This window comes from Rhizobium sp. NFACC06-2 (assembly GCF_900101425.1).
Lineage (GTDB): Bacteria > Pseudomonadota > Alphaproteobacteria > Rhizobiales > Rhizobiaceae > Agrobacterium > Agrobacterium leguminum.
This window is the reverse complement of sequence record NZ_FMVA01000027.1, coordinates 1-45,429: the sequence shown is the minus strand read 5'-3', so window position 1 is coordinate 45,429 and position 45,429 is coordinate 1. Positions and strand designations below refer to the sequence as shown.

The 45,429-nt window shown below is 56.5% G+C and carries 34 protein-coding genes, 3 pseudogenes and 1 other annotated feature; of the genes and pseudogenes, 13 read left to right on the top strand and 24 right to left on the bottom strand.

Going from position 1 to position 45,429, the window contains the following annotated elements; genetic code table 11:
• Positions 1-230: 230 nt before the first annotated feature.
• Positions 231-797: an FMN-dependent NADH-azoreductase gene (locus F3H58_RS26225; RefSeq protein WP_149744340.1), complete on the bottom strand. Its 567-nt coding sequence runs from the start codon at positions 795-797 to the stop codon at positions 231-233.
• A gap of 135 nt (positions 798-932) precedes the next feature.
• On the opposite strand from F3H58_RS26225, the gene F3H58_RS26220 reads away from it, so the two are divergent.
• Positions 933-1,262 carry a winged helix-turn-helix transcriptional regulator gene (locus F3H58_RS26220; RefSeq protein WP_149744342.1) on the top strand — a complete coding sequence of 110 codons (330 nt, stop codon included), beginning with the start codon at positions 933-935 and terminating at the stop codon, positions 1,260-1,262.
• A 313-nt stretch (positions 1,263-1,575) separates the two neighbouring features.
• Positions 1,576-3,111: pseudogene (locus F3H58_RS26215) on the top strand (IS3 family transposase).
• Between the two features lie 358 nt (positions 3,112-3,469).
• Here F3H58_RS26215 and F3H58_RS26210 read toward each other — a convergent pair.
• From F3H58_RS26210 to F3H58_RS26185, 6 genes are read right to left on the bottom strand one after another with little or no spacing between them, the layout of a single operon-like run.
• Positions 3,470-4,288 (bottom strand): inositol monophosphatase family protein, encoded by an 819-nt coding sequence (locus F3H58_RS26210; RefSeq protein ID WP_149744339.1) that lies wholly within the window; start codon positions 4,286-4,288, stop codon positions 3,470-3,472.
• Positions 4,289-4,304: 16 nt separating this feature from the next.
• Positions 4,305-5,021: a DUF1868 domain-containing protein gene (locus tag F3H58_RS26205; protein ID WP_149744338.1), complete on the bottom strand. Its 717-nt coding sequence runs from the start codon at positions 5,019-5,021 to the stop codon at positions 4,305-4,307.
• 21 nt (positions 5,022-5,042) lie between these two features.
• Positions 5,043-6,134, bottom strand: coding sequence for an ABC transporter substrate-binding protein (locus F3H58_RS26200; RefSeq protein WP_188129088.1), 1,092 nt, complete (start codon positions 6,132-6,134; stop codon positions 5,043-5,045).
• A gap of 35 nt (positions 6,135-6,169) precedes the next feature.
• Positions 6,170-6,994 (bottom strand): ABC transporter permease, encoded by an 825-nt coding sequence (locus tag F3H58_RS26195; protein WP_149744336.1) that lies wholly within the window; start codon positions 6,992-6,994, stop codon positions 6,170-6,172.
• Positions 6,994-7,869, bottom strand: a complete 876-nt coding sequence (locus tag F3H58_RS26190) for an ABC transporter permease (protein ID WP_149744335.1) — start codon at positions 7,867-7,869, stop codon at positions 6,994-6,996. Before F3H58_RS26190 ends, F3H58_RS26195 begins: the two co-directional genes overlap by 1 nt.
• Positions 7,866-8,933 carry an ABC transporter ATP-binding protein gene (locus F3H58_RS26185; RefSeq protein WP_149744334.1) on the bottom strand — a complete coding sequence of 356 codons (1,068 nt, stop codon included), beginning with the start codon at positions 8,931-8,933 and terminating at the stop codon, positions 7,866-7,868. The genes F3H58_RS26190 and F3H58_RS26185 overlap by 4 nt, the downstream gene beginning before the upstream one ends.
• A gap of 134 nt (positions 8,934-9,067) precedes the next feature.
• Between F3H58_RS26185 and F3H58_RS26180 the strand changes: the two genes are divergently transcribed.
• From F3H58_RS26180 to F3H58_RS26165, 4 genes and pseudogenes are all read left to right on the top strand, one after another.
• Positions 9,068-10,210, top strand: coding sequence for an ROK family transcriptional regulator (locus F3H58_RS26180; RefSeq protein ID WP_149744333.1), 1,143 nt, complete (start codon positions 9,068-9,070; stop codon positions 10,208-10,210).
• Positions 10,211-10,720: 510 nt separating this feature from the next.
• A protein-coding gene (locus F3H58_RS26175; RefSeq protein WP_149744332.1) for an IS3 family transposase occupies positions 10,721-11,847 on the top strand; the annotation gives its coding sequence in 2 pieces (ribosomal slippage) (positions 10,721-10,949 and positions 10,949-11,847; 1,128 coding nt in all).
• 34 nt (positions 11,848-11,881) lie between these two features.
• Positions 11,882-13,112: pseudogene (locus F3H58_RS26170) on the top strand (IS3 family transposase).
• Positions 12,165-12,281, top strand: a sequence feature (AL1L pseudoknot). It overlaps the preceding pseudogene by 117 nt.
• Before the next feature lie 1,140 nt (positions 13,113-14,252).
• Positions 14,253-15,590, top strand: a complete 1,338-nt coding sequence (locus F3H58_RS26165) for a glycerophosphodiester phosphodiesterase family protein (RefSeq protein WP_188129087.1) — start codon at positions 14,253-14,255, stop codon at positions 15,588-15,590.
• 955 nt (positions 15,591-16,545) lie between these two features.
• On the opposite strand, the gene F3H58_RS27870 is transcribed toward F3H58_RS26165, so the two are convergent.
• Positions 16,546-17,844, bottom strand: a complete 1,299-nt coding sequence (locus F3H58_RS27870; RefSeq protein ID WP_149744330.1) for a PAS domain-containing protein — start codon at positions 17,842-17,844, stop codon at positions 16,546-16,548.
• Between the two features lie 208 nt (positions 17,845-18,052).
• Between F3H58_RS27870 and F3H58_RS27665 the strand changes: the two are divergent.
• The 7 genes and pseudogenes from F3H58_RS27665 to F3H58_RS26130 form a co-directional block, all read left to right on the top strand.
• Positions 18,053-19,328: pseudogene (locus F3H58_RS27665) on the top strand (methyl-accepting chemotaxis protein); the annotation flags it as partial.
• A gap of 422 nt (positions 19,329-19,750) precedes the next feature.
• Positions 19,751-20,092 carry a hypothetical protein gene (locus tag F3H58_RS27365; RefSeq protein ID WP_188129085.1) on the top strand — a complete coding sequence of 114 codons (342 nt, stop codon included), beginning with the start codon at positions 19,751-19,753 and terminating at the stop codon, positions 20,090-20,092.
• Positions 20,026-20,580, top strand: coding sequence for a nitroreductase family protein (locus F3H58_RS26150; RefSeq protein WP_188129084.1), 555 nt, complete (start codon positions 20,026-20,028; stop codon positions 20,578-20,580). Before F3H58_RS27365 ends, F3H58_RS26150 begins: the two co-directional genes overlap by 67 nt.
• 28 nt (positions 20,581-20,608) lie before the next feature.
• Entirely contained in the window at positions 20,609-22,765 is a 2,157-nt protein-coding gene (locus F3H58_RS26145; protein ID WP_188129083.1) for a TonB-dependent receptor, read from the top strand.
• On the top strand, positions 22,759-23,613 hold the full coding sequence (locus tag F3H58_RS26140) for an ABC transporter ATP-binding protein (protein WP_149744327.1): 855 nt from the start codon (positions 22,759-22,761) through the stop codon (positions 23,611-23,613). The genes F3H58_RS26145 and F3H58_RS26140 overlap by 7 nt, the downstream gene beginning before the upstream one ends.
• On the top strand, positions 23,610-24,527 hold the full coding sequence (locus F3H58_RS26135; RefSeq protein ID WP_149744326.1) for an ABC transporter substrate-binding protein: 918 nt from the start codon (positions 23,610-23,612) through the stop codon (positions 24,525-24,527). The genes F3H58_RS26140 and F3H58_RS26135 overlap by 4 nt, the downstream gene beginning before the upstream one ends.
• A complete protein-coding gene (locus tag F3H58_RS26130; protein ID WP_149744325.1) occupies positions 24,524-26,545 on the top strand; it encodes an iron ABC transporter permease in 2,022 nt (673 codons plus the stop codon). Before F3H58_RS26135 ends, F3H58_RS26130 begins: the two co-directional genes overlap by 4 nt.
• On the opposite strand, the gene F3H58_RS26125 is transcribed toward F3H58_RS26130, so the two are convergent.
• The 16 genes from F3H58_RS26125 to F3H58_RS26060 form a co-directional block, all read right to left on the bottom strand.
• Entirely contained in the window at positions 26,517-26,927 is a 411-nt protein-coding gene (locus F3H58_RS26125; RefSeq protein WP_149744324.1) for a ParB N-terminal domain-containing protein, read from the bottom strand. The genes F3H58_RS26130 and F3H58_RS26125 overlap by 29 nt on opposite strands.
• On the bottom strand, positions 26,924-28,147 hold the full coding sequence (locus tag F3H58_RS26120) for a type III PLP-dependent enzyme (RefSeq protein ID WP_149744323.1): 1,224 nt from the start codon (positions 28,145-28,147) through the stop codon (positions 26,924-26,926). Before F3H58_RS26120 ends, F3H58_RS26125 begins: the two co-directional genes overlap by 4 nt.
• 20 nt (positions 28,148-28,167) lie before the next feature.
• Entirely contained in the window at positions 28,168-28,950 is a 783-nt protein-coding gene (locus F3H58_RS26115) for an HpcH/HpaI aldolase family protein (protein ID WP_149744322.1), read from the bottom strand.
• Positions 28,950-30,746: an IucA/IucC family protein gene (locus F3H58_RS26110; RefSeq protein ID WP_149744321.1), complete on the bottom strand. Its 1,797-nt coding sequence runs from the start codon at positions 30,744-30,746 to the stop codon at positions 28,950-28,952. Before F3H58_RS26110 ends, F3H58_RS26115 begins: the two co-directional genes overlap by 1 nt.
• On the bottom strand, positions 30,743-32,461 hold the full coding sequence (locus tag F3H58_RS26105) for an IucA/IucC family protein (protein WP_149744320.1): 1,719 nt from the start codon (positions 32,459-32,461) through the stop codon (positions 30,743-30,745). The genes F3H58_RS26110 and F3H58_RS26105 overlap by 4 nt, the downstream gene beginning before the upstream one ends.
• Positions 32,448-33,620: an MFS transporter gene (locus F3H58_RS26100; protein ID WP_149744319.1), complete on the bottom strand. Its 1,173-nt coding sequence runs from the start codon at positions 33,618-33,620 to the stop codon at positions 32,448-32,450. Before F3H58_RS26100 ends, F3H58_RS26105 begins: the two co-directional genes overlap by 14 nt.
• Before the next feature lie 4 nt (positions 33,621-33,624).
• On the bottom strand, positions 33,625-35,388 hold the full coding sequence (locus F3H58_RS26095) for an IucA/IucC family protein (protein ID WP_149744318.1): 1,764 nt from the start codon (positions 35,386-35,388) through the stop codon (positions 33,625-33,627).
• Entirely contained in the window at positions 35,388-36,431 is a 1,044-nt protein-coding gene (gene sbnB / locus F3H58_RS26090; protein WP_149744317.1) for a 2,3-diaminopropionate biosynthesis protein SbnB, read from the bottom strand. Before sbnB ends, F3H58_RS26095 begins: the two co-directional genes overlap by 1 nt.
• A gap of 39 nt (positions 36,432-36,470) precedes the next feature.
• Positions 36,471-37,484 (bottom strand): 2,3-diaminopropionate biosynthesis protein SbnA, encoded by a 1,014-nt coding sequence (sbnA, locus tag F3H58_RS26085; protein WP_149744316.1) that lies wholly within the window; start codon positions 37,482-37,484, stop codon positions 36,471-36,473.
• Between the two features lie 1,140 nt (positions 37,485-38,624).
• The gene (locus F3H58_RS26080; protein WP_149744315.1) at positions 38,625-39,680 is read right to left on the bottom strand and encodes a hypothetical protein; all 1,056 of its coding nucleotides are present in this window, start codon (positions 39,678-39,680) and stop codon (positions 38,625-38,627) included.
• A complete protein-coding gene (locus F3H58_RS26075) occupies positions 39,670-40,710 on the bottom strand; it encodes an HD domain-containing protein (protein WP_188129081.1) in 1,041 nt (346 codons plus the stop codon). Before F3H58_RS26075 ends, F3H58_RS26080 begins: the two co-directional genes overlap by 11 nt.
• Before the next feature lie 273 nt (positions 40,711-40,983).
• Positions 40,984-42,267 (bottom strand): ComEC/Rec2 family competence protein, encoded by a 1,284-nt coding sequence (locus tag F3H58_RS26070; RefSeq protein ID WP_149744313.1) that lies wholly within the window; start codon positions 42,265-42,267, stop codon positions 40,984-40,986.
• Positions 42,267-42,689, bottom strand: coding sequence for a hypothetical protein (locus tag F3H58_RS27660; RefSeq protein ID WP_286170148.1), 423 nt, complete (start codon positions 42,687-42,689; stop codon positions 42,267-42,269). Before F3H58_RS27660 ends, F3H58_RS26070 begins: the two co-directional genes overlap by 1 nt.
• A gap of 367 nt (positions 42,690-43,056) precedes the next feature.
• The gene (locus tag F3H58_RS27655) at positions 43,057-43,356 is read right to left on the bottom strand and encodes a gluzincin family metallopeptidase (protein WP_286170147.1); all 300 of its coding nucleotides are present in this window, start codon (positions 43,354-43,356) and stop codon (positions 43,057-43,059) included.
• Between the two features lie 109 nt (positions 43,357-43,465).
• Positions 43,466-43,852, bottom strand: coding sequence for a gluzincin family metallopeptidase (locus tag F3H58_RS27650; RefSeq protein ID WP_286170145.1), 387 nt, complete (start codon positions 43,850-43,852; stop codon positions 43,466-43,468).
• Between the two features lie 261 nt (positions 43,853-44,113).
• Positions 44,114-45,244, bottom strand: coding sequence for an RHE_PE00001 family protein (locus tag F3H58_RS26060; RefSeq protein WP_149744312.1), 1,131 nt, complete (start codon positions 45,242-45,244; stop codon positions 44,114-44,116).
• Positions 45,245-45,429 lie beyond the last annotated feature (185 nt).

Below are 45,429 nucleotides of genomic sequence, written 5' to 3'. Positions count from 1 at the left end.
CCGCGTCTGGCTCAAAGCAGGCAGCGACCAGGCGCTCTTTGTCTTCTCGTGACCAGCGCCGACGGCGCTCTACGGACGTGATCACCTCAATTGCATGCTTCGTCATATGACTGCTCCTAGTGTTACCACTAGGACTGGCAGCCAGAAGGCCGTCATCGCAAGACGGCCTTCACCGTGGGCTTACGGCAGCACGGTCTTTGGCGACGCAGTTGGCGTCAGTGTTCACGCCGCTACTTAAGAGTAAGCGCCGCGATCGAGCGTTCAGCCCCCGCGATCGCCGCCGCTTTCTCCTCTGCTCCGACGAGCAAGCCCTCGGCTATCACGAACTCAGGCGCTATGCCAATGAAGCCAAGAACTGCCCTCAGATAGGTTTCGACATGCTCGTACCCTGTCATAGGTCCATCCTCCTTGTAGAAGCCGCCTCTTGAGAGCGCCACGATGATGCGCTTGTCGCCTGCCATCCCGACCGGACCCGTTTCCCCATAGCGAAACGTTTTGCCGGCGATGAGAACGCGGTCGATCCAGGCCTTGAGCTGGCTCGATACCGCGAAATTATACATTGGCGCCCCAATCACGACGATATCGGTGGCCAGAAACTCGTCGAGCACCAAGGTGCTTTCCCCCGGCGGAGGCATGTCGGCCAGCGTCAAATGACCCAAAGGCGCGGCGACGAGATCGCGATAAGTAATCTCCAGATCGGGAGAAAGGGCTTTAAGATGACTGACGATTTTAGCGGAGAGCTGGCGACTGACCGATTTCTCGCCTGTAATGGCGCTATCGATATGCAGAAGTTTCATTTTGTGCCTCACTTACAATTTGTTTCTGCCTTCTATTTGCGATAGGACAATGGTCGCCGCAAGACGGCACATTTTTGTAACCGGAGGCACTTTGGTGTGACCGACAACCGCATCGAACATGATCCAGGAAACTGCATGCTCGTCGTCGATGTGCTGGCAAGAGTGGGCAGCAAATGGAGCATCCTTATCATCGGCGCACTCGGCCAAGGCCCGCGCCGCTTCAGTGAACTGAAGCGCGACGTACAGGGCATTTCCCAGCGGATGCTGACACTGACTGTTCGCGGGCTGGAGAGGGACGGTCTGATTGAGAGAACTGTTACACCCAGCATACCGCCGCGCGTCGATTATGCCCTCACCGAGCTCGGCCGCTCCTTACTGTCGCCGGTCAACGCTCTCGCCGAGTGGGCATCCAAAAACCGGACGGCTGTAGAACGCGCGCGCGTCGCGTTCGACAAAAGTGCATAGTGGTACCAGAGGGTCGCAAAACACCATCTCTAATCCTTGAAGGGGCTGGTGACTGTCAGGCTATTTTGGCTGCTCGGACGGCAGGCTGCGCTACTGGCCAATCAATGCCGAGATGCGCTATGTGGGGAGCATGAGTGATCCGACAGAAGACCAACTCGCCGCGCTCGGCGCTGCGTTCGAGACCTAAAAGAGAGGAGAAAAAGCCAATCTCTTGACCAACGCATAGTCAAAAAACCATACGAAGAGCTGGTTCACTTCTCGGTGGGAAAACCGGGGGTGCGGACGAAAACTTGGACCACCAAGGAGGTAGTTCATGTATTCCTACGCAGACAGACTTCGAGCGGTTGAGCTCTATATCCGGCTGGGCAAGCGACTTAACGCGACCATTCGCCAGCTGGGATATCCCACCAAGAATGCGTTGAGGGGTTGGTATCGCGAATACGTACAGCATCTCGACCTACGTATTCAGCCGGTAGCGCGAGCGCCAAAATATTCAGAGGCTCAGAGGCAGGCGGCACTTGAGCACTTTCGCACCCATGATCGTTGCATCTCTGCGACGATGAGGGCGCTCGGCTATCCCGGTCGAGGAACTCTAACCGCATGGGTTCGTGAGGCGTTTCCGGAGGCGCGGACATCGATGGTCGGTCGATCGTGGCACCCTGGCTATTCCAAAGAGGTCCGGCAAGCGGGGGTCATCGGATTATGCAGTGGAGATGAAAGCGCTCAACAGGTCGCTGACCGACTGGGCGTCTCAAGACCGACATTGTATGGCTGGAAAAACCAGCTACTCGGTCACGAGGCTCCCTCATCCATGAAACGCCGCAAATCCAACCCCAAGCTGCCTGAACGTGAAGAGCTCGAGCGACAGCTTGAAGCCCTCCAGCGTGATGTCCGCCAGTTACAACTCGAGCATGATCTCCTGAAGAAGGCCAACGAACTGTCAAAAAGACCTGGGCGTCGATCTGCAGATCCTGAGTAATCGGGAGAAGACCCAGCTGATTGACGCCCTTAAGGACGTTTACCGCTTGCCAGAGCTGCTTGCCCAGCTTCGGACTGCCCGCAGCTCCTACTTCTACCATCGCGCCCGCATGTGCCTGGCAGACAAGTATGCCGCCGTCCGCCACAGCCTAGCGGAAATCTTTAAAGAGAACCGTCGTTGTTACGGCTACCGCAGACTACAGGCGTCACTGGCCAGGAAGAGCGTGATCGACTCGGAAAAAGTTGTCCAGCGATTGATGAAGCAGCAGCAGTTGGTCGTTGCCAGACCACGCCGACGGCGTTTCGGATCATATCTGGGAGAAATCAGTCCGGCACCCGAGAATCTGATCAATCGCGACTTCCATGCAGAAGCGCCGAACGTGAAGTGGCTGACAGACATCACCGAGTTCCAGATCCCAGCAGGCAAGGTGTACCTTTCGCCCTCATCGACTGCTTTGACGGCATGGTCATCAGCTGGTCCATCGGAACCCAACCGGATGCGGGCCTCGTCAACACCATGTTGGATGCAGCCATTGGCACCGTGACAGACGGCAAAGAAAGGCCGATCATCCATTCTGATCGCGGAGCCCACTATCGCTGGCCCGGCTGGTTAACCCGTATCAGCGAAGCAAACTTGATTCGCTCGATGTCCAGAAAGGGATGCTCGCAAGACAACGCGGCGTGCGAAGGGTTCTTCGGTCGGTTGAAAACGGAACTTTTTTATCCACGGGATTGGAAGGCCATCACGATCGAGCAGTTCCTGGCAGAGGTGGACGCCTACATCCGATGGTACAATGAAACGCGCATCAAAATATCACTGGGATCACTCAGCCCGGTCGAATATCGTAAGAGCCTCGGCCTAGGCATTTAAACAGTCCAACTTTTTATCCGCACCCCCACCGGCTCAGTTCCGCGTGGAAACCAACATGTGGGAGATGTCACGATTCCATACGATCACTTCAAGGCCGCTCACGTCCACGGGTCGCGATCTCCGAACCCATCTTCCCGAAACCGGCGATCCCAACACGCCTCGGGTTGACATCGGACGCTCGGTGTCCCTAAACGGTTGGTGCTCTTTAGTTCGAGGCTATTGCCGTCGTCGCGCATCAAAAAATCTATGTTGCCGGCCTTCGCCGTCACATTGATCATCTTACCCGTACGAGTCAAAGTGCTTGTCTCGAAGAACCAGATCAGATCGCCGTCTGGTAACTCGTCTGAGGTTCAGCCGGTCAGAAAAAAGCCTGCCAAGGCTGGTATGCCGATCCGGTATCCGGAGGAGACCTCCTGTTAACTTTTTCGAATATCTTGGCGACGCCGCAGGCGAAGTTGAAAGGTTGCGGATCGGCTGCGGCCTTCCATTGTACGGAGTGACGAAGCCCGAGCTCCTCGGCGATTACTGCAGCGGCGCACACGTCCCAAATTCTTTCACCCAATCCAATATATAAATCAGCCTTACCCAATAACACCTGGAGCAGGCTTGCCGTGCCGCAACCGAGCCGTCGCTCGATTCCATTCAAATCGGAGCGAATGAGCACGCTCAGTTTTTCCGCATCGCCTTTGGCGGCGCTTGCGGGCGATGAACCGGTCATGATAACAGGCGCAGGTGGGTCCTGTCTCAGCGTGTCAGCTTCGACAGGCTGGCCGTTCAGGACGACTCCCCCGCCTTTGACGGCGACAATGGTGATGTCCATGGCGGGCGCATGTATAATTCCGGCCTTCGGTTGGCCATCCTCGACCAGCCCGATTGAGATACTCCACCAGGGAAGGCCCCGCATATAGTTAGCGGTGCCGTCAATAGGATCGATCACCCAAAGTCGGGGTCCGTTCCCCTGATACGCGCTGCCCTCTTCACCAAGCACCGAATCGTCAGGAAAAGCTTTTCTGATCGCTTCGACTACTCCCTGCTCAACCGCTTTATCTGCCGCGGTGACAAAATCCAAAGGACCTTTAGCTTCTACCCTCAAATCAGCAGGTCGTTGCTGGTGATGGGTCGCAAGCTCCCCCGCAAGCCGTGCGGTTTTGTCCAGCAGACGAATCAAGTCGTTCATATGGGCTCCTCACAGGTTACTTCAGGAAAAACTGCCGGCGAAATTCGAACATGTCGTCGAAAAAACAGAACTCCGGTGCGGCAAGCTCGAACTCAGTTGGCATGTCCTGAAGGCGATTGAACAAAATCTTGTCCAGCGCCGAGCGTTCGTCATCTGTTGGAAAGCGTATAAAATAGGCGATGCTCAGATGGAAACCATATTCTTCATGGAAGGGATGCCTGATCTGAAGTTCTTTCGACAGGCGATCCCTTAAGTTTCTGATCCTAGCGTCTTCTGCGGTATCTACTGGCTCAAGGTGAAGGCCAATTCCATCCACACGTGGCGTGTATCCCGAGATGCGCATCCGAAAACTTGGCGTCGTATTCATATCGAAGGCCGAAAGCTTTCTGGAAAAAGCTGCATTGCATTCTGCCAGAGGCGCATCGGCCGGCAGGTCCGCAGGCCAAAAACCAGGTGTTCTCACTTGATCACAGACCCCTTCAAATACAGTCATATGCCAGCTTGACGGTGGCAGGAGAGTGTAGAGCGCCTCGTTGTTGCATCCGTCCAATTCAAGAGCGAGTTGCGTCAGTCGCGTGTGCAGTTCGCTGTCCTGAGATAAGTGGCAGATAATCGTGTTTCCTGGGAATGGGCGTACGGCACCGTCCACCGTAAACTTGCTGGGTACGCCGGACGGGCGGGCACCCAGAGCGCCAGTTAACAAATGATGCTCGTTTAATTCAAAGTTCTTCATGTCAGGAATATTGCCTTCTGCTTATTTACCGAGGACGATCTTTTCGAGAAACTGGTTCTTGACTGCATCTGCGTCTTTGATCGCGAGGAAATTGACAGAGTAAGCCCTTTGCTCGGCGGGAACTCCTCCCTGAACGCCCTTCGCATCGCTGTTGACCGGAGAAGCTCCCAGTTCCTTGGCAAAGAGGTTTTGCGTCTCAGCCGAGGTCAGCCAATCAACGAAGAGCAGTGCGGCAGCTTTATGTTTTGCGTTCGCCGCTACGCCGATGGCGTTGCCACCACCTGGCATGCCAAATTTGGGGATGTAGAACTTCATCCGCTTATCGACCTCACCTGACTTCTGCAGACTTGCCAGATGATCCTCCCATGCCGCTACAAGCTGGAATTCTCCGCCATTCAGGCGAGTGAGGCTATCCGCATTCGAGGACGTGAAACCGTAGCTTTCCTTGCTTGATTTGAACCAATCCCAGGCTGCCTGATAGTTGCCAGCCTTTAGATTGTCCTGCGAAACGGTCAGGCGAACTACCGTCTGGACGAAGGCGTTACCCGCGCCCCCACCACGTGGATCGTTGAAGGCAAAGCCTTGAGGGTTGGCCTGGATCCAGGCAGTCAGCTCTTCGAAACTCTGCGGGAGCTTTTTCTCATCGATCTGGGTTGGGTCGTAGGCGAGGCCCGTCTGGTTGCCCCACCATGCGACGGCGTAACCCTTGCCATCACCACCGTTGATTTTGGTTCGCAGTTTGGAATAGCTCGGAAGAATATCGAGCGGACCAAGGAGGGATGCAGTCACATCGACTTGAGGAAGGCGATCGCCCGGAACAGACATCACATCGATATCGCCCTCTGCTCTGCTTCGTTCCGCGACAAACTTGCTGATGTTTGCATCGACGGTACCGTCCGGGATTGTGACCTTGATACCATACTTCTCTGTGAAAATTTTTGTGAGCTCCCGGAAACGGGGCTGTAGCGCCCAATAATACCAGACTACCTCGCCCTCTATTTTTGCCTGAGCGACAATGTCTTTCCATGGTTTTTTGATTATATCGTCCGCAGCCAGTGCGGGACTGGCGAAGATTGTTGCCACGAGTGTGGCGGACATGATGGCTTTCAGCATTTCGTACTCCTCAGGCGGGTTCTTGTGATGACATGTCATCCCTTGCCACCCATCGTAACGGCGCCGTCGCTTTTCAGCAGTCGCTCGAACAGGAGCATGAGAATGACATTGGGGACGACCAAGATAAGCGACACCACGGCCGCGTTTGGTCTAACGAAATTGTATCCGAGGTACGAATAGAGGATCGTCGGAACAGTGGTCAAATCGGGTGAGCCAAGCGTGAACGAGATGGCAAACTCTTCGATACTCAAAATGAAGACCATCACGAGTGCCGCAAAGATACCGGGCTTCAGCACCGGCAGATATGCCGCCGAGAAGCGAGCCCAACGGCTTGCGCCAAGATCTCGGGCAGCATGGACTAGGTCGTCGCGAACCTGCGAAAACGAAACCGTGAGGATGCGTATGGCATAGGGCAGAAACAACACCACATGTCCGAGAACGATACCGCCAAATTTGTTGTAGACGCCGATCTTGTAGAGAAGCGCGGTAAAAAACAGCGCGATCACGAAGCTTGGGACGACCAAAGGCAAAAGCGCAAGCATCTGAGCCGCTTCCTTACCTCGAAACTCCAAGCGACCAAATGCGTAGGCGGTCGGAGTAGCCAGCAAAAGTGTCATCACAGCCACGATTGGCGCCAGTGTGTAGCTGTTGCGCATTGCGGTCGGCAGGCTTGTCGTTTCCCACATCTCGGCCCAACGCCGGAAGGACAGTTGCTTTGGAAACAGATCGGGATAGCTCCATGATGTTCCCGGATCGACGACCGACCAAAGCAGTGCCATCCCGAATGGAACAGCCAGCCAGAGGGCAAGCACCAGAGCCAGCCCGGAGGACAGCAGGAGACGAACGGATGATTTCTGCATTATCGCCTCCCCCACGCGATCAGCACTTGGGCGACACCGGCAAGCAGCAATGATCCGAAGAGCGCGACAGCCATCAGCACGATGGCGACAACAGCAGCCTCATTCCACTGTCCGAACTCTCTTTGTACGGTGTACATATGCTGGGCAAGCGAGCTGGTATTGGATGGTCCGGCAACGACCTGGAAAGAATAGTCGCCTGCAGCACCGATGAAGATGATGATCAGCCCGGCCTGCATAGCCTTCAGGGTCAAGGGTAGAATGATTTTGCGAAAACGGACCAACGCGCCGGCGCCAAGATCACGCGCAGCATCGAGCAAGTCGTCATGAATGGACTGAACTGCAGCTGTCAAAAGCAGCAATGCAAACGGGAGCTGTTTCCAGACCTGGAGAAACATAACCATTAGCCCGTAGCGGTCGTTCTGCATCCTCATCGGCTTGTCAATAATGCCAAGCGCCAGTAGCGATTCATTCAGGAAGCCGTGGAAGGCGATGACATTCACGAACAGGAAAGCCGCTACGAGGCCTGGCACCATCATTGGCGCTTTCAGCAGCCCGCTTATAATGCTCGCGCCGATAAACGGTTTGCGCAGCCACAACGCCAGGGGAAAGGCAAGGGAAATGGCGAGCACTGACGACACGAGTGCAATTTTCAACGAATATATAACAGCACCTTGCAAAATCGGTGAAGTCAGCTGTCTGCGCCAGAAATCGAGTGAAAATCCGCTTTCTCCAGAAAAATTGAAGTAACCGACAGACTGTGCGGCTGCCATGCCGATAACCGTGCCAATCAGGATTAGGATTAGGCCTAACCCGGGCGCCAGGAGAAGCGTCAATCCGATGAATCGTCGCCACTGCGTTTCGCCGACCGATGTCATTGCGCCGCCTCCAGCACCGAGATCTTTTCGGGCGCTATCGAGATCGTCACATTGGAATTGACGGGCAGTGGCTTGCGGGTCTGAAACCGATAGGTTTCTGCAGACTTATCACAGCGCAGAAGCACATCGGTAAAGTTCCCCTGAAATGCCTGCGCCACGGCAGACGCAACAAGGTTGTTCATTCCGATGCCGGAGCCGGAAACGATGACCGCATCCTCCGGGCGCCAGCAGATGTAATAGCTCCGCTCCGTCAGATCCTTGTCGGTCTCGACTTCAAAATCGGCGACGCCAGTGCGCAGTTTCCAGGTTGTGGGCGCCACCTTTCCAATGACCTCGGCTCTATGGATATTCGCTGCGCCTATAAAATCGGCGACGAACCGCGTAGCCGGCCGGTCGTAAATGTCGGTTGGCGTTCCAATCTGAGCAACACGACCGGCATTCATTACGACAATCCGGTCGGACATTGCGAGTGCTTCCGCCTGGTCATGCGTTACGTAGACAGCGGTGAAACCATGCTCAGCCTGCAGGGCGCGCAATTCGAAACGCACCTGCTCGCGCAGCTTTGCATCCAAGTTGGACAGAGGTTCGTCGAATAAAATGATACCCGGTCTCGTAGCAATCGCGCGGGCAAGCGCCACTCGCTGCTGTTGTCCTCCCGAAAGCGCGGATGGTAATTTTTCAGCGTGAGCCTCGAGATCGACTTGCCGAAGAACTGTCTTGAGGCGCTCGTCGCATTCTTCCTTGGGGATGCGATTTTGCTTGGGTCCAAACAAGATATTTTCCGAAACCGTCAGATGCGGAAACAACGCATAAGACTGGAAACACATCGACGTATTGCGTTTTTCAGGCGGACGGTCAGTGACGTCTGTGCCGTCGATCAGAAAGCGTCCAGTCGAGATCGAGTGGAAGCCAGCTATTGCCTTTAGAAGGGTTGTCTTGCCACAACCAGACGGACCAAGGAGGGTCAGGAACTCCCCAGGTTTTGCGTTGATCGTGATATCCCGAAGAACCTCAAATCCATTGGGAAAGGTCTTCGATACGCGATCGATTTCGAGTTTTGCCATACATTGTCCTCCCGAGCCGGTCGCATTCCCATTATGTTCACGGCATGAACTTATGATATATTCATGACATGAACATGACAAGCCGCTATCGTAAATTTCGTGGGGAATGGCGAAGTACGTAGGAGATCTGAGTTTTGAAAGAGGTAGTTGAAGCACTGGGAGTTCAGTTGGGGCTGACTGATGTCGAGTATCAGGTGCTTCGTTATATCAGGCTAAATCCTGGCCGCAGTCGAACGGAGATTGCGGCTTCACTAAACTTGTCCAAGTCGATGCTAACAAAAGCCGTTTCGAAGTTTGTTCAGATCGAGCTTGTGATCGAGCAACAGGTGACACTCGAACATGGCGAACGAGGGAAACCGCCTGTCCTGCTGTCCTTGAGAGGTGACAGGTTTCATAGCATAGGCGTTTACGTAAACCGGCAAATCTGCGCTGTCGTTCGAGCCGACCTCAGCGGCAATGTCCTCTATAAATTCCAGAAAACATTGACGTCCGAATTGGCTATCGAAGACATAGTACGCGAGGTGGAAAACGCGATCAGATCTAGCAGGGTACCGGTCATTGGTATCGGTTATGCAGTGCCAGCGATTATCGCTGACGATGGCGAATTATTCGAGGTGACACCGACACAGGCGACTTTGCCTATATCTGGAATTGTGTCAGCCATTCGGTCTCGTTTTCAGATGCCGGTCTTTTGGGAAAACGACGCTTTTTGCTCAGCTACATATGAGGCAAACAGTGCGTTTTCCGATCGGCGATGCGTGTTCTACACGGCCCTGGGTTTCGGCGTTGGGGGTGGTGTGACGTTCAACGGCTCCGTCTTCCGAGGTGCCTACAATCAGGCGGCCAATATCGGTGGTCTCATTCCGGAAACCGGGCCGCGACCAAGTTTGACCGACTTAGCAAAGTACCTCAATTACGAGCTCAGAGACCTTTCGTATGAGCGCCTGTCAGAACTATTTGCGGCAAAGGACAGGAAGCTTTCCACGTGGATCGAAGACCGCGGTGCTCGAATGTCGCAACCACTTTCGGCATCAGTTCAGTTCTTCAATCCGGACGCTATTCTCATCGGCGGATTTTTTCCACGCGCGATTCTGGAAGCAATTTGCGCCAACATCTCGCTCGACGTTTACGATGTAACCGGTCGTCGCCCTCTCACTAGGCCAATTGTTCAAGTTTCGCGATCTCTTGGGCCACAGGGAACCGCCGAGGCAGCTTCGTTTCTTCCGATTGCCGCATTGATCTTGGGACAAAAGGCGCTTTCAGCTGCCCATGAATAGAATCTGCGACCAGGTCGGCTTGCTCGAGTTCGCTACGAGTTTCTGATCGGTCAAACGTCCCTTACCACTTCCGCGCTAGCGGAAGCGGCACGCAGATAGCCTCACGTGAAGGTGATCGAACAGATCAAAAATGAAGATCATCCTTAGAATATCATCTCAGATTACCTTAATGCGGGTCGCTGACTCGTGCACCTGTCCGAAAAGAAAGAATCGTCCTCGGTGGCTTAAAAAGCTGAAACTGACGCCTCGTTGGCGCAAAGGGTGACGGCACGCATTGCGTGCGAGGAATGCGGTAATCACTACCGTGCCTGAACCGCGAGCACACCCAAGTCAGCACCAAACTGAACAGCGCTAAAAAGAACCACGTCAACGCAAATCGGGAGTTCGTTTAGAACCGGGGTGAACCGCGCCGGCTTTGCCGGAGACCCCAACTCGTGAGAAGTAGGGTCTATGAATAGCCCCGCGATTTGTAGACACCTTCTTTCCTAATTTTGAGGCAAGAAGAGCATCATGGGCAAATCGAATTTCAGCGAAGAGTTTAAGCGTGACGCGGTGCGGCAGATCACGGAGCGTGGCTATCCGGTGGCTGAGGTGTCGCAGCGTCTCGGCGTCAGCCAGCATTCGCTGTATGAATGGAAGAAGAAGTTTGCTGGGTCGGACTCCAAGGGCAACGACGAGGCCGAGGAGATCAGGCGGCTGAAGAAGGAACTGGCTCGCGTCACTGAGGAACGCGATATCCTAAAAAAAGCGGCCGCGTATTTCGCCAGGGATGCAAAGTGAAGTACGCGTTCATTGCTTTGCATCGCTTGCAGTTTTCGGTGCGGACGATGTGCCGCCTTCTGCGGGTTCACCCGAGTGGATTTTACACCTGGCTGAAGAACCCGCTGAGCAGGCGAGCCAATGAGGACAAGCGACAGACCGATCTGCTCCTGAAGGCATGGGAAGAGAGCGGCAAGGTCTACGGTTATCGCAAGCTGCACGACGACCTCCTCGATCAGGGAGAGATGTGCTGCCCGAACCGGGTCGCGCGCCTGACGCGTCTCGCCGGAATAAAGGCGCAGATCGGCTACAAACGCCGTCCCGGCATCTATGGCGGCAGACCGTCTGTCGTCGTCGATAATAAGCTCGACCGGCAATTCGACGTAGCAGCTCCGGACAAGGCCTGGGTCACGGACATCACTTACATTCGAACCTGCGAAGGTTTCGCTTACCTTGCGGTTGTCATCGACCTCTATTCTCGCCGGGTCATCGGCTGGGCAGTGCAGAGCCGACAGACCACGGACGTCGTATTGCAGGCGCTGCTCATGGCGGTGTGGCGACGCAAACCGAGAGACAAGGTGCTGATCCACTCGGATCAGGGCTCGCAGTTTACCAGCATGGACTGGGCCGCGTTCCTCAGGCACCACAATCTGGTTCACTCGATGAGCCGACGCGGCAACTGCCATGACAATGCGGTGGCCGAGAGCTTCTTCAATCTTCTGAAACGAGAGAGGATACGTCGCAGGGTTTACCGTTCACGCGATGAAGCACGCCAGGACGTGTTCGACTACATCGAAATGTTCTATAACCCGAAACGCAAACACGTCAGGAACGGGATGCTGTCGCCCGTCGAGTTCGAGAAGCAGAAGAAAATCTAACCCGAGGGTGTCTACGAACTCGGGGCTATTCACTATGACAAGCAAGACGACGAACAAGTTCTCTCCTGAAGTCCGCGCCCGCGCCGTTCGGATGGTGACGGAACATGAAGCCGAACACTCATCGCGCTGGCGGCGGTATCATCGATAGCGGCCAAGATCGGCTGCTCGGCGCATACCCTTCATGAATGGGTGAAGAAGGCCGAGGTCGACAGCGGCAAGCGTGCGGGTTTGCCGAGTGACATGGCGGAGAAGATGAAGGCTCTGGAGCGGGAGAACCGCGAGCTTCGTCAGGCGAATGAGATTTTACGCAAGGCCTCGGCGTATTTTGCCCAGGCGGAGCTCGACCGCCCACTGAAGCGATGATTTCCTTGATCGACGAACACCGCTCGGTGCTCGGGGTCGAGCCGATCTGCAGACTGCTGCCGATTGCCTCGTCCACCTATTATGAGGTCATCGCCAAGCGCACAGACGTGGACCGCCTGTCGGCCCGCGCCCGTCGCGACATGGCGATGAAGGTCGAGATACGCCGGGTGTTCAACGAGAACTTCCAGGTCTATGGCGTGCGCAAGGTCTGGCGGCAATTGCAGCGAGAAGGTTACGACATCGCCCGCTGCACCGTCGCTCGGCTCATGAGAATGATGGGTCTTCAAGGCATCATTCGCGGCAAGCCCGTCAAAACCACCGTGCCGGACAAGGCCGCTCCATGCCCGCTCGACCGCGTGAACCGGCAGTTCCGTGCTCCCGCACCGAACATGCTGTGGCTCTCCGATTTCACCTATGTCGCGACCTGGCAGGGCTTCGTTTACGTGGCCTTCGTCATTGATGCCTTTGCACGCCGTATCGTCGGTTGGCGGGCGAGCCGGACTGCCCATGCGGGCTTTGTGCTCGATGCCCTCGACCAAGCACTTCATGACCGGCGACCCGTCAAACGGGGCGGGCTGGTTCATCATTCCGACCGCGGCTCGCAATACGTGTCAATTCGCTATTCCGAACGGCTGGCGGAGGCGGGCATCGAGCCGTCTGTCGGGAGTGTCGGCGACAGTTACGACAACGCTCTCGCCGAAACGATCAACGGCCTTTACAAGGCCGAGGTCATCCATCGACGAGGACCGTGGCGCAACTTCGAAGCCGTGGAGTTCGCCACGCTCGAATGGGTCGATTGGTTCAACAACCGCCGCCTTCTGGAGCCCATCGGCAACATACCGCCAGCCGAGGCCGAAGGACGATATTACGCCATGCTGGACGCGCCAGCCATGGCCGCATAACTTAAACCAAACGGTCTCCGGTAAAGCCGGCGCGGTTCACAGTGCCGTGCTCGGCCAGGGTATTGCCGCAGTCGAGCGCGCTTGTACTGAGGCGTTGGAAGCCGCCGTCGCCAAAGGTGATTTGATCTTTGCTGCTCTGGCGCGTGGATACCCGCCCATGCCGCCGCCCGGTGCTACGACATCCTACGCGCTTCGTCTGAAGATCAAATCTACAGGCCGATTGCGGTCACAGCGATGAAATTTGCCAAGTGCCAAGAGTAGGCGGACACCACCGATGCCTTGGCTGCGGCACCTGATTTCAGCAAGAAATTAGACCCTCCCGGCGCTCGGCAGGCAAAACCAGTTTCGGACGATTACTACCGCCGGCAATATCATCAAACCAATATACAAATATTTGTACGAACACTCGAACCAATGAATGCACAACAACAATCGAACAAATCGATGAACGCACATTACACTAAGATATATCCCGCAACGAAAACTAGTCCCAGTCCAGCTTAGCGTCTTGGCAGAAATCCTATTTTTATCGACAACCCCGGCAGACAGTCAGGCGGGCTTACTTTAAGCGACCGCGCTAGCCCCGCCACATTCGGTCATCCCGAATACGTCTCGGACGCAATGAGCAGCTTGGCAAAGAGGGGAAGAAAAGAAGTTGACCAATTGGCTCCGCTTGCGAAGGCACGAGGTGCAGGATGCCACGTCACTATAGTTCGGACCCCGCCCAGCTGAAGGAATTGTCACACCGCCTCCTTGGCAGATAGGAGAAGCCAAGCCTGTGAGCAATCCCCGAGAATTTTCAGGGTCAAACGCATCGCCCACCCCTTGGGGGAGAGGTCCTTCGAGCCTACCCCAAAAAGCATAAATACCCAGCTTTCCCAACTCAAATCAATCCAGCACCATCGGCACTCCACCGTTCCTATTCATTGCCAACTGATCAATCCTCGAACTTTCCTCCTACATTCCATTTGAATTCAGTACGCTACAGTCCAGCCGTCAACCGATACAATGCCTCACCCACAGCCCGACAACGCTCTAGAGGAGATCAAGCCTCACGGTAGCAATTGGAAATCCAGAGGCAACCGTCCCCTTCTTCCACCCAATGTCACTTGGGACAAAGTCCTCGCCCAACACTCGACAGTGAACTTCGACTTTCTTCTCAATGAAGAGAAATACCCTCGCGATGGCGTCCGAAGCATTTTGGCCGCAGATCATCGCGGCGGCTATTCTCGTTGCGCTCACATTCCAGAAAACTCCTACGAAGGAGCTCGTGCGTCCAAGAAGGAGGGAATAAAATTCATTGAATGGGATTGGCAGGTCACCAAAGATGAGGAACTGGTTGCTATGCACGACAAAAACCTCTGGCGAGTTATGGGACTTGAGGGGAAGGTCTGTGACTACACCTTCGAGGAGATCAACGAAATCACATTTCAGCAACGCTTCCTGATCCAACGAGAGATGGAGAAAAATGGTACGGTCTCGAATACGAGCGTCAAGACGCATGCTGCACTCGTCAACGCCAAACAGTTGATGGAAGATCCTGAGTTTGCCGATATGGTCCACCACGCTGACTTCCGAGATGACAACCTTTGGGCCGGCATCAAGTTTTTGAGCAAGGCAAAGGCGGCCGGCAAAGACTACTACAAAAGGTTCCCCATGAAATTCTACAACTTCCAGTATGTAGATTTCGCCGCTGTCAAAGCACAGGCCAGAGAGCATGGCGTTGATGACGATTTCTGGACGTACATGATCTTCACGCCCATCCTTCACCCGGATCCAACTATGGCTCGTGCCCGCGACAGTTCGCTTCAGAAGATTGAACAGACCGACGATGACAGTGGCAGCGAAGGAAACGAGCAAGTTTTCGACACCAAGGCAACTCGGGAAGAGATTGCGAAGTTCGTCCACTCCTGTCTTCAAGATTGCGCCAACATCTTCGGTATCGAACTTGGTGTCTCTGGCCTTGGCCATTTTTTCGACATCGAAACTGGAGAAACTAAGGACCCGAGGACTGGAGCTATTATCCGTGACAGAAGCGTCCGGGCGCTGGCTCACTTCGAGTGGAACGTCATCAAATTGGCCCCGGGATTTGTAAAGATGCGTCCGGACTTGAGTTTTGGTCGATGTAGGCGATCCTACGACTATAGAATTGTTTCGAACGGCACCTGTGGAACCTACGACCTCTCGACCGGCCACAGCAAGCATTGGCCCGCAGTAGGTGACGAAAAGCGAATTCCGTTTGAGCTTAGAGGTTTGCCTGTCGGCTATCCTGTCTACAAAGGCTTTCCCTGCGACGTGGTGAATGCGGACGATGTCGTTACCGACGTGGCTTTCATGGCTTGGTGCGAGCATGAAAACATCGACTACGCCTCAATCACTAAAATCCCTCGCAACCAATGGCTCCTCAAGTTCAGTGACGAGGCCCGCGCTGCCATCGGTGACATTGACCATCTTTATCCAGCCAACGATATCTTGTGATTGGTAGTATGTTGAGATCGGAGGGAGGACGGGTCAGAGAAGAGTTGGATCCAGAGGGAACGGGCATGTTGCGCGATGATCGCTGTTTCAATAGTCACTCGTTTAGTAGCTTAGATAGTTCATCAACAAAATATCGATCTATCTCAGAATGTCACGCCTCATTAATATCCACTTCAAAATCGCAAATGCCCTGCATTTGAGAAGTATTCCCATTGGCTGCCTCTTATGCAGAGACTGACCTGAGCCAATTGTACCCCCAAGTTTTCGGGCGAGCCCTGGTTTCAATCTTTGACCTCATGTGACCAATTTTTCTGTGTCGATTTTCATCGCGAATTCACTGCGTGTCGTGTTGCCTAGTGACAATGCCCTGCCGATCCAACAGCACGTGCATGCGTCGATACCCGAAATGGCGATGTTCGGATGCCACTAGCTTCGTCGCCTCACGGATGCCAGCTCATCCGGTCAAACGCAATATCGTGCCTTCGACCAATCAATGATAAAACCTCACGCGCCGATGCTCGTTGCCCCTACTGTTTGCAGGCATAAGCCAATTCCCTGCTTTCAAATTGGGCGTCACAATTTTTTTGCAACATCTTTCAATATGGCACTATTGAAAATGCTCTTGGCAGCAACTTCTTAAGCTTGGCGTTCTCTTGTTGCAGAGCTTTCAGCTTGCGGGCATCGGAAATCTCTCTGTCGCCCAACTTGGTCTTGTGTTTCTAGAAGGTTGCTCCCGATATACTATTCTCGCGGCGGGCATCTCGTCACAGCAGCGGACCCGCAAATTTGGAGGAAAATCAGTGCTCAGACCACGTTGCAAACGCCACAGCCGTTGCAGGCCATCCCGGTACCACATCTGTACCCCAGTCTTGGCAGAATCGACATATGCAGCCAAGGCGCACCAGCCCCCGAAGCTTTAGGAGGGAGGGGGAAGCGCAACGAGAAGTTCAGAAAATTACATGTGAATATATCCTGCCAAAAATAAATCGCATGGCGAATTGGGGTCTAAACAAGCCAACTTCGAGAACGCATACATCGCCGCGCGCCTTGGCGACGCACGCCATATCGAACATGTTACCTGCCCGAAGAGATTGTCCGCGCTTACGGGCTTATCCGGTCGTCTGGTCAGATATAACGCCAAACCAGCGAAGCACGGTTCCGTCGGAGGCGATATGGGCGCGCGCACAGCTAACGACGGATCGATACGTCCCATCCGGCCACGCGATCTGGAACTGGATCTCCCAAGGTTGGCCGCTGGGAATCCATTGCAACCATTTGAACGAACGTGGGTGCGGTCGTCAGGATGCATCTTCGCCATCCATCGATCGGTACGATCCCGCATCGTGTCATTAGGCAGGTCCTCGAATGTCGGGCTGATGTAATAAACGTCTCCCTCCGCGGTAGCCGCCCATGCAATATCTGGATTGAGTTCGACAGCATGACGGAAATGCTCTTCACTTTGCTCAAGCGTCCGGAAGACCCGGTTCTGTTCGGTCACTTCGATAGCCACAAGAGAAAACCCGAGGTTTTCGCCTCCCTCGTCTGCGACCTTTTGAGCAAAGACCCGATATTCCCGTTTCCCCATAACGTAGTCCTGTGGTGGCAGGGGATTGGGTCCCAGCGCCTTGCTCAATACCGCCTCAAACCTTGGGAGGTTTTCACCTTGCAAGACTTCGTAGATCGACCTGCCTTCCAGTTCGCGACCCGTGACGCCGTGCATAGTTGCAAAGATATCGTTGGCGCGCACGTACCTGAAATGTAGATCGAGAAAGCTTAGCCCGACAGGGGCTTGGTCATATGGTGCTTCCAACTGGTGGAGTTGCTGAAACGGAGACGCGTCGAGAATAGATGCCGGCGCCGCCATCTCTGAAAGATGTTTGTGGACCTGCTGCGCCTCCGGGGCGGGCACGCCCTTTCCGTAAAGCCAACCCTGCCCTAACGGACAGCCGAGCCTCCGCAAGATCGCTGCCTCGGCGTTGGTTTCCACGCCCTCGACCACCGTGATGTTCAGGCTTTGCCCCAGTCCGACGACTGCAGATACAATTCTCCGTTTGCGATTGTCATGTTCCAGCCCGCGGACGAACTGGGCCTCGATCTTGAGCTTGCGGAATGGAAATGCCTCAAGTCGCGCAAGACTGGAGTACCCTGTCCCAAAATCGTCTAACGAGATAGCGATGCCGGTCTCGTTAAGCCGGTTCAACGTCCGATAGGCTGCGGTACTATACGAGGTCCCTAGCCGAGATGAACCAGACACTGGACGCCTCGCAAGGCAAGGTTTATTTCGATGTGCTTCGCAGCCTTATTGCAGAAGTACGATCGGATGAGCGGGCACTCCTTGAAAAACGATCTGCAGCGAACAGTGCGGCCGTTTCATCCTCCATCAATCTGATCTAGATTAGCCTTGCGGCAGCCGTCGCTATAGCGCTGGCAGCCGGGATGATGATCGGCGCTGGTATTTCACGCCGCTTCTTGCCATGTCCTCGGCCATGAAGCTATTGGCATCGGGTGAGACGCAGCTAGACGTACCCGGTGTGGGACGCAGGGACGAGATTGGGCAGATGGCTGAGACCGTTCAGGTCTTCAAGGAAAACGCGATCGCGAAGATCCAGATGGAACGCGAGGCTGAGGCCAGCCGCTCGACATCGGATAAGGAGCGCCTGGAGCGCGAACGTCAGAAAGCGCAGGAAGCGGCCGACATCCAGTTCGCCGTCGATGCCCTTGCGCAGGGCCTCGGCAAACTCGCAGATGGCAAAGTTTCCTACCGGATTGATTCACCATTTGTGGCCCACCTCGACAGGCTGCGAGCCGACTTCAACAACTCCGTGAGCAAACTGCACGAGGCTCTAGTCTCCGTTGGCAAGAACGCTCGTGGCATTGATGCTGGCGCTAACGAAATCCGTTCTGCTGCGGACGACCTATCCAAGCGCACTGAACAGCAGGCAGCATCTGTGGAACACGGCAGCTGCGCTAGAACAAATCGCGACAACAGTTCGCGATTCCGCCAAGCGCGCTGAGGAAGTCGGCGGGCTTGTGACCAAGACGCGGCTCGGCGCCGAGCAATCCGGTCAGGTTGTCCGAGACGCCGTCGTTGCCATGCAGCAGATCGAAAAATTCTCTCGCGAAATCTCGAACATCATCGGCGTTATCGATGAGATTGCCTTCCAGACCAACATTCTTGCGCTTAATGCGGGTGTAGAGGCAGCGCGGGCTGGCGAGGCTGGTAAAGGTTTCGCCGTTGTCGCGCAGGAAGTTCGCGAACTCGCCCAGCGTTCCGCAACCGCGGCAAAAGAAATCAAGACGCTGATTGTCACCTCGGGCGATCAGGTTCGTTCGGGCGTCGAGCTCGTTGGCAACACTGGCAAGGCACTTGAGGTAATTGTTTCTGAGGTTCAGCATATTAACCAGCATGTGAACGCAATTGTTGAATCCGCACGCGAGCAGCCCATCGGCATTCAGGAGATCAACTCAGCAGTCAACACCATGGATCAGGGCACGCAGCAGAATGCCGCGATGGTCGAGCAATCCACTGCGGCGAGCCACAGCCTCGCGAAAGAGGCCGCAGCGCTGAACCAGTTGATCGCGCAGTTCGACGTCCGCAATGCCGCAACCCCCCGCCCGGTTGCTGCCTCCCCGAGCTCTGCTCCGGTCGCCTCCCCCACACGACAACTGATACGAAAGGTGGCCGGCGCCCTCGCAGGTGGCGCAGTACCGGCCAGCGCATCGTGGGAAGAGTTCTGAGGCCCATATCATGGACGACAAAGCTAAGCCCACAGGAAAGCGTGGGTCGTCCTTTCGCATGAGTTTTTCTTATGGTTGTCGAGAAAGACGACCCGCTGCCTCGTTGCGAGATCGCACTCCCGAATAGATTCGAACCTTCGACCGCCTGTTAACCAACCGCCGACCACTGAAATTTCCGGGCCTCGACTTTCAGCGCACTAATATGACGCTCGATCCCGAGCGGAGACTATACTACGCCCGCTCCCTAAAGCCCCAGATTTCCGGTAGGATTTCCACTTCCATGATAGCGTCCACTCACAGAGCCATGACGGGTACGATAGCTTGTCGTCAACGTTGACGCAGAAGGATAGAGTCCAGGCCCGCTTCGCAGGCGCCCTTCCATCGACGTGATGCGCGTCTTCAGAACGCCCGCTGAGGCGTCCATGGCTCATTCCCCCACTCTGCAAACGCACGTAATACATTCGGTAAGAGTCTCTAAAAGACGTCAAACCAGCGATACACCGGAAGCGTGCCAGCGGCAGTTTCCCCTCATCGATTTGTTAACCGAAAATATTTACACGACTATTTTCGTCAAGTTTATTGACATGCACACCATCCGCCTCTTTTATGCGCCCGCACAAATTGAAAAGCGGGCCTGCGCCATATGGAATTTTCAACCAAAAATCAAAGTTGGCCAAGTGAGCTTTCAAGAGCAGGCATGGGCAATCGCCGCTCCGTTCCGCCCGCCCTGTTGCGTGCGCCCGCGCCATCCGAAGAAAAATTAAACGATATCCTGATGCTCGCGAGTCGCGTCCCGGATCACGGTAATTTGGTGCCATGGCGGTTCATTCTTGTAAGAGATCATCAGGCTGGCGATCTCCTGGAAGAGTTTCTTCGCGCGCACGATGCCGAAGAACAAGACGAAGGCGTGAAATCGGCAATGATCTCCCGGTTGAGGGCGTGGCTGATCGGACCGCCGGCTACAGTGTTTTTGGTTTGGCGTCCCGATAAAGCTGCGCCATTCCCCGAACTGGACCAACTGCTTTGTGCAGGTGCGGTCGCGACGACTTTTTTACACGCGGTTCACGCGGAAGGCTTCGGCTCGATCTGGCTTACTGGCTGGCCCTGTTCCTCAGAACGGGTCAGGCAGATCATGGGTCTCGATCCACACGAACGGCTGATCGGTCTTTTTCCTTTGGGCACTCCAACGCGAAGGCCAGCCGAACGAGCCAGGCCGAACGCAAATAACCTACTGAGCGAGTGGCGCTCGTAACAGCCATCGAATTATGGGGGACTTATCATTGCTATCCAAGACTTTTTTGTTTTCAATTTCGGTATCCACACTTGCCTTGTGCAGCGCAACTTTCTCGGCATTCGCGCAAGATAGCGGCGGCGACACAGTCCTTGCGCCCATTACGATCAAGGCCGATCGTGTTGGAAATGCTCCCGAGAGCCTGACCCGCAACGTCACGATTCTGGAAAAAGAGGATATCGAAAAACTCCTCACGACGTCGCACAGCTTGCCGGATCTTCTGGGTAAAGCAGTCCCTGGTCTGGCGCTGTATACCGGAGCCTTCACCACATACGGTCAAGGTCTACGCGGGCGCAGCGCCCTCGTCGTTATTGATGGTGTTCCCCAGAAACTCAACCGTGACACCTCCCGCGATCTGTTCAATGTTGACGTTTCCGCCATCGAGAAGATCGAGGTCGTCCATGGAGGATCCGCTCTCTACGGCAATGGTGCGACAGGCGGCATCATTTATATCACGACGCTCCAGGGCGGCGGCGAGACACGGTTTAAATCACGCCTGGAGACCGGAAACAGCCTCACCAATTTCGGCGGCCAGGGGGCGAATGCGCGCTTTTCGCAATCTGTGCAAGGAAGCGCGGGGGACACCGACTTTGCTTTTTCGGCATCAGGTGACTTCAACCGCGGGCTGTTCGACGCCAAGGGTGACCGCATAGCGCCTGAGCCCAGCCAGGGTGATCTTTTCGATACTGTCTCCGGCAGCTTTTTCGGGCGGGTGCGCCATCATTTCGATGATCAGAGCCTTGGCGCTTCGCTGATCGTCAAGAAAATCAGGCAGGATAGCGATTATGCGGCCGATACGACCGTTGCAGGCTTGCCACCCGGTACCGTTCCTGCCCGCGCAGTGAAAGGATTGTCACTCGACGAACAGGGCGGACTGTTCAATATCCAGGGAACCATCGACTACAGACACGAGGATATTCTGGGAGGAACACTGGATGCCCAGGCCTTCGCCCGCAGAGCGGAATCGCGATTCTATCCTTCCGACGCACGCGCCATTCGCAATCGCGCGGCGATCATCCAATCCTATTTCGAAAGTGACATTTACGGCGGAAGCGTTGTTTTCAACACGCCCATTCCTCTCAGTGACGAAGTTCCCGTCAATCTGATGTGGGGAATGGATGCGCAACTGGAAAACTCCGTCGGCCCGGCCGATCTTTTTGACGGTACGGCTTTCGACAGCAGCAGGGGAACCGTCTTCAATCGCACACGAACGACGCTCTGGACACCGCCTTTCGATCTCGACCAGTATTCGCTATTTGCCCAGCTTGAGGTCAAACCGACAGATCGCATCACGGTGCGTGGCGGTGTGCGACAACAATGGGCCCATTTCTCCGTAGACAATTTCACGACGATCATTGGCGATCCGATTGCAGGCGGCAGCCTCGATTTTTCCAGCGCGCTCTACAACATCGGCGTGAATTACGAGTTCATCGACGGTATAAGTTTGTTTGCCGATTTTTCCCAGTCCTACGATCTCTCAGACATCGGCCTGCAGCTTCGCCAGGCCCCGCGCGGTTTCAATCTCACGGGCAGCAACATCCGTCCCCTCAGCTACGACAACTACGAAGTCGGCATTCGGGCGTCGGTCGGAGATTTCACCGGCAGTGCTGCAGCCTTCCTGAGCAAGTCTGAGCTGGGCGCCCTGCGCACGGAAAACTTCATTCTTATCCAGGACCGGGATCCCGAAGAAATCAAGGGCATCGAACTGGCGGCCAGTTACCGCTTCAACGACCAGTGGTCGGCCGGGGGAACGTTTACCTACACGCATGGTGAACGAACGACCGCGACCGGGCGCGAGATCGCTCTGGACGGTTTCCGCATTCCGCCGATCAAGGTTACGGGTTATGTCGAGTACATGCCGACAGATTGGTGGTCGTTGCGTCTCGACGGCGTCTACAGCGGATCTCGCGACGACGCTTTCAACGACCGCGTGGCATTTGGGGGCGCGAAGGTGGAGGACTTTGCGATTTTCAATCTTGCAAGCGATTTCAAGCTCGAGCGTGGCAAGCTCAGTCTCGGCATCGACAACATCTTTAATGAAGATTACTACAACGTCTATGCGCAGCTGTTGAGGAATTCGAACAACACAAGCCATATCAAATCGCCGGGTACAACGTTCAAAATCGCATATGAGGTTGAATGGTAGCTGCATCTTATCAGGTCAGCACAGCTGAATGTTCCTCGGGCGCGTCTTTGGTCGGCTCCGGGCTTTCGTTCGTCGCCGGCGGGCGCACCATTCTCAATGATGTCGTCTGCGAGATACCTGGAGGGAAAATCACGGCTCTGGTCGGTCCAAACGGCTCCGGCAAGAGTTCCCTGATGAGACTTCTGGTGCGCCTGGAGCGACCCACGACCGGGCAAGTTACCCTTTCGGGGCGCGATGTTACGTCCTTCAGTCGCCGCGACTTCGCGCGGTGGCTGGCGTTTCTTCCACAGGATATGCAGCCGCCCGCAGCGCTATCTGTCCGCGATCTCGTCGCCTGCGGGAGGCACCCACATCGTGCCATATGGCGGCCCGAGACCAAGCGAGACAGGGAGGTCATTGAGGAGGCTCTGGTAGTCACCGATCTCACTGATCTTTCCAGCCGGCCGATAGGAGCGCTTTCGGGAGGCGAGCGCCAGCGTTCGCTGATCGCCATGGCGCTTGCGCAAGAGACGCAGATCCTGATGCTCGATGAGCCGACAACCTACCTGGATCTTCGTTATCAGATTCAGATACTGGAGCTTGTTCGCAAGCTTCAGATTGAGCGGCAGTTAACCGTCTGCTGGGTTCTGCACGATCTGAACGAGGCAGCGGCCTATAGCGACGAGGTCATCGTTCTTTCGAACGGGCGCTGTGTCGCAACGGGGTCGCCCGAGCGCATCCTGACGCCCGAGTTCATACGTGGTGTTTTCGGCATCGACATGCTGCGGCTTGCTCACCCTGTCGACGGAGCGCCACTTCTCGTTCCGTCGCGGGGCTGGGGTCCCAATCATCCAAGAGAAACGACATGATCGCCCTCAATCGACGCAAATTTATTTTCACTCTTTCCTGCGCCGCCTGCGCAACGGCCTTCCGCCCCGGACGACTGATCGCAAAAACGGCGCTGCCGCGTGTCGTCGCCCTTGAATGGCGTTATGCCGATCATGCCCGTTCGCTCGGATTGCCTCTCGTTGGTATCGCCGATCTTGCGGAGTATCTTGGGCAGACTTCATCCGACGCGCGGGAATTGGCGGCAATCGGGACGGCGGATATGGGACGCCGGCAGGAGCCGTCTCTTGAGGCAATCATCGCGGCGAAACCCGATCTTATCCTGGGCGTCAAGTTTCGACACGAGCGCATCCAGCAGCAACTTTCAAAGATCGCCCAAACTGTGCTTTACGACTATACCCGGACCGGCAAGGAGAATGGCGACCAGCTCTCCCTTATGATTGACGAACTACGGTTGCTTGCCGAAAAAGTTGGACGCCGCGATACCGCAGACGATGCGGTCCGCGGTCTTGACGAGTTCCTCGCCAAGGGGGCCGGACGGCTCGCATCGGTCCCTGACCTGTCGCGGCGGATCATATTTGCCCAATTTCCGTCCGGGGTTAACAATATTCGTCTTTTCACCTCGAACTCGCTTCCCGTCCGCTTGCTGGAGCGACTGGGACTTCAAAACACTTGGAACGGCCCGTCGGAAGGTTTTGGCTTCACGACAGTCGGTCCAGAGCGGTTGCTGGCTCTTGGTGACGTCACGTTTCTGGGCGTCGCAATCGGTGCGGATAACAGCCATACGAGGCTTGAGAGAAACCCGCTCTGGCAAAGCATGCCATTTGTGCGGGCCGGCAGATTTTTTGGCCTGACCGACGTGGTTTGGCCTTTCGGCGGCATCCAGGCGGCCGAGGCATTTTCCGCGAAAGTGGCGGAAACGCTCACGCAGGGATGATCGCTTCCTCAAATAATAAGTGGCTATTTGTAACGCCCGCAGTTGTGATCGCAACCTGCGCGTCAATCGCGCTGGTGCTTGTATATCTCCACGCTTCGGTCGGCATCGAAGCGTCGATATCGACCATCCTCCGCAGCATTTTATCGGCGTCGGCCGATGATCCAGCCGGTATGATGCTGCACTATCTTCGGCTTCCTCGGACGCTGGCGGCCATTTTGACCGGCGCGTGTCTCGCGGTGGCCGGAACGCTCTTTCAAGTAGCCACACGCAATCCGCTGGCATCGCCGGGTATTCTTGGTGTGACGGCGGGTGCACAGCTGTTCGTTGCACTTGTTACTGTTGTGCCCGCCCTCGCCCTCCTCGTCCCACACGCCGTGGCGGCTACCGTGGGTGGGGTTCTGGCAGGCGGGCTCACCTGGACGGTTTCCGGGGCCAGTTCCGGGCCGGTCAGAATTGCCTTGTCGGGGATGGCGGTATCGCTGATGGCGGGAGCGATAGCAGCGGCGATCTCACTTTTGAACGAAACGGCTGGCGCAAGCCTTCATCTTTGGGGCGGAGGAAGCCTCATTCAAACGGATTGGCAGGCAGCAATCAGCGCTCTGGTCGGTTTCTGTCCGGTATTTCTGGTGGCGCTAATGCTTGCGAGACAATTCGATATTCTTAGCCTCGGCGATGATACGGCGAGGATGCTCGGGCAGAACCTGCTTCTGATACGCGGAATAGCGCTTGCTCTCGGCGTCTGGTTGTCCGCGCTCGCCGTCACGCTCGCCGGACCGGTCGTATTTGTGGGGCTGGTCGCGCCCAACCTGCTACGCCTTGCGGGAATATCCAAACACCTCCTTTTGCTACCTGCAGCCGCGATCTTCGGGATAGCGTTGACAGTCGGGGCCGATCTTCTCGTACTGAACCTGTCGGCCAGCACAATCGAATTACCGGTCGGGGTACCGATCGCGCTCGTCGGGGCGCCGGTTCTCATCTTGCTGGCATGGCGCCATGCACAGGAAAATCGCACCACATCGGAATTTTCCGGCAGATACCAGGCAGCGCCTGCCCTGCGCGGATTATCCCATCCGGCCTTGTTTGTCGTCCTGCTCCTCCTTGCGGGCATTGCGGGGCTTGTCAGCGGCAATCGCTTCATCTCGCCGTGGAGCGCCCTGACCTTCCTCGCCGGGGTCCCCTCCGCAGACCTGCAGAGCATCCTGGAACTCCGTACATTGCGCGTTGCCGGCGCGGCATTGGGTGGCGCGCTTCTCGGGCTTTCGGGCCTCCTTCTTCAGGGGGTCGTTCGCAATCCGCTCGCAAGTCCCGAACTGATCGGCATCACACAAACATCCGGCCTTGCCGCTGTCGCCGTACTGCTTTTTTTTCCCGAACTTGGCTTTCCCGGCGTTCAGGCAGGCGCTGTCGCTGGCGGTCTTGCCGCCACGGTTTTTGTTGCCAGTCTCGGGCTTCGGCGAAATCTCGCCCCGTCGGCGATGGCGCTTATCGGTCTTGGGCTGGCGGCATTTGCGGCCTCCGCTTCAACCGCATTGGTCATCATGGCTGGTTTTCAGGCAAGTCAGGCCGCGACCTGGCTCGCCGGATCAACTTATGGCATTGGCAAAACTGACCTGACGGTTCTTGCCGGCGCACTGATTTGTATCGTGCCTGTTTCCTATCTGCTCTTTTCGCTTACGGACATAATGGCACTGGGCCGCCCGAAAGCATCAACTCTCGGGCTGAATTTTCGGGCGGCGGAATGGGCCCACCTCCTGGCCGGGGCATTGTGCGCCAGCACGGTTGCCGCTGTCTTCGGCCCCGTATCGTTCGTTGGGTTAATGGCGCCACATGCCGCTCGCCTCCTTGGTCCGGGGCGATATCGCGACCTGATGGCCGCCAGCGCTCTCATCGGCGCCATATTGATGATCATCGCCGATTGTCTCGGACGGACCCTGTTTGCGCCGGTCGAGATACCCATCGGCTTGATGACGGCCATCATTGGAGCTCCCTTTATATTGCTCGTTCTACGCCGGGCATGACGAGCTGATGCAACGGAACCGGCACGACACGAACCGGTGGAAACACATGGCGCGTCGATTTGTGCGGAAACAGAATGCCGCGCCGGGCGCGCTCGACGATCTCGTCGGGTTCGAATGACATGTCGGGCCGCCAGCTTCCCAGCCGCACGTTCTCATAGTCGAACGTGACGACCGGCACGAGCGTCAGTCCGAGACGTAACGCTGCGGCGTGACGATGGTGCCCGTCCATGATGCATCGGCTTGTGCGCTCAATGCAGATCGGGCTGGTCCAGCTTTGATCCCGGATCAGAAGATCGGTCACTTCGGCGACGCGATCTGGAATGATTTCCTCATGGGGAGAAAGGGTCGATGGCGGCACCAGCAGCAACTCTGAATAGGTCATGCAATCAGCCTTTCGTCACCGTTGGAGACAGACTCTTTCAGGAATATCCTTTCCGGATGAGCATTGCTCAGGAAGTCATGGTGGGAAATGTCCCAACCATAGGCACCTGCGGCCAGAAAGCAGACGATATCGCCGACGCCAAGGTCGTGAACCTCTTCGTTTCGCAGCAAGACGTCCTTCGGCGTGCACAGTTCACCGGTAAACGTCACGACTGCTTTCCCGGTCGTGGGACGCGGCCATGACCGTCGCCAGACGCGACCGTTGAGGATTTTATACGGGTGGCGATGCTGCCAGGCCGAGGGGAGCCTGAAATGATGCGAACCGCCCCGCAGCAACGCAAAAGTTTCACCGTGGGTCGTCTTCACATCTATGACCTCGGCAACGTAGACGGTGCAATAGGCGACGACGATGCGCCCGCATTCGAACTGCAGCACGGTGTTATCCGCAGGGATGCTGCCAGCGAGCTGTTCAGTCAGGTGGCGGAAGTCGAATCTTCGGTCAAGATCGGCATAATCCACTCCCCAGCCGCCGCCGAGATTGATGACGCGCACCTCAAGCCCATTTCGCATCGCCCAATCGCGCGCCCTCAATAACGCCTCCTTGCAGAAGATAGCATGAGCATCGGCATCCAGATTGTTGGAAATGGTGTGGAGATGGAAGCCATCGAAGCGCAGGTGCCGGCATGACTTGACGAGCTGAAGCGCCTCATCAACCTGCGCCTCGTCGATGCCGAATTGCGTCGGCTGCCCTCCCATCGTAATCGTGGCGCCCGGAACGGGGCCGGCCATGTTGATTCTCAACAGAATTGGAAGCCTTATGCCGGCCCGGGCCGCCACCATGTCCGCCAGATGGAGGAGATGAAGACTCTCGATATGGACCCGCTCGACTCCATGATCGATTGCGGCAATAAAATCAGTTTCAGTTCGCCCCGGCCCGCCCATGATGATCCGGACCTTCGGACCGACGGTTTGCCGCACTTTGCGGATTTCGCCTGCCGAAGCGACTTCGAAGCCGGCGACGATGGGTGCCAGCGTTAAAAGTACCGCCGGATCGCTATTCGCCTTGATGGCGTAAAAGAACTCGCTCTGAGCTGGCAGGATCGACACGATGTCGCGGGCGTGCCTCGCCAGCCCGTCCAGATCGTGGATATAGGCGCAGACGGGAAGGTCCTGCCTGACCAACGACTCGACAAGCTGGAGCGAAGGGTTGAAATACGTCACGATACGTTCTCCTTGGAAATTTAAATTTGTGAGGGGCACTTGCTGCGCCAACTCCGATCGGACCGTGTCAATGCATGGCGCAAAATTCCGCGATCGTTGGCTGCGATAATACCGAGCGCACCCTGTGTGATTTGGCGCTCCACGTCCTCATCACGGCGAGGAATGACGAAGAAGTGCTTGCCTGCGGCTTTCACCGCGCCGGCCACCTTTGCCTCGGCGTCAATGACTTCCGGAGCGGTTGTCTGCCACGGAAGGCCGATGGATTGAGAATAGTCAGCAGCCCCGAGAAGGATTGCGTCGATGCCTTCAATCCGCGCGATATCGTCCACGGTGTCCAGACCCGACAGGTCCTCGATCATCGCGATGATCAAGGTCTCGCGATCCAGCTTGTTGATAAACTCAACAAGGTCACAGTCGCCAAACCGGCCCAGACGACCAGCGTTCAGACCACGCGAGCCTAGGGGCGCGTAGCGTGCACGTGCCACCGCCGACCGGGCGTCTTCTACGCTGGAGCATCGTGGCACCACGATCCCAGCCGCCCCGGCATCAAGAACCTGCAAGATGCGATCCGAGCGCGCATCCGGAACGCGTACCAACGCGCTGACACCCGATCGGTCCGCTGCTGCCAGCAGGAATTCAAGCTCTCGCCCGTCGATCAGTGTATGTTCGAGATCGATGAGGACAAAATCAAATCCAGCGACAGCAGCCACGTCAACGATGGTCGGTGCGGGGACCGACAGGAACAACCCGCCCGCGGCTTTGCCGTTATCCAGGAGATTGCGCAACCTTGTTCGCCCGGTCATCATCGTGCTTCCTCACCGCTTGCACCAGCATGGATCAGTGGGTTCGGAACGCGTCGGGCGGGGACTTGTCCGGTATCGAGCCGGCGCCGCGCCAGATCTTCTACAAGGACTTCATCGTCAAACAGGCCAAACGAAACTGCACCTTTGCCTGCCGATTCGTTATTTTGAAGATGTTCATGGATGACACCGGCAGCCATGCGCCAGAACGCGCGTTCGTTAAATTCGAAGTGTCTTTCGAGAAAGAATGCCAGCTCGGCGAGATTGACTCCGAAGAGCGCATCGAACATGAAGTCACGCACGTCCCTCGGATCTTTTGCCTCGACATACGAATTTGGATTGACCATGGCATGTTCGGCTGGCGTCGCAACCAGGGCCGGCGCTCGGGCACGCAGTCGTTCCGGTATGAAGCGAACACCATCATGGAAGTCCTTGAGCGCAACTCTCACGGGCCAGCCGTTTCGATGAACCAGGAGCATGTTCTGCTGGTGGCTTTCCAAGGCGATGCCATGGGCGGTCAGCAGATGCACAACGGGGACTGCCGAAACACGCAACAATTTACGTGTCCAGTTCTCCACGCCAAAGGCGTCGATCCAGGGCTTGATGGAGGGGCGGCCGTCAACGTCGAGATGGGTCAGCATCGAAAAGGGCGATGCCGATTCGGTTTCCACGCGAAGATATTTATGCACCGGATCCCGCCAGATCGCCGCCATACCGCCGCGAAGATCTCCGCCCTTGTCCAGCACGAGCGGCGCGGTCACCGTCGTCCCCATGCGCTCCAGCAGAAGAATCATGCCCGAAGCATCAAGATATGGATCACCGCGCAAAACATCTTCCAGCCAGGCGCTGATGATCGGAGCATTAAGGACGGTGTGGGCGGCCAGCGTACGCGCCGTCGAGGTATTGCGAATGGAAAGCGCAAGCTTGAGGGAGGAAGCCCCCGGCAAAGTCTGATCGGCGAGGGTCCGGATCGACTGCTGAGCCAGATAGTCGTGCCGTGCTTCTCCAAGAAAGACGATCCGGTCATTGGCACGTTCGACAATCGTTGCAGCTTCGATCACCCGTTCCCATTGCCATGGATGAACCGGCAGGATGTGAAAATCCTCATCGAGCACGGGTGCATCCGCGGAAGCGAGCAAAAGTCGGTCCTGGTTTCCAGGCACGGCAATGGAGGAGCTGGCGCAAAAGTCCCTGTGCACGCCCAGCCAGACCGGCTTGATAGCGTTGGCAAATTCCGGACCGTAGGTTCTGTTTTCCCTGGGTGAAAAACCTGTTCGGGATTTGAAGCTGGGATGGTAGCGATGGCCATCGGTAAGATTGGCCTCTGCTGCGTCATAACTTTGCGAGGCGAGCGCCCCTCCCCCACGCCGACTGGCAATTAACGCTTCGGTGTGGTTGAGAAATGTCCTGCGGATTTCGTCCCGGAAGCGTTCGTGGGTCGAAGCGTCGCCGACGACGAGAGGCAACAGGTCATCCAGAAGCAGCAGAGGATCGTCGCAGCGGGTGCCGTCTTGCGATTTCAGCCGCCAGACACTGCCGTCCTCCACCAGCCATCGGTCATAGGCGATGGTTCTCCTGACAAGAGCGCGATAGACGATCAACCCGTCGGAGGCCTGTATCGATACTTCCCCTGTCTCGCCGGTTGCGGGAGCGACTAAAATCGCGGCATCCGGCAAGAGGCCTTCGGTGAGAAAGGCGCTCAGCGTCTGCGACACGACCCGGCTCCCCGCAGCATGCAGGGCATCCGGTAAGGCGTGGGCGGAGATTTGTGCTGTTTTCGCCTGGAACTGGATCGTCATGGGGTCGCCTCCTCAAATGTAGTGTGACGGATATCGGAAGGTGCCGTGGTCTTCCCGGTCAGCAAGGGATTGGGTACAGGGACGTAACTCGGCGTATCGGCGTGTCCACCGAGGCAACTCAAAAGGTTGGCTTTCGCAGGGAGCTTGCTGCTCGCCAGAAGTTCGCTGACGGCCGCCAAGTCGGAAACCTCTTCCAGAACCTGCCTCGCCTTGCCCCATAGATCGCTTTCGTCAATGCCGGAAACCTCGGCTGCCGTTGCGACGACGTGGGAAAAATGGTTGACGACCACGTAGTAAAGGAGCCGTTTCCAGGCCGTCTTGCGGTCATAAAAGAGGGCATGATCCAAAAACGCAGCGTCTTCACCGCTGAAGCGGCGTTCGAACGCACTCCGATCGACCGCGATACCCTCCAGATCGCGGATGAAGAGGTGGTCTGGCCAACCATCCACGAAGCGCACAAGACTGTTTTGGCTGTGCGCCTCCAGCGCGATGCCGGTATCGTTGAAAAGGCGCAGCAACGGGATGAGCGATATCCGCATATACGCCGCCAGCCAGCGATGAGTGCTTTCGCGGTCCTGTAGGTAATGTCCGCTGACTTCCGCCAGATTTGGCTTGCCGTTGGCCGGGTTGGTTTCCAGGAGGCCGGCAACAACCAGTGGGAGCGGGCCTTCGCCGAAATCAGCGTCCCTCAGCAAATATCCCGTCTCGGGATGATACCGGAAACCGCCTCCGGCGTTGCGGCTCTGCACGATACGCCCGACCGGCTCGTCCAGCACGGTTAATCCCGCCCGTTCAACGGCTGGCCCGACGACTGCGATCGCCCGTGCGCCTGCCACGCTGCGAGCGATTTGCTCATCGGTATTTACGCGAGGAAAGTTCGTAATCCGTGCCTCGATTGGCAGTTTGACGAAGAGATTTTGTTCCGAAAACCAAACGGTACGCACTGAAGAGGTCGGAACGGCCGCATTGCCCGTGGCTTGCGTGATCCTGATTTCTCCTGATCGTATCCGGTCTGCAAAGTCGGGGTTTTCCTCCAGGCGCGCTGCCTGCCAGGGATGACATGGAAAGAGGATATCGTCGCGAACGTCGCTTGCCGACAGGCCCGAGGCAGCCCGCAGGCGTAAATCCATGGGAGCGAGGCGCTGGCGGTCATTTTCGAATTCCGCAACATGATGACGCTTCACTAGCAGCCAGCGAAGCTGGAAACGGGTCGCGCGTTCAGGCGCATATTTTTCCGTGTCGGCTTTCGTGAAACCACCTAGGCTTTTCGCAAGCGGATGAAACGGATGGCCAAACCAAAGCGATTGCTCCAGTGCGACCGCAGAGATGCCCGCCTTTGCGGTCGACAGAAAGATCGCGTACTCGCGGCTTGCCAACGACGAGCGGCCGATCCGATTAAGGATATCTTCGATGTCTGCGCTCGATGCGCCTCGCTGCGTCTTCAAAAGAATGGCAGCGAGCTCCGAGGCGTCTTCAATCACTCGAAATCCGCTCTGGTCGTTGACGGTAACCCGCTCGCCGAAGCGATGAAAACCAGCCGGCGAGAAATGTTCGCATTTCGCGGTGATCACCACATCGCCAGCGGCGATTTCGACCTCGTACCCGGCGCGGATCGTCTGGAGAAGGTCGGGCCGAAACTCCCGTAACCACGTGTTGAGAAGCCTGTTGCGCTCACGGTGCATTGCAAGTCTGATCGTCATGTCATTCAATGTCATGGCGTCTAGCCTCCGGCTGTAGGTAGAGAAGAATTGATGCGAGAAGAGTAAGCAGAGCGGCAGCGAGCAATGCGCCGTCGTTCCCGGCCGCAAATACGGCGAGCCCGCAGATCGCCGGACCGATGACCTGGCCGAGAGTAATGGCGGCGCGCCCCGCCGCGAGATTGAGGACGCGATGCCTGGAGCGTCCAAGAGAAGAAAAGAGCGACGGAGCCAGGCCCGCGTTGAAGGCTCCGTGAACGATCCGCGACAGCGAGATCGAAACAATAGTCGATCCCGCAAGCAATGAGAGAAGCGCAACCAGGGAGCCCGCGGTGGACAGGCGCATGACCGCTCTTTCCCGGCCCGCATCAATCCAGCGTCCCCACAGCGGAAGCACGACAATTGCCGCTGCCCAGCTTCCGGCATGAAGCAAACCGACCAGGCTTGCGGTCAGAACCGCGCTTTCCCGCTCCAGCGCCCAATCTGCAAAAAATGGCATGAAGCCGAAAGCGCCGGCGGTTCCAAGAAGACCGGAAAGGACAAGCGTACGGCTGGCAATTGGTGGCAGCAGCCCGTTAAGAGCAGGGGAGCGCGTGTCATCCTCGACAAGTTCTGCATCATGGAACGCACGTCCGCATAAAATGCCAAGGGCGACAAGCAATATGCCAAACCCCATCAAAAGACCCTGAAGCGCATCATGCTCAAATGCCCATCCTCCGAGCAGGGGTCCGGCTATACAGCCTGCAGCCAATGCCTGCTGCAAACCCGAATAGCCTTTTCGGCCGGTCGTACGGTTATGCTCAACCGCGAGAAGCAGAAGGACGCCGATCCCGGTCAGTCCCTGGATGCCGCGGCCTAGCGCAAAAAGCACCACAGTATCTGCCTGCGCCTGGAGGAAAGCGCTGAGCGCATTCATCAGGCATGAAAGACCCATCAGTCTGCCGAGGGGATAGGAGGAGGCGAAGTGCGCCCAGACGGGCGTAGACAAAATTGCACCGACCGCGGGGGCGGCTGCGATCGCCGCGGCCCAGAGTGCAATATCTTTGCTCCCTGCCCCCGATAGTCGCTGGAGGTGCAGGGACAGGAACGGCAGCACGGCCAGCGGCGCAGCGACGGTCGCAAACTGTACGGCGAGCACAAGCCACCAGGATGCCCGCTTGAATTTGGTTGCGATCATCGGTTCACTCGAAATCGCGAAGCGGATTGCCGGCGAGGCCCAGGCGGCTCGGCATGCCAAGTCCGAGCTCTGTCATCGCGAGCAATGGGGTCAGTATCTGCTTGAATGGCCAGTCAGGCTGCTCGAGCAAGGCAAATCTCAGCCGATCCCGCATCTCGGATGGCATTTCGATGTGCTTGAGATGATGCTCCACGCTCGTGCGAAGCAGGCGGCGTGATTTTGAGAGTTCGAGTGCACCGGTCCGGTCCAGCTCCGTACAAATCGCACGCAAGGCCACGTCGAACAGCAGGGTTTGACCGTATGCAATGAGGTCTTCTGGCTGCGGTAGTAACATGGTTGCACGGCGTGGATCTTTAATGATGTAATCGGGAACCGGAAGTCCGCACTCTGCAAGACCTGCGGCATGGCACCGCACTGTATCGTGATCGCGCAGGACCACTCCCGAGGGCCGTCCGTTCGAAATCTCCACGAGCACGTTTTGCCCGTGCATTTCGGGAATGAAGCCGCTGGCGAGCGCTTCAATTGCAAACCCGGTCAGGAGGTCGAAGAGTTCGACGACGAAACCCTCGAGCGTATTGTCGCGACGGGCTTGCAGAACGGCTTCGATAGCGGGAGGAATTCCGCCGGCTGGCGCAACTGCAAACGCGGCAAGGGGGATGAGACTCGCACCGTCGCTGATCGGGAAGATGCGGACCGCACAGCCAAGATAAGCGGTCCTCGGCTCCAGGACATCTCCCGACAATTCGGAGAAAGTCCAGAACTGCGTTTCGTCGGCAAGCCGCGCTACCCGACCAAGACCGGGCCGGGTTGCCAGCGCCAGGGTCAGGAGGTCCGCACCCTTCAGGCCATTGCAAAGTGACTGGGCGCTTAGCAACCGGCGAACACCCAGGGTTTCTACATCCAGAGGGAGCTTCAGATGGCATCCCGGCTTGCCTGGAATCGTGACGCTCCGCAGCGACGACGTCGCGGCAACCAGGGGGCCTTGAAAATCCAGCATGGTGATCCGTCCATCGGCGAGTTCCTCAGAAAATTCTCGCGGGACGATATGGTTGGCTTGCCAGGGATGGAGGGGTAAGGCTTCGTGTGTCGTGTCTATTCCCCGACGGGCCAACTCCAGACCAAGCAGAGCCGACTGGGTGGCGTCCAGAATGGCGGCGGCTGGCCCACCCCTTTCGACACGCGGCGACGCAAAAACATGGCTTTTCTCCACCGCGCACCAGCGCAACGGGAAATACCTGCCAAATTCGGCGCCATAGTTCTCGATCTCTCGGGCGCCCCAGCGACCGCGGCAATGCGCCAGGGGATGGAAGGGGCGATCCCTCCACGCTGCCATTCGCTCCCACAGGAGATCGTTCTCCAGCGCACCGGTCTGCCTGCCCGCATTTGAAAGGGACGAGCCTGTGGCCTGAACGAGATCTGAATTCTTGTCACTTTGGCTGAGTTGCCTCATCGTCCTGTCAAGGACCGGCACGCCAACGTCCGGAAGAGCGTTCAGGACCAGCCAGAGCAACTCGGAGGGATCGAGGGCTTTGCACGTCTGCGCATGCTCAATGCCCAACGGCCGCCACCCGCCGCGCCAGCGATCGGGTTGCAGGCGGATTATGATTTCCTTCCCGCCGATGGCGATTGTGGCATGACGATCTTGCCGCGATGAAAGAGCTTGGCTGCGCAAGCCGGCGACATCTTCCGTCCAGAGCAGATCGAGGAGATCCTCGAGGATCGCATTGCGATCCTCTTTGTGTTTGGGAATCTGGGATATGTAGTTCATCAAAATAGATCCACCAGTATCCCTGCATCGGCAGCCTCCGCCCGACGCAGAATGGCACGGGCGCAGACGATATCGTCGATCGCCATCCCCATCGGATTGAGAAGGATGATCTCGTGATCATTTTCCCTGCCCGGTTTGTGGCCGCTGACGATTTCCCCGATTTCCGCATGCAGCTTTTTGCGAGAGAAAGAGCCTTCCTCGACAAGCTGGTTGATGATCTTCTTTTCACGATTGCACTGGTCCCAGTCGTCCACGACCACCTTGTCCGCGCGTAAGAAGACCTCCTTTTCAACATCCATGATGGAGATATTGGAAAGAAATGTACCCGGTCTAAGCCATTCGAACCTGAGATAAGGCTGATCGGTGACCGTGGCGGTGACGACGACGGTGGCCGCCTCGACCGCAGAGCGTGCGTCGGGATGCGGAACCGCCTGCACCACAGGAAAAGCTTCGGCCAACCACTCGGTCAACCCGGCCATTGCCCCAGGCTGACGATCAAAGATATGGATTCGCCTGACATTCGCGAACTGCTCGCAGAACATCTGGATTTGCGTGCGCCCGATTGGCCCGCAACCGATGACCGTGACGTCGGTGAAATTCGGCCGCGCCAGATGCTTGGCAGCGACCCCGGTGACTGCAGCGGTACGCAGAGCGCTGATGCGGGCCGCTTCTAGGACGGCAATCGGGAAATTCGTTTCATTGTCGTTCAGTACAATCACGGCACTTGCCCGATCAATGGAGCGCCGAGATGGATTGTCGTGTTTCGAGCCGATCCATTTCAGCCCGGAAATGGGATCTCCACCGCCAATCCAGGCTGGCATGGCGATGATGCGATCGGCGATATGCCCGGAGTTCGGGTTGCGGAGATAAGGTTTCAAAGGTTGAGCGTAGTCACCTTTGGCGTGGAGGCGGAAGCCTTCTTCGACGGCTTCCATGTAAAGATCCGAGCGGTCGCCGCCAACCGCAGCAATATCGCGTCGTGACAGGAAGCGAAGACGAGCGCCGACGCCCTCCCGTGACCGGATGGTTTCAATCATGTTCATTTTGGTCTCCTGGTAGATTTAGGACGCAGATGCCGCCGGTCAGGAGGCGTTTTGTAAGAGAACCGGATCCCGTCTCAGGACGACGTGGGATGATTCAAGGGGGCGATGAACCCGTTCTCGTGCGGGCAACCAATCCGGATTGTAGACACTGTCGAGATAGCGCTCACCCCGATCCGGCAGGACGGTCACGACAACTGCGTTACTCGGTAACTGCGGAGCCAGTTTCTGAATTGCCGCAATAACCGAACCCGAAGATCCTCCGGCGAGCAGGCCCTCTTCCCGAACAAGGAGACGGCATGCCTCGACAGATTCGAAATCATTGACGAGAACGACTTCATCTATCTCGCTGAGGTCCAGTTGCTCAGGAACACGACTGGCCCCGATTCCTGGAATACGCCTGCGATCGCGCGAAGGACCGAAAATGACGGAACCTGCAATGTCCACGGCGATGATCCGGATTTTCGGCCAGGCCTCACGCAGCCGACGGGTAAGGCCCATGATCGTACCGCACGTGCTGACGCATATGAAGGCATGGGTCGGTTCGACAGGCATTTCGCCGACGATTTCGGCTCCAGCGCCATGGTAGTGGGCAGCAGGGTTATCGGGATTGGCATACTGGTTGAGCCAGACCGAATTTGGCACCTCTTGCAGCAACGTCTGAACGCGCCGAATTCTGGTATGAAGATAACCACCCTCCTCGTCTGTCTCCGTGACAAGTTCTGTGAACGCTCCATACGATTCTATCAGGGCCCGATTGGTACTGGTGATATTGGGGTCGATGACTGCCGTGAACTTGAGTTTCATCTGTTGCGCGATCATCGCCATCGCGATCGCGAGATTGCCGGACGAGCTCTCGATAAGATGCACGCCTTGATTGATTCTTCCGGACTGGATCGCTTTGGTCACCATATGCAAGGCTGGTCGATCCTTGATGCTTCCACCTGGGTTGAACATTTCCAGCTTCGCAAAGATACGAAATTTGTCGCTAGAAAAAGGTAATTCCAGCTCAACCAAGGGGGTATTTCCAATAAATTCAGAAAGATTTGGCTTCATGCGCGTCTCCTGACAACCAATCGTAAAAGCACGACAAATGCATGTTTACGTTGTATTTCATCATTGCACTAACAATGAGAAATTAACAGGAGTAAAATTGTCATGTTTGCATGGCATTCAGTTTTTCGTTAACCAACGCCTAAGCGTGTCTCAATGAGATACAAATTTTGGCAAACTCGTATTTGCGCGGATACGAGAAAGCCTCCCGGAACCACTCGGTGCGTGTGGCGGAACTTCCAAAGATTTCCGCCGCCCGATCGTCAACAACATGATCGAGCTTTGCGAGTTCAAAAGCAATGCGTGTCGACCCCGCGCCCAAACTACATGATCTGCGCCTGGTTGCGCGTCTTCTCATTGCAGGTCGCGGCTCACACGAACCTCTTCCTGGAGCCCTCGAAGGCCAACCTCGACGCTAGGTAGTCGGTCTCCTGGCCTTAATACTAGTCCGCTGACCGACGAGATCGGGAAAACGAGGTCCACGATGTCGCCGTCACCATCGTTCTGGTTAGTAAGCAACCCGCCGTCACCGCCCTCTTAGCCCGCAAGCGCATCAGGAACTATCGCAGGACTGGTTGCCTGGAAATCCCATCGCAAAGCCCAAAAATGTCGACGCCTCCTGCCTCGTCGCGTTCTCTTCATCTTTTCCGCCTGCAGCCCGTAGGTAAATTCTATAGAAAGCACTTGAATGGATTCGAACGCTCGCTCACTCGTTTCATTAAACCTAACGCACTGAAATTGCTCATCGGCGTGCGGCGGCTTGTCCTCCGCGGAACGGTTGATATGGCACCGTCGAGCAAGATTTCTGGCCGCGCGCCCTTGGATTTAGCAACTAGGCGGCAACTTCTGCTCGAACACATTTTTTGGCGGAGACATCGACGCGGATGCCTGCCAACCTACGGAGTTCAGTCTCTACTAGCCCTACTGTCGGATCTCAACCCGCGCGATCTTGCGGTTTTGCGAAATGGCGGACACAAACTGCCGGCCCTCAGGAGGAACATCCGGCGCGGCGCCGAGGGCGACTTCTTCGGAGTGGACAGTGACACGCGCCAAACATCCGGCTAGCGCACATTTTCGTCGACATCCCCCCAACCTTAAGCGACACATCGACATTTCGTTGAGCGGAAGCGTTTTGTGGTCCGCCTATAGAAGGAACCAGGTAAAAACCTGCTTTCGGACCTCATCCGGCGAGTTGAGCACCATAGAGATCATCGCATCAGTCATTTCGCGCGATCTTTTGTGCATGGCATAGTAGGGATTTATTGTGCCATCGCTCAGTTTAGGCTCGTCCCGATCTTCGAAGCTGACGTCCTTGAGGCTCTCCCGAAATGCTGGTTCACTCATATCGGTGAGATAGTCGGCGTAATGAGTCAGCACCTTCCGAGCGTCCTCCTCGGAATCTGTTTTCACAGCAGCCTGGAGCCGCAATGCCGGCGTCAACGACAGTGTCTTGGCCATTGCGTCGAAAATATAAGAGTGCGACTTTCCCTTCAAGCCTGAAATCTGGGTCGATAAGGCGAGAAGGGTGCTGAAATACCAAAGCTTGCGCGCATTGCGCAGCTTCGCGTGACGCTCCGCCCAGCTCTCTGGCTTCGTCTCAGCCCGCGATTTGTAATCGACGCAAAGTGTTCGATAATACCGGGCTATATCGTTGCAAACGGCCAGCGGATGCTTGCTGACAGTGCGATCATAATCACGATCGCCGACATAGGCTTCAAGAATCCTCCGTCGGACCTCGTCTATGCCCAGACCGCCTCCCAGCTGCTCGGACTCCGTCAAGATCAGCATCCGCTGTGTAAGCGTTCGCCGGTGATCCGTATCCCCCCCAATGCCATCGGCTTTGCACAAATCGGCCAGCCTAGTGCTGCGCATGAGGTCACGTGACGTGGAAACGTCCACGTCCAGCTGCCGGCGTAAATCTTCCCGGACCTTACCGGTCAGATCGACGAAATGCGGAAAATCGGCCGCCGACCCTGACCAGATAGGCAGTAGATCGATATCCGAAGCCTCCAGAGCTTCATAGCGCGCGGTCGAACCTACAATCGCGACGCACATCTGCGACTGATCCAGCCTGCTCCCTTGGAGACTGGCTGAAACAACAGCATTTGCTTTGCTTATCAACTTACTGCTGTGATCCCAGGCCCTCTTAAAGACGGCAAGCTTGGGCTCGGATAAACACGTTAAAGCATCAATGCGCATTTCGCGATTTTCTCGTTTTCGGCACTTCTAGAAGATAGCTATCCAAATTGCTGACGTATAAATCATCGGGTATGGATTTTGCGACCTTTTGCGCGACTGGATCTTTCCAACGATAGATTTCGTTGCTTGAAGGCAGTCCCTGTTCGCATACCATTTCGACAAGTTTGCTTTCCTCAATTTCCAGAGAGGACTCGAGCGTAAGGTCGTTGTCAGACAAGAGACGGAACACCGCTTCGGACCAAGCGCTTTCCCACTTGACCACGTCCCACGCGGAAAAGACTTCCTTATAGATCGACGACTTCGTCTTCCAGAAATCGATGACGTCCTGCTTGTAGCGGCCTTCAACAAAGATCTCGTCAAACAAGTTACAGGAAAACGCGTCTATGAACTTGAGAGGATCTGGCGCGGCGATCCCAAACGTTCTTCCGGCGCGCCATACACCCTCTAGCATATCGGGAGTTAGCCTCGATCGAGTTACAACCAAAACCGGCGCGAGTTCAGGATCGGGTTTCTTGCGAAAGAGGCCGAGCAAACGCTCCGGCTCCAGACCAGCTGCCACCAGCGCGTCGGCTGTCCGATATTTCCTTGGCGCAAGATCGTGATCGGTGATCAGCCACTCGCGAACGGTCTTCGTTCCCACCCCGAGCAGATTGGTGAAGGCGTGCTGGGCGGTATGGGACAGTGGCCAGTTTCCCAGGTCATGCAGCAAGCCCCAAGCCACGGCATAGCGTAACTGCGTATCGTTGAAGCCGATCTTGTGTCCAATCTGACGTGTGATGCTTGCGACCCCGATGCTGTGGCTCCGCCTCGACCCATCGTAGTAGTTCGTACCCATCTGAGACAGGCGCTGCTTCGAAACAGGCGGTTTTATGACATTTGCAAACCGCGGCGAAAGGGCTCCTAGAAAAGTGATACCGCCTAGTCGATTGAACGACGGGGCATCGAGGAGCGGCTCGGCAATATCCCGAAGTTCCGCTTCCGCTTCAATCCATCGCCGGTCACAGCTGTCGGGGGCTATCTGGGGAGACATCTTTAGCTCAATCTTGGACGATCCTGGAAGTATTAATATGGGGGCGCCCATCTATCAAGGCCAGAGCATCCACAAGCACAGGTTTAATTGTCGATGCATACCAACACGAAAGTCTGCGTAAGCATTAACGGCCAGAACATTAACACGGCTGTCGGGTCTTGTATTCGATAATCAAAAATGCGCCCTGCATCAGCGACTACTCATCACGGCCCACCTCGTTGAAGGGCGCAACCTGGCCGTCAAAGCGAGCCCGCCCATCTGGGCATCGGATCATCAAAAATCCAATGTCGTTTCGTGAAAGAGTTCGTTTTCCCGAAGACTCTGGGTGGTGAACAGCGAGCTGCGGCGATTGAGCTCTTGCACGAGTGTCCCGCGTGGGACTTCGGTACGCCGTGCCTCGTCTCCATGTTTGTGTGACATTGTAGACATCAGCGTCTTGAGACGATCCGAGGCGTCCTGCTCGGATTTCTGCTCGAACAGAGACCACAGGGATTTGGGTGTCACGTTCAAGCTGCCATGGTGGCCTACCTTATAAAGATCGACCTTCTTCAGCTTCTCGCGCACGGATGACTGACTGAGCGCATATGACCAGTTTTCGATCTGCGCGTCACCCGGGAAAAGGAGGTTTTTCGATCCACATCGAAACAAGAGAATGAGGCTCGTATTGTTAAGAGCTGTGTCCAGAATTCTGACCAACCTTAGCATCTGGTCGGCCCGCAGGCGCCGTGCCCTGCCAACGATCCAGCGCGTGTCGATCGGAAGGTTTGAGCCGACGCGCTCGACGGCGAAGTCCGGAAATAGTGGTATGACTTTCTGGCCCTTGGTTGGGCCGAGGGAATTGGCCGCATTAGCAACGAGGTGCCAGAATTCGTCCTGATCACGCGGGCGCTGTTTGGTTATCTTGTTCGATTGCTCGATTGAAGGCGGCCCTAGAATGTCGATCTTGACGCCTGGCAGCAACGCCGAGAGCGCAGTCTTATCGCCGGCCTTTGCATATTCGCGATTGCCCGACATTGCCATCAGGTTCTCGACGGCCTCGAGATTGGCAAGATTGTTTTCGCCCATGAAAGACAGTTCCTGACGAATCGTGGGAGACAGGTAGCGGACACGTTTGACCTCACTGAAGATCGCTCCTGCCGCGGCCTGCATGGCCGCAAGTGAAGATATATAACGAGCAGCAATCGGAACACCAGGCGGCAAGGGACCTTTGGCGTCCACGGCGAGCTTCGGATTTTCTGTCCACGGTTGCAGCACAAGCTCAGGCTTGAGATCGGCAATCGTCTTTCCCGAGGATGGCCTGTGTTTCTTGGTGATAAAGCCTGAGATGTGATCCTTGTGGCGATGAGTTGCAACGACGGCCAGTCTCTCATTTCTAGTCCGCTCTGCGATGTTGTCGGCAATGAGGTCCAACTGGTTTTTTGGCACGCCGTCCGGCAGTCCGGTCGAACCGAAATCGATCAGGACGTGGCGTTTTTCGCCAGGGTATTCGAACGACAGAAGGAAGCAGTCGCCGAAGCCAACCTGATACGAGGTGATCACCAATCGAATTGGCTTCATCAGTTGCTCTCCCGGACGCCGTTTCGCGCCAGATGCAAAGCGGAAAAATGACTTGCCTTATTCACCTTTCTGTCAAGGTACCCTTGTTTCCAGAGATAGGCGAGACGATCTCCTTGCCGCTTGCGATCACCCCGATCGCGCAGCAGATGATTGGCGATCTGATATTTGAGCTGACCATATTCATCGAATATAAGTGTGCCACCACCAAGCAGCCGCAACGGCCGCCAAGATTCTATCGCCTCGGGAACCTCGACTTTGAAATCCTGCCGCAGTTCGCTGGCTGTCACCGTCAAGACCTGCACGTACTCTGCAATCGTCTCACGGAGGACGAACCCGTCGGGAGCGATGCGAGTGCTCGGGCGCACTGATTGAACCTCGATATAGCCGATATCACCAATGTTAAGCGCTTGCGGTTTTCCCACACAAAGCGGAAAACTTCCTCATTGTCGCGAAGCATCGAATCGTAATGCGTGCGACTGTAGATCATGTCGTCGTCGCACCGTAGCCAGCTACCGTCCGTGTCCGATCGATTGCTCGGCCGAATGCCAAAGGCCTCGAAATTCAAGAGCAAAGCGTTCCGGTAGCCATACCGGTCATCGGGAACGACCTCGCGGTCGACTGTGAGCACGGCGGACAAATAATCGGAGAAAGACAGATCGACGGGCGGACAATAGTCGATCGCACGAATGGCCATTGTCATCAGATGGTCAGCCGCGCGAGCGCCCTCCTCTATCACCAGTGACCGATCCTTCTTGCCGTCTACGATCGTGCCGACTCGGCTGATGCGGCTCACCCATCTAGGAAGGATCGTAGCATTGCCGCGACCAGGAGTTCGCCGCGATTGTGAACCTCCTGCCAATCATGGTCCGCCATATAGTCCTTCCCGGGTTCCAGCATGACGGAGTGGCGAAGCGCTGCACCTCTTACGCCGCTCATCTCCTTGCCCATTTCATCGGCGAGACGAAAGAGAACTGAGTGGGCGAGGTTATCCCTCTCAAGGGCGGCTTGGTCGACAAGCGCAAGGTCCGCTGTCCCGTCGAGGACGGAGCCGACGACATCTGGGAGCGCAAAGACCGAAAGCAGCGCCACGACATCTGCGAGACCTTCATGGAATGCGCTCTGATCCGGAGAAGAAGGCTCGAGATATCGCGATCGCAGTCCATCCAGAATGGCGTGAGTCGTTTCGTGCGCGATCACATCATGCGAAAGACAGGAGAAAAACAGTTCTCGTGTTTCCCTGGCTTGAGGGGAAGCTTTCGAAATACAGCGAGCGATCGTCACGCGAATAGAAGGCGTTTGGCTCCGCAAAGGCATGCGGCAAAATACTGAGCTGGTGTCCCTCGCAGCCCCATTGCACGCGGCGGCCCAAGGCAAACTCGAACCGCGCCAAAATACGCATCGCGATCGCATAGACGTTCTGTGCATGAAACCGCGGATCTGAGAGGAGCCTTTCGTCCGATACGTTTTGAAACGGATCTTGGTACTCGCCATCCAACCCCGACGGCAAATCTGCTGGCTGATAGAGGGCATTGGCCGTTACGTCATAATCGACGATTGCAACGCGGTAACCGCGTGGGCCAGGCAAAAGCTCCTCTGCAGGAACGTCTATGGATGAGGTCAGGATCCTTCCATTGACCTTGACCGAAGGATCCTGAGCGATGATCGACAGCTTCCGCGTGCTGCGAAGACTGTGGCGTGCCCCTTTACGTTACGCATATTCGTCCCCCGAACTTACGCCCGCATCATCTCGATAAATTTAAGAAAAGCAACTACAGGGGGAGCAGCCTTAGCATCACACGCCGAATTAGGCATTAATCGGATTCGCGCAAAGCAGCTGGTTCGGAACTCAGACTACCCCCCACGCCCGAAACCTCCCCCTCCCCGTCATTTCTCTGAGGCCCAGCTCCGACACGATCCGCCGCGCCGCCTGCGGCGTGACCTCGAGCGTTTTCGTCACCATCCCGGCTGACACTAGCGGCTTTGCCATCACCAGTTCGATCAGTTCGGGCAGTTTGGACGAGGTGCGGCGCCCCAACAGTTTGCGCTCCATCATCTGGCGGGCCAGCGCCAGGCGGTCATGCTCTTTCGTGCCGATCTCGGCGGCCGCCAACATCCCATGGGCAATGGCGAGCAACCGCGTCTCCCGATCTCGGTGACGGCGTCTATCGACGGGAATGGTTTTCAGGCCAAGATTGATGGCCGCCAGATGAGCGCCGGTGGTGAGCCCAGCTTGCCGCAGGATGGACGCAGCAAGCAGCCGGCCGAGCCAGGGCGCGTGCTGAAGGACGGAAAGTTCGTTCCAGGCATCGAGGGCAATGATCGCCTGCAGCACCGCCGGCAGGTTTTCCGCCAGGCGCAGCACGCCGCGCCATTCGTCGAGCCGGGCATCCTCGTCCCAGTCGAGATCGTAGATCATCGGGTCTTTGTCTTGGCCGCCGGCGCGGCCGGGTCGTTTGGCAACCTCGATCGCAGCCTCCGATCGGGCAAGCACCGCATCGATCGCGGAAAAATCGACACCGGGTAGATCTTGGGCTTCGTCACCCTCTTCCCCTTCCCCCTCCGGATCGATGGCGACCGCAGCCCGAACACCGCTGGTCGGCTCCACCGCCTCGGCGCCGTCCGAATTGGTGTCCGACGTCTGTCGCAAAGACCGGATACCGTCTGCGGAAAGTGCCCAGTCTGGCGACTGACTACCAATACGCCGGCGGGTTCGCAACACGTCGCGGGCGATGGTGAGTTCGTGGGTCGGGGCGCGGATGTCGCGGGTGGCGTCGTGGAGGACGAGGTCTTCGAGATGGACGAGTTCGCCGTCGATCCACAGCGAGGCACAGGCGTCGGCGAAGTTTTGGCGTTCGATCCACCCCGCACCGACGTGCGAGCGGGCGATTCGCTCGTCGAGACGGGTCAGGGCGACAGCCGCGTCAAAAGCCGGTCCCATCAGGGCTGTCATGCTGATTTTCGATAGATCGTAAGCCATTGAAATAATGGTAAATGATTTGCTATAAGAACTCTATATAAATATTAGAGTTCCTCACATGATATGACTGTGGTCTGATGTTCTAATTAACGATAAGTACCTCTTATCGATGGTAGTTGATTTCGCGGCGCAAATCACCGATGTCGGTCGTCCTAATTGAGCGGATTCCCCACATTTCCGGCGAT

Bases quoted from the DNA above. Each gene is read 5' to 3' on its own strand.
- F3H58_RS26150 (WP_188129084.1), top strand. From the start codon at position 20,026: ATGGGCAATCGCCGCTCCGTTCCGCCCGCCCTGTTGCGTGCGCCCGCG.
- F3H58_RS26110 (WP_149744321.1), bottom strand. From the start codon at position 30,746: ATGACGATCCAGTTCCAGGCGAAAACAGCACAAATCTCCGCCCACGCC.
- sbnB (WP_149744317.1), bottom strand. From the start codon at position 36,431: ATGAACATGATTGAAACCATCCGGTCACGGGAGGGCGTCGGCGCTCGT.
- F3H58_RS26190 (WP_149744335.1), bottom strand. From the start codon at position 7,869: ATGACATCGGTCGGCGAAACGCAGTGGCGACGATTCATCGGATTGACG.
- F3H58_RS26095 (WP_149744318.1), bottom strand. From the start codon at position 35,388: ATGAACTACATATCCCAGATTCCCAAACACAAAGAGGATCGCAATGCG.
- F3H58_RS27365 (WP_188129085.1), top strand. From the start codon at position 19,751: ATGGCTCATTCCCCCACTCTGCAAACGCACGTAATACATTCGGTAAGA.
- F3H58_RS26140 (WP_149744327.1), top strand. From the start codon at position 22,759: ATGGTAGCTGCATCTTATCAGGTCAGCACAGCTGAATGTTCCTCGGGC.
- F3H58_RS26070 (WP_149744313.1), bottom strand. From the start codon at position 42,267: ATGAAGCCAATTCGATTGGTGATCACCTCGTATCAGGTTGGCTTCGGC.
- F3H58_RS26220 (WP_149744342.1), top strand. From the start codon at position 933: ATGCTCGTCGTCGATGTGCTGGCAAGAGTGGGCAGCAAATGGAGCATC.
- F3H58_RS26200 (WP_188129088.1), bottom strand. From the start codon at position 6,134: ATGCTGAAAGCCATCATGTCCGCCACACTCGTGGCAACAATCTTCGCC.
- F3H58_RS26135 (WP_149744326.1), top strand. From the start codon at position 23,610: ATGATCGCCCTCAATCGACGCAAATTTATTTTCACTCTTTCCTGCGCC.
- F3H58_RS26115 (WP_149744322.1), bottom strand. From the start codon at position 28,950: ATGACCGGGCGAACAAGGTTGCGCAATCTCCTGGATAACGGCAAAGCC.
- F3H58_RS26125 (WP_149744324.1), bottom strand. From the start codon at position 26,927: ATGACCTATTCAGAGTTGCTGCTGGTGCCGCCATCGACCCTTTCTCCC.
- F3H58_RS26195 (WP_149744336.1), bottom strand. From the start codon at position 6,994: ATGCAGAAATCATCCGTTCGTCTCCTGCTGTCCTCCGGGCTGGCTCTG.
- F3H58_RS26105 (WP_149744320.1), bottom strand. From the start codon at position 32,461: ATGACATTGAATGACATGACGATCAGACTTGCAATGCACCGTGAGCGC.
- F3H58_RS26080 (WP_149744315.1), bottom strand. From the start codon at position 39,680: ATGCGCATTGATGCTTTAACGTGTTTATCCGAGCCCAAGCTTGCCGTC.
- F3H58_RS26100 (WP_149744319.1), bottom strand. From the start codon at position 33,620: ATGATCGCAACCAAATTCAAGCGGGCATCCTGGTGGCTTGTGCTCGCC.
- F3H58_RS26060 (WP_149744312.1), bottom strand. From the start codon at position 45,244: ATGGCTTACGATCTATCGAAAATCAGCATGACAGCCCTGATGGGACCG.
- F3H58_RS26185 (WP_149744334.1), bottom strand. From the start codon at position 8,933: ATGGCAAAACTCGAAATCGATCGCGTATCGAAGACCTTTCCCAATGGA.
- F3H58_RS26205 (WP_149744338.1), bottom strand. From the start codon at position 5,021: ATGAAGAACTTTGAATTAAACGAGCATCATTTGTTAACTGGCGCTCTG.
- F3H58_RS26225 (WP_149744340.1), bottom strand. From the start codon at position 797: ATGAAACTTCTGCATATCGATAGCGCCATTACAGGCGAGAAATCGGTC.
- sbnA (WP_149744316.1), bottom strand. From the start codon at position 37,484: ATGAAGCCAAATCTTTCTGAATTTATTGGAAATACCCCCTTGGTTGAG.
- F3H58_RS26130 (WP_149744325.1), top strand. From the start codon at position 24,524: ATGATCGCTTCCTCAAATAATAAGTGGCTATTTGTAACGCCCGCAGTT.
- F3H58_RS26075 (WP_188129081.1), bottom strand. From the start codon at position 40,710: ATGTCTCCCCAGATAGCCCCCGACAGCTGTGACCGGCGATGGATTGAA.
- F3H58_RS26210 (WP_149744339.1), bottom strand. From the start codon at position 4,288: ATGAACGACTTGATTCGTCTGCTGGACAAAACCGCACGGCTTGCGGGG.